54 protein-coding genes and 1 tRNA gene (2 of these 55 only partly in view) are annotated in these 56,566 nt (G+C 66.3%); 32 read left to right on the plus strand and 23 right to left on the minus strand.

Features of this window, described 5'->3' with window-relative positions; all coding sequences use genetic code 11:
• The 6 genes from L8K25_RS06010 to rfbF form a co-directional block, all read right to left on the minus strand.
• Positions 1-379, minus strand: the 5' end (the start) of a protein-coding gene (locus L8K25_RS06010; protein ID WP_242138002.1) for a glycosyltransferase family 2 protein. 611 nt of this gene lie to the left of the window's left edge; the window shows 379 of its 990 coding nt (coding positions 1-379); the start codon lies at positions 377-379; its stop codon lies beyond the left edge, outside the window.
• A 156-nt stretch (positions 380-535) separates the two neighbouring features.
• On the minus strand, positions 536-1,453 hold the full coding sequence (locus tag L8K25_RS06015) for an NAD(P)-dependent oxidoreductase (RefSeq protein ID WP_242138003.1): 918 nt from the start codon (positions 1,451-1,453) through the stop codon (positions 536-538).
• Positions 1,454-1,465: 12 nt separating this feature from the next.
• On the minus strand, positions 1,466-3,280 hold the full coding sequence (locus L8K25_RS06020; protein ID WP_242138004.1) for a thiamine pyrophosphate-binding protein: 1,815 nt from the start codon (positions 3,278-3,280) through the stop codon (positions 1,466-1,468).
• 120 nt (positions 3,281-3,400) lie between these two features.
• Positions 3,401-3,856: a GtrA family protein gene (locus tag L8K25_RS06025; RefSeq protein WP_242138005.1), complete on the minus strand. Its 456-nt coding sequence runs from the start codon at positions 3,854-3,856 to the stop codon at positions 3,401-3,403.
• Positions 3,843-4,910 (minus strand): CDP-glucose 4,6-dehydratase, encoded by a 1,068-nt coding sequence (gene rfbG / locus L8K25_RS06030; protein WP_242138713.1) that lies wholly within the window; start codon positions 4,908-4,910, stop codon positions 3,843-3,845. Before rfbG ends, L8K25_RS06025 begins: the two co-directional genes overlap by 14 nt.
• Positions 4,901-5,674, minus strand: coding sequence for a glucose-1-phosphate cytidylyltransferase (gene rfbF / locus L8K25_RS06035; RefSeq protein WP_242138006.1), 774 nt, complete (start codon positions 5,672-5,674; stop codon positions 4,901-4,903). The genes rfbG and rfbF overlap by 10 nt, the downstream gene beginning before the upstream one ends.
• A 448-nt stretch (positions 5,675-6,122) precedes the next feature.
• Here rfbF and L8K25_RS06040 point away from each other — a divergent pair, with 448 nt between their 5' ends.
• The 7 genes from L8K25_RS06040 to L8K25_RS22680 all read left to right on the plus strand — a co-directional run bounded on the left by L8K25_RS06040 (position 6,123) and on the right by L8K25_RS22680 (position 13,139).
• Positions 6,123-7,205 carry a glycosyltransferase family 4 protein gene (locus L8K25_RS06040; RefSeq protein ID WP_242138714.1) on the plus strand — a complete coding sequence of 361 codons (1,083 nt, stop codon included), beginning with the start codon at positions 6,123-6,125 and terminating at the stop codon, positions 7,203-7,205.
• A gap of 194 nt (positions 7,206-7,399) precedes the next feature.
• Positions 7,400-7,831, plus strand: coding sequence for an FdtA/QdtA family cupin domain-containing protein (locus tag L8K25_RS06045; protein ID WP_242138007.1), 432 nt, complete (start codon positions 7,400-7,402; stop codon positions 7,829-7,831).
• Positions 7,828-8,931 (plus strand): DegT/DnrJ/EryC1/StrS family aminotransferase, encoded by a 1,104-nt coding sequence (locus L8K25_RS06050; RefSeq protein ID WP_242138008.1) that lies wholly within the window; start codon positions 7,828-7,830, stop codon positions 8,929-8,931. Before L8K25_RS06045 ends, L8K25_RS06050 begins: the two co-directional genes overlap by 4 nt.
• The gene (locus L8K25_RS06055) at positions 8,928-10,409 is read left to right on the plus strand and encodes an oligosaccharide flippase family protein (RefSeq protein ID WP_242138009.1); all 1,482 of its coding nucleotides are present in this window, start codon (positions 8,928-8,930) and stop codon (positions 10,407-10,409) included. Before L8K25_RS06050 ends, L8K25_RS06055 begins: the two co-directional genes overlap by 4 nt.
• Entirely contained in the window at positions 10,406-11,422 is a 1,017-nt protein-coding gene (locus tag L8K25_RS06060) for a glycosyltransferase family A protein (RefSeq protein WP_242138010.1), read from the plus strand. The genes L8K25_RS06055 and L8K25_RS06060 overlap by 4 nt, the downstream gene beginning before the upstream one ends.
• Entirely contained in the window at positions 11,419-12,648 is a 1,230-nt protein-coding gene (locus tag L8K25_RS06065) for a glycosyltransferase (protein WP_242138011.1), read from the plus strand. The genes L8K25_RS06060 and L8K25_RS06065 overlap by 4 nt, the downstream gene beginning before the upstream one ends.
• Before the next feature lie 101 nt (positions 12,649-12,749).
• Positions 12,750-13,139 (plus strand): acyltransferase, encoded by a 390-nt coding sequence (locus L8K25_RS22680; protein WP_347341140.1) that lies wholly within the window; start codon positions 12,750-12,752, stop codon positions 13,137-13,139.
• Here the strand turns inward: L8K25_RS22680 and L8K25_RS06080 are convergent.
• Positions 13,116-14,108: a glycosyltransferase family A protein gene (locus L8K25_RS06080; RefSeq protein WP_242138715.1), complete on the minus strand. Its 993-nt coding sequence runs from the start codon at positions 14,106-14,108 to the stop codon at positions 13,116-13,118. The genes L8K25_RS22680 and L8K25_RS06080 overlap by 24 nt on opposite strands.
• 277 nt (positions 14,109-14,385) lie before the next feature.
• On the opposite strand from L8K25_RS06080, the gene asnB reads away from it, so the two are divergent.
• On the plus strand, positions 14,386-16,365 hold the full coding sequence (gene asnB / locus L8K25_RS06085) for an asparagine synthase (glutamine-hydrolyzing) (protein WP_277923517.1): 1,980 nt from the start codon (positions 14,386-14,388) through the stop codon (positions 16,363-16,365).
• A 25-nt stretch (positions 16,366-16,390) separates the two neighbouring features.
• Here the strand turns inward: asnB and L8K25_RS06090 are convergent, their stop codons facing one another.
• The gene (locus L8K25_RS06090; RefSeq protein WP_242138013.1) at positions 16,391-18,811 is read right to left on the minus strand and encodes a DUF4838 domain-containing protein; all 2,421 of its coding nucleotides are present in this window, start codon (positions 18,809-18,811) and stop codon (positions 16,391-16,393) included.
• Between the two features lie 202 nt (positions 18,812-19,013).
• Between L8K25_RS06090 and L8K25_RS06095 the strand changes: the two genes are divergently transcribed.
• From L8K25_RS06095 to L8K25_RS06115, 5 genes are all read left to right on the plus strand, one after another.
• Complete coding sequence (locus L8K25_RS06095; RefSeq protein ID WP_242138014.1) at positions 19,014-19,994, plus strand: class I SAM-dependent methyltransferase; 981 nt, start codon at positions 19,014-19,016, stop codon at positions 19,992-19,994.
• Between the two features lie 65 nt (positions 19,995-20,059).
• Entirely contained in the window at positions 20,060-21,055 is a 996-nt protein-coding gene (locus L8K25_RS06100) for a GDP-mannose 4,6-dehydratase (RefSeq protein ID WP_242138015.1), read from the plus strand.
• A gap of 254 nt (positions 21,056-21,309) precedes the next feature.
• Positions 21,310-21,543 (plus strand): hypothetical protein, encoded by a 234-nt coding sequence (locus L8K25_RS06105; protein ID WP_242138016.1) that lies wholly within the window; start codon positions 21,310-21,312, stop codon positions 21,541-21,543.
• A gap of 94 nt (positions 21,544-21,637) precedes the next feature.
• Entirely contained in the window at positions 21,638-22,606 is a 969-nt protein-coding gene (locus tag L8K25_RS06110; protein WP_242138017.1) for a M48 family metallopeptidase, read from the plus strand.
• A complete protein-coding gene (locus L8K25_RS06115; protein ID WP_242138018.1) occupies positions 22,606-22,992 on the plus strand; it encodes a DnaJ domain-containing protein in 387 nt (128 codons plus the stop codon). Before L8K25_RS06110 ends, L8K25_RS06115 begins: the two co-directional genes overlap by 1 nt.
• Here L8K25_RS06115 and L8K25_RS06120 read toward each other — a convergent pair whose 3' ends face one another.
• Positions 22,993-24,285, minus strand: coding sequence for a sugar transferase (locus L8K25_RS06120; protein WP_242138019.1), 1,293 nt, complete (start codon positions 24,283-24,285; stop codon positions 22,993-22,995).
• 179 nt (positions 24,286-24,464) lie between these two features.
• Between L8K25_RS06120 and L8K25_RS06125 the strand changes: the two genes are divergently transcribed.
• The 3 genes from L8K25_RS06125 (at position 24,465) to L8K25_RS06135 (ending at position 27,210) form a co-directional block, all read left to right on the plus strand.
• On the plus strand, positions 24,465-24,854 hold the full coding sequence (locus tag L8K25_RS06125; RefSeq protein ID WP_242138020.1) for a hypothetical protein: 390 nt from the start codon (positions 24,465-24,467) through the stop codon (positions 24,852-24,854).
• A gap of 167 nt (positions 24,855-25,021) precedes the next feature.
• Positions 25,022-26,632, plus strand: coding sequence for a sensor histidine kinase (locus tag L8K25_RS06130; RefSeq protein ID WP_242138021.1), 1,611 nt, complete (start codon positions 25,022-25,024; stop codon positions 26,630-26,632).
• Positions 26,629-27,210 (plus strand): LuxR C-terminal-related transcriptional regulator, encoded by a 582-nt coding sequence (locus tag L8K25_RS06135; protein WP_242138022.1) that lies wholly within the window; start codon positions 26,629-26,631, stop codon positions 27,208-27,210. The genes L8K25_RS06130 and L8K25_RS06135 overlap by 4 nt, the downstream gene beginning before the upstream one ends.
• Positions 27,211-27,424: 214 nt before the next feature.
• Here L8K25_RS06135 and L8K25_RS06140 read toward each other — a convergent pair whose 3' ends face one another.
• Positions 27,425-28,492 (minus strand): NAD(P)-dependent alcohol dehydrogenase, encoded by a 1,068-nt coding sequence (locus L8K25_RS06140; RefSeq protein ID WP_242138023.1) that lies wholly within the window; start codon positions 28,490-28,492, stop codon positions 27,425-27,427.
• A gap of 282 nt (positions 28,493-28,774) precedes the next feature.
• Between L8K25_RS06140 and L8K25_RS06145 the strand changes: the two genes are divergently transcribed.
• Entirely contained in the window at positions 28,775-29,422 is a 648-nt protein-coding gene (locus tag L8K25_RS06145) for a DsbA family oxidoreductase (RefSeq protein WP_242138024.1), read from the plus strand.
• 25 nt (positions 29,423-29,447) lie between these two features.
• On the opposite strand, the gene rsgA is transcribed toward L8K25_RS06145, so the two are convergent.
• Together rsgA and L8K25_RS06155 are read right to left on the minus strand one after the other, a co-directional pair.
• Positions 29,448-30,446 (minus strand): ribosome small subunit-dependent GTPase A, encoded by a 999-nt coding sequence (rsgA, locus tag L8K25_RS06150; RefSeq protein ID WP_242138025.1) that lies wholly within the window; start codon positions 30,444-30,446, stop codon positions 29,448-29,450.
• Positions 30,447-30,474: 28 nt separating this feature from the next.
• Complete coding sequence (locus tag L8K25_RS06155) at positions 30,475-31,326, minus strand: hypothetical protein (protein ID WP_242138026.1); 852 nt, start codon at positions 31,324-31,326, stop codon at positions 30,475-30,477.
• Between the two features lie 272 nt (positions 31,327-31,598).
• Between L8K25_RS06155 and L8K25_RS06160 the strand changes: the two genes are divergently transcribed.
• The 3 genes from L8K25_RS06160 to L8K25_RS06170 all read left to right on the plus strand — a co-directional run bounded on the left by L8K25_RS06160 (position 31,599) and on the right by L8K25_RS06170 (position 35,170).
• Positions 31,599-32,345 carry a FadR/GntR family transcriptional regulator gene (locus L8K25_RS06160; protein WP_242138027.1) on the plus strand — a complete coding sequence of 249 codons (747 nt, stop codon included), beginning with the start codon at positions 31,599-31,601 and terminating at the stop codon, positions 32,343-32,345.
• A gap of 171 nt (positions 32,346-32,516) precedes the next feature.
• Positions 32,517-33,701 carry a mannonate dehydratase gene (uxuA, locus tag L8K25_RS06165; protein ID WP_242138716.1) on the plus strand — a complete coding sequence of 395 codons (1,185 nt, stop codon included), beginning with the start codon at positions 32,517-32,519 and terminating at the stop codon, positions 33,699-33,701.
• A 143-nt stretch (positions 33,702-33,844) separates the two neighbouring features.
• Positions 33,845-35,170 (plus strand): MFS transporter, encoded by a 1,326-nt coding sequence (locus L8K25_RS06170; RefSeq protein WP_242138028.1) that lies wholly within the window; start codon positions 33,845-33,847, stop codon positions 35,168-35,170.
• Between the two features lie 51 nt (positions 35,171-35,221).
• On the opposite strand, the gene L8K25_RS06175 is transcribed toward L8K25_RS06170, so the two are convergent.
• Positions 35,222-35,296, minus strand: a tRNA-Gly gene (locus L8K25_RS06175).
• Between the two features lie 179 nt (positions 35,297-35,475).
• On the opposite strand from L8K25_RS06175, the gene L8K25_RS06180 reads away from it, so the two are divergent.
• The 3 genes from L8K25_RS06180 to L8K25_RS06190 all read left to right on the plus strand — a co-directional run bounded on the left by L8K25_RS06180 (position 35,476) and on the right by L8K25_RS06190 (position 37,457).
• On the plus strand, positions 35,476-36,372 hold the full coding sequence (locus tag L8K25_RS06180) for a tetratricopeptide repeat protein (protein ID WP_242138029.1): 897 nt from the start codon (positions 35,476-35,478) through the stop codon (positions 36,370-36,372).
• Positions 36,369-36,995 carry an LON peptidase substrate-binding domain-containing protein gene (locus L8K25_RS06185; protein WP_242138030.1) on the plus strand — a complete coding sequence of 209 codons (627 nt, stop codon included), beginning with the start codon at positions 36,369-36,371 and terminating at the stop codon, positions 36,993-36,995. Before L8K25_RS06180 ends, L8K25_RS06185 begins: the two co-directional genes overlap by 4 nt.
• A 63-nt stretch (positions 36,996-37,058) precedes the next feature.
• A complete protein-coding gene (locus tag L8K25_RS06190; protein ID WP_242138031.1) occupies positions 37,059-37,457 on the plus strand; it encodes a type II toxin-antitoxin system HicB family antitoxin in 399 nt (132 codons plus the stop codon).
• 16 nt (positions 37,458-37,473) lie between these two features.
• Here L8K25_RS06190 and L8K25_RS06195 read toward each other — a convergent pair whose 3' ends face one another.
• On the minus strand, positions 37,474-37,662 hold the full coding sequence (locus L8K25_RS06195; protein ID WP_347341145.1) for a type II toxin-antitoxin system HicA family toxin: 189 nt from the start codon (positions 37,660-37,662) through the stop codon (positions 37,474-37,476).
• Between the two features lie 10 nt (positions 37,663-37,672).
• The gene (locus tag L8K25_RS06200; RefSeq protein WP_242138032.1) at positions 37,673-38,890 is read right to left on the minus strand and encodes a UbiH/UbiF/VisC/COQ6 family ubiquinone biosynthesis hydroxylase; all 1,218 of its coding nucleotides are present in this window, start codon (positions 38,888-38,890) and stop codon (positions 37,673-37,675) included.
• A 116-nt stretch (positions 38,891-39,006) separates the two neighbouring features.
• On the opposite strand from L8K25_RS06200, the gene L8K25_RS06205 reads away from it, so the two are divergent.
• The 4 genes from L8K25_RS06205 (at position 39,007) to ribA (ending at position 44,246) form a co-directional block, all read left to right on the plus strand.
• Positions 39,007-41,328: a DNA translocase FtsK 4TM domain-containing protein gene (locus L8K25_RS06205; protein ID WP_242138033.1), complete on the plus strand. Its 2,322-nt coding sequence runs from the start codon at positions 39,007-39,009 to the stop codon at positions 41,326-41,328.
• Positions 41,329-41,572: 244 nt separating this feature from the next.
• Positions 41,573-42,184: an outer membrane lipoprotein carrier protein LolA gene (locus L8K25_RS06210; RefSeq protein ID WP_242138034.1), complete on the plus strand. Its 612-nt coding sequence runs from the start codon at positions 41,573-41,575 to the stop codon at positions 42,182-42,184.
• Positions 42,185-42,384: 200 nt separating this feature from the next.
• Positions 42,385-43,176, plus strand: a complete 792-nt coding sequence (locus L8K25_RS06215; protein ID WP_242138035.1) for an exodeoxyribonuclease III — start codon at positions 42,385-42,387, stop codon at positions 43,174-43,176.
• A complete protein-coding gene (gene ribA / locus L8K25_RS06220) occupies positions 43,173-44,246 on the plus strand; it encodes a GTP cyclohydrolase II (protein WP_242138036.1) in 1,074 nt (357 codons plus the stop codon). The genes L8K25_RS06215 and ribA overlap by 4 nt, the downstream gene beginning before the upstream one ends.
• A 36-nt stretch (positions 44,247-44,282) precedes the next feature.
• Here the strand turns inward: ribA and L8K25_RS06225 are convergent, their stop codons facing one another.
• Entirely contained in the window at positions 44,283-44,945 is a 663-nt protein-coding gene (locus tag L8K25_RS06225) for an HAD family phosphatase (protein ID WP_242138037.1), read from the minus strand.
• A complete protein-coding gene (locus L8K25_RS06230; RefSeq protein WP_242138038.1) occupies positions 44,942-45,610 on the minus strand; it encodes a YggS family pyridoxal phosphate-dependent enzyme in 669 nt (222 codons plus the stop codon). The genes L8K25_RS06225 and L8K25_RS06230 overlap by 4 nt, the downstream gene beginning before the upstream one ends.
• A gap of 79 nt (positions 45,611-45,689) precedes the next feature.
• Between L8K25_RS06230 and L8K25_RS06235 the strand changes: the two genes are divergently transcribed.
• Positions 45,690-46,178, plus strand: a complete 489-nt coding sequence (locus L8K25_RS06235) for a thiamine phosphate synthase (protein WP_242138039.1) — start codon at positions 45,690-45,692, stop codon at positions 46,176-46,178.
• A gap of 119 nt (positions 46,179-46,297) precedes the next feature.
• Here the strand turns inward: L8K25_RS06235 and L8K25_RS06240 are convergent, their stop codons facing one another.
• Entirely contained in the window at positions 46,298-46,993 is a 696-nt protein-coding gene (locus L8K25_RS06240) for a hypothetical protein (RefSeq protein WP_242138040.1), read from the minus strand.
• A gap of 248 nt (positions 46,994-47,241) precedes the next feature.
• Here L8K25_RS06240 and L8K25_RS06245 point away from each other — a divergent pair, with 248 nt between their 5' ends.
• From L8K25_RS06245 to L8K25_RS06260, 4 genes are read left to right on the plus strand one after another with little or no spacing between them, the layout of a single operon-like run.
• Positions 47,242-47,691 (plus strand): DUF3576 domain-containing protein, encoded by a 450-nt coding sequence (locus L8K25_RS06245; protein WP_242138041.1) that lies wholly within the window; start codon positions 47,242-47,244, stop codon positions 47,689-47,691.
• A 13-nt stretch (positions 47,692-47,704) separates the two neighbouring features.
• Positions 47,705-50,428, plus strand: a complete 2,724-nt coding sequence (leuS, locus tag L8K25_RS06250) for a leucine--tRNA ligase (RefSeq protein ID WP_242138042.1) — start codon at positions 47,705-47,707, stop codon at positions 50,426-50,428.
• Complete coding sequence (gene lptE, locus L8K25_RS06255) at positions 50,425-50,937, plus strand: LPS assembly lipoprotein LptE (RefSeq protein WP_242138043.1); 513 nt, start codon at positions 50,425-50,427, stop codon at positions 50,935-50,937. The genes leuS and lptE overlap by 4 nt, the downstream gene beginning before the upstream one ends.
• A gap of 21 nt (positions 50,938-50,958) precedes the next feature.
• The gene (locus L8K25_RS06260; protein WP_242138044.1) at positions 50,959-51,975 is read left to right on the plus strand and encodes a DNA polymerase III subunit delta; all 1,017 of its coding nucleotides are present in this window, start codon (positions 50,959-50,961) and stop codon (positions 51,973-51,975) included.
• Positions 51,976-52,003: 28 nt separating this feature from the next.
• On the opposite strand, the gene L8K25_RS06265 is transcribed toward L8K25_RS06260, so the two are convergent.
• The 5 genes in view from L8K25_RS06265 to mnmE are tightly spaced (at most 54 nt apart) and all read right to left on the minus strand, a layout consistent with a single transcriptional unit that may run on beyond the window.
• On the minus strand, positions 52,004-52,906 hold the full coding sequence (locus L8K25_RS06265; RefSeq protein WP_242138045.1) for a ParB/RepB/Spo0J family partition protein: 903 nt from the start codon (positions 52,904-52,906) through the stop codon (positions 52,004-52,006).
• Entirely contained in the window at positions 52,903-53,697 is a 795-nt protein-coding gene (locus L8K25_RS06270) for a ParA family protein (protein ID WP_242138046.1), read from the minus strand. Before L8K25_RS06270 ends, L8K25_RS06265 begins: the two co-directional genes overlap by 4 nt.
• Positions 53,694-54,305: a 16S rRNA (guanine(527)-N(7))-methyltransferase RsmG gene (gene rsmG, locus L8K25_RS06275; protein WP_242138047.1), complete on the minus strand. Its 612-nt coding sequence runs from the start codon at positions 54,303-54,305 to the stop codon at positions 53,694-53,696. Before rsmG ends, L8K25_RS06270 begins: the two co-directional genes overlap by 4 nt.
• Positions 54,302-56,143: a tRNA uridine-5-carboxymethylaminomethyl(34) synthesis enzyme MnmG gene (mnmG, locus tag L8K25_RS06280; RefSeq protein ID WP_242138048.1), complete on the minus strand. Its 1,842-nt coding sequence runs from the start codon at positions 56,141-56,143 to the stop codon at positions 54,302-54,304. The genes rsmG and mnmG overlap by 4 nt, the downstream gene beginning before the upstream one ends.
• 54 nt (positions 56,144-56,197) lie before the next feature.
• Positions 56,198-56,566 carry the 3' portion of a tRNA uridine-5-carboxymethylaminomethyl(34) synthesis GTPase MnmE gene (gene mnmE, locus L8K25_RS06285; protein ID WP_242138049.1) on the minus strand. The gene runs 921 nt beyond the window's last position, so the window shows 369 of its 1,290 coding nt (coding positions 922-1,290); its start codon lies beyond the right edge, outside the window; it ends in the stop codon at positions 56,198-56,200.

Genomic DNA, 56,566 nt, shown 5'->3' on the forward strand with positions numbered 1-56,566 from the left:
GGTTGACGCGCGCCCCCGCGACCACTTCCGCGCCCGCTTCCCAATGCCGCACGAAATCGACGATCACTTCGGGCGGGTCCTGCAGATCGACGGCGAGGAAGACCACCACCGCATCGCCGGTGGCATAGCGCAAGGCGTTGAAATTCGACCGGAAAGGGCCATAGTTGCGGGCGTTCAGGACGACCTTGACGCATGGGTCGGCCGCCGCGATCGTGCGCAGGATGGCGGGCGTGGCATCGGCCGAGGCATTGTCGGCAAAGATATGCTCGCGCTCATAGCCCGCGAGCGGGCCGTCGAACAGGTCGCGGACCGCGCGATAGCAGGCCTCGACATTCTCTTCTTCGTTGAAGCAGGGTGAGACGACGGTGATCTTCTTCATCTCGCGTCGCTCGCCTTGGAAACCGGCATCGTGCCGACGTTGGAATGAAAGGGCGACTGGCCGACGATCGGCCGCGCCACGGTCCGGTGCTGATGTGCCGCGCTATATCGATCGTGCGGGCCGGGCGGAAGCGCGGATATCGCCGCGCGGCGATGCTCAGGCGCCATCGAAATGCTCCACGGTCAGCGCCAGACCGGCCGCAAGCGCGGTGCGCGGCGTCCAGCCCGTTGCCTGGGACAGTCGGTCGACCGCGCCTTCGATATGCATCGGCTGGCCGGGCGCGAAGGGGACCGTGCCGAAGTCGAGCGTGGCCCCGGGCTGGACGTGATCGCGCAGCCCTTCGACGATCGCGCGGACCGACACGGGCGCGCCGGATGCGAGGTTGAAGATGCCGGTCGCCGCGGGACGGGTCGCGACCGCCAGCACCGCTTCGGCCGCGTCGTCGATGTACAGATAATCGACTAACTGCGTCCCGGCGGTGAGACGCGGCGACTCGCCGCGGGCCAGCGTCGCGAGGATGCTCGGGATCAGCCAGTTCGGATTGTCCCCCGGCCCGTAGATCGCGAACAGCCGCAACCAGGCAAAGCCGATCCCGGCCTCCGCCGCGAGCCGCTGCCCGAGCAATCCGGCGGAGACCTTGGTCGCGCCATACATCGAATTGGGCTGCGGCAGGGTCGCCTCGTCCGTGCGACCGACGGTCTGCCCATATTCGGCCTGGGAGCCGATCCCGATCACCTTGCGGACGCCCGCGCGTGCGGCCGCCTGCATCAGCCGGCACCATGCCTCCAGCTGGCGCAACTGGTCGGGACCGTCGCGTTCCGCCCGGGACAGCCCCGCCCAGGCGGCATGGACGACGACATCGGGCCGTTCCTGCCCGAACAGGTGCTCGACCGCGGCGCTGTCGGTGACGTCCAGCAGGCACTGCGTCAGCGCACCGTCCCGCCCCCCCAAGCCACGCAGCCGCTCGGGATCCGGCCGGCGGGCCACCGCAACGACGCTATGCCCCGCCGCGAGCGCGGCCCGGCACACCGCCGCGCCGAGGAAGCCCCCCGCCCCTGTTACGATGATCTTCATGACACGTCCGGCTCAGGCCGCTTCCTGGTCGTCGGCGCTGACCTGGTCGGCCGCCAGGTCGGCGATCGTATCGGGTCGCGGATAGGCGACGAAGCGATTGCCCGCGGCATAATCCTGCGCAGACAGATAGGGAAACTGGTCGTTGATCGGCCGCCCCATCTCGAGCTTGGGCTCGATCAGCGTATGTTCGCTCAGCATCACGTCGATGATGATCGGACCACGCCCGAACAGCGCCGGCGTGATCTGGTCGAGCGCCTCGACCTTCTCATAGTCCAGGCCGTAGGCGCCCGCTATCCGTCCGAAATCGGGGGTCGAATAGCCTTCGTAGGAGGCGTCGTAGCGGCTGCCGAGATAGCTGTCCTGGAATTGCTTGATGATCCCGTAGCTGCGGTTGTTCATGATGACGAGCGCGATGTCGAGCTTGCGCGCGACGATCGTCTGGAGATCCTGCAGGTTGAGCTGGATCCCGCCATCGCCGTTGAACGCCACGACCTGGCGATCGGGACAGACCAGCTTGGCGCCGATCGCGGCAGGCAGCGAATAGCCCATCGGGGAATTGCCGCCCGAGGTGAACAACAGGTGCCGCTTGACCTTGAACGCCTGGTGCACCCAGCAGACCGCCGCACCGGTGTCGTTAGGGACGATCGCATCCTCGTCCATCGCCGCATTGAGCCGGCGCACCACGTCATAGGGAGACAGACTGTTGAGCTTGACCGCGGAGCTGCTGCGTTCCTGTCCGAAATAGCGTGCGCGCATTTCGGCGGTATAGGCGCTCCACTCGGGCGCGACCGTCGGCTGCGGCAGCCGGTCGAGCACGGGCGGCAGGGCGGCCAGGTCCATGTGCACGGTCTCATAGCCGTTCTGCTGGTATTTCTTCAGCTCCTCGCCGTCGACGTCGACCACGATCACCTTCGCGCCGGTCGCCCAATTGGCCGCATTGCCCGAGCGCTGGCGGTTGTCGAGCCGGCTGCCGAGAACGATCACGGTATCGGCATTCTGCAGCGCGAAATTGGCGCCACGATTGCCATAGACCCCGATCTGCCCGAGGAAACCAGGATGGTCGTGATCGAAATAGGTCAGCCCGGCCCAGCTGGACACGAACGGCAATCCGGTCTTGGCCAGCCATGCGGCCGTTGCCTGCTCGACCCCGGCGAACCCGACCCCGCCGCCCCACAGCACGACCGGGCGCTTCGCCGTCCGCAGCGCGCTGGCGAGGCGTTCGACCGCCGCGTCGTCGGCGACCGGCTGCGCGAACGTCGGCAGCTCGGCGAACACCATCTCGACTTCGGCCTGCTGGATGTCCATCGGCACGTCGACCAGCACCGGCCCGCGCCGCCCTGACATCGCCAGCGCATAGGCCTTGGGCAACTCGCGCTGCAACTCCTCGATCGAGGTGATCTTGACCGCATATTTGGTGATCGGCGCGACCATCGCGACGATGTCGGTTTCCTGGAAACCCGACTGGCGTACCTTCGCGCCGTGATAGGCGGACCCTTCGCGCTGGTTGACCTGACCGGTGATGTGCAGCGTCGGGATCGAATCGAAAAACGACGTTGCGATTCCGGTGATGAGGTTGGTCGCGCCCGGGCCCGACGTCGCCATCGTCACCCCGACCTTGCCGGTCACGCGCCAGACGGCATCCGCGGCCATCGCGGCTGATTGCTCGTGCTGGAAACAGTCATAATGCAGCGCGGGATGCCGCGCGACCGCGTCGATCATGAAGGCGCAGGCGCCCCCGGTCAGCGTGAAGACCCGGTCGGACCCGACGCGGTGCAGGAATTCCGCGATCCAGTCGGATCCCGCGGCGGTTGCAGGAGATTGCGTCATAGGGGCCAGAATTCCAAGGCAGCGCATGCCGGATGCGACATGCTGTTCCTGTAAAGCACACCGAAAACACGGTTTTCAGTGCCTCGCATGGTCGACGCCAAAGCGCCAGACCGTTCGTTCTCACGGCAGATCATAACAGCCGGGCGCGTCTTGTCGATCTGTCGCCCGCGGCGCACCACCGGCATAGACAAAGCGGCGCATCGCGAAAAAACTGCCGACGGCGAGCAACGGTACCATCACCGCCTGCGCCAGCATCGGGCTCAGTCCCGCGCTCCGCAAAAGGGTCAGGGCGCCCGCATTCACCGCGAACTGGACCGTATAGACGGCAATGAATGCCGGCAGCCGGCGCATCGTCCCATCGGCAAAGACGATGCGGCCGATCGACTGGAAGTTGAACAGGACTCCGCCGACCGTCGCCACCGCAAGCGCCGCGATCGGCGCGAGCCCGAGCCACAGGAACAGGCCGAACAGACCATAGCCAACGAGCGTGTTGAGCCCCCCCACCGCCAGGAAGACGAGGAAGCGACGTCGCTCCGCGCCAAGCCAGGGGGTGGCAGCCGGGCTAGTCGAGGCCAAGATAGGTCTCGACCTGGTCGCGGGTCAGCCGCTCGAGCGCCCCATGCTGGTGGTAACAGGCGTACCACGCGCTGGTCAGCCGCAACGCCTCCTCGAGCGGGAGCCGCTGCTGCCATCCGAGCTCGATCGCGGCCTTGGTGGAATCCAGCTTGAGCGTGGCGGCCTCGTGCGGATGCTCGGCCGCGTCCTGCACCCAGGCGGCGCCCTCTCCCCACAGCCCGACCAGCGTGTCGACGACGCGCTCGACCGATGCGCTTTCGTCCGGACGCGGGCCGAAGTTCCACCCGGTCGCCGCATCCGGATTGTCCCATAGCACCTCCGCCAGCCGCAGATACCCTGCCAGCGGCTCGAGCACATGCTGCCAGGGACGGACCGACAGGGGATTGCGGATCATCAGCGACTGGCCCGCCGCAAACGCGCGCATCGCATCGGGGACCAGCCGGTCGAGCGCAAAGTCCCCGCCCCCGATCACGTTGCCGGCGCGCGCGGACGCGAGCGCCACCCGGTGGGGCGCGGCGGCGCCGAAATAGCTCTGGCGATAAGCGTCGACGACCAGCTCGCAGGCCGCCTTGCTGTTGGAATAGGGGTCCGCGCCACCCAACCGGTCGGTTTCGCGATATCCCCACACCCAACCGTTGTTCTGATAGCATTTGTCGGTGGTGATCATCACCGCCGCGCGCAGGTTGGGCGCGCGCCGACAGGCGTCGAGCACATGGACCGTGCCCATCACGTTGGTGGCATAGGTGCCGACCGGATCGTCATAGGAAAAACGCACCAGCGGCTGCGCGGCCATGTGGATCACGATCTCCGGGTCGACCGCCGCAAAGGCGGCCTCGACCGTCGCCAGGTCGCGGATATCGCCGACCCGGTGGTCGCAGACCGAGGCCAGCCCGAGCAAATCGAACATGCTCGGCGCGGTCGGCGGATCCAGCGCAAGGCCGTGGACCTTCGCGCCCAGCGCCTGCAGCATGAGCGTCAGCCAGGATCCCTTGAACCCGGTATGCCCGGTGACGAGGACGCGCCGCCCCGTCCAGAACGAACGGTTCAGCCCCATGTGCGCCACGGTGCGGCGTTCTTTTCCCACAGGCTCTCGAGCAGCTGGCGATCGCGCAGCGTGTCCATCGGCTGCCAGAAACCGTCGTGGAAATAGGCGTTCAACTGCCCCTCGCGGGCGAGGCGTTCCATCGGCTGCCGCTCCCATGTGGTGGCATCGCCCTCGATGTACGATTCGACTCCGCGGTTCAACACGAAGAAACCGCCATTGATCCAGCCCCCTTCCTCGACCGGCTTTTCGACGAAATCGGTGACGCGATCGCCATCCAGGTCGAGCTGGCCGAACCGGCTGAGCGGACGGACCGCAGTGACCGTCGCCAGCTTGCCGTGCTGGCGATGCGCCGCGATCGACGCGGAAACGTCGACGTTGCCGACGCCGTCACCATAGGTGAGGCAGAAGGTGTCGTCATCGCCGAGATACTGCATCGCGCGCTTGAGTCGCCCGCCGGTCATCGTCGCTTCGCCGGTATCGACGAGCGTGACGCGCCAGTCCTCCACCATGTTCCGGTGAACCTCGGTCACCCCGCCGCGCATGTCGATCGTGACGTCCGACATGTGAAGCGCGTAGTTGGCGAAGTATTCCTTGATCAGATAGCCCTTGTACCCAAGGCAGATCACGAATTCGTCGATGCCGTGCTGGGAATAGGACTTCATGATGTGCCACAGGATCGGCCGACCGCCGATCTCGACCATCGGTTTGGGGCGTGAACCGGTTTCTTCGGCAAGACGCGTTCCCAACCCGCCCGCGAGCAAAATTGCTTTCATCTGTCGCCCAATTTCCCGCAATTTCAAGCTATCTGGCAGCCCTTAGCGTTCGAAAGTTCGATCGACAACTGAACTTTCAAAGCGTTGCATTTGCACAAGCGCGCCGATGCCAGCCCACGCCCGGTGACGGACCTGTGTTCCGCACTCCCCTGACTCCCGCGCAGCGGCAGCCCGTCCAGCAATCACCAGCAATAAAAGGCCGACCTGAGCATCCGATATGCGTTTGAAACCGCTGACAGCAGGGATCTCGCGCGAAAGTCCGGTGGATCATTGCCAATCGACATCCCTTGAACCAGTTAGCGTGCATGACAGACCCAGGATCGCTGCGTACACGGTTCTCTTCTGCGCGACCTGGTCCTGCCAGCCGCGTCCGGTCGAGGGACGGCAACCCGCAAACCATTTGCCCAGGCCTTGCAGGGGACACCGCGACCGGAAGGAAACAGGCGTGATGCGCGTCCTCGCCCTCACCAAATACGGCACGCTGGCCGCCAGCACGCGGCAGCGCCTGGTGCAGTTCGAGCCGGTGCTCGCCGCGGCAGGAATTTCGGTCACGGCCGCACCATTTTTCGACGACGACCATGTCGCGCGCCTGGCGATCGGCAAACCGATCCGGCCGGCCGATATCCTGCGTGCCTATGCCAGGCGGCTCGCGACCCTGCTCCGGCTCGGCACGTTCGATCTGGTGTGGGTCCAATATGAGATCCTGCCCTACATGCCGGGCGCACTGGAACTCCTCTGGACGGCATCCAGCAAGCCGATCATCGTCGACTTGGACGACGCGATCTTCCATATGTACGACGACAATGCGCGGAGCGCGGTTCGAACGCTGCTCGGCGGGAAGATGCTGCCCCTCCTGAAACGCGCGGCGGCGATTACCGTTGGGAACGCGTATCTGGCGAATTACGTCAGCGCCGTGAATGCGAACGTCACCATCGTTCCAACCGTCGTGAACACCGATGTCTATCGTCCCGCTCCCCATCCCGCCGCCGCCCCCGCTATCGAACGGCCGCTGACGGTCGGCTGGATTGGATCGCCTTCGACGTGGCGCTACGCCGAGCAGATCCTGCCCACGATCCTGCCCCAGATCGCCGAGAATGGCGCACGCTTCCTCGCCGTGGGGGCCGGGCCGGCAGGGGACCGCTGGCAGGGAGTCGAGAACCGCAACTGGACCGAGGCCAGCGAAGTGGCATCGGTCCAGGATATGGACATCGGCGTCATGCCCTTGCCCGACGAACGCTGGGCACGCGGCAAATGCGGCTATAAGCTGATCCAGTACATGGCCTGCGGTCTGCCTACGATCGCGTCCCCGGTCGGGGTCAACAGCGAGATCGTGGAACCCGGCCAAACCGGGTTCCTTGCCGTCGACCCCGAAGACTGGACGACAGCGCTGCAACGTTTGCTCGACGACGCGGCTTTACGACAGCGGTTCGGGCAGGCCGGGCGCCGCCGCGTAATCGAACGCTATTCGCTGGCGTCGCAGGAACCGCGCGTCCGCGACGTATTCGAACAGGCCGTCATGCGCCGTCGATAGAGCGCGCCGAGCGATTGTTGTGTTCGCTTGACTGCTGCTCTAAAGGCGCACCTCCCGGGAATTTCATAAGTGATAGCAATGCTCACCCCTGTCGGACACAGCGACTTCGGACCGACAGGGTGTGGGGTTTTCGACAGCGACATACCTACCTCTGGCAAAGCCTGCAGTCCGACCGAAGCTCTGGGAGCCACCGCGTGACCGCTCTGCCGGAGAGCTGCAAGCTGATCGACCTGAAGGTGCGCGGCGATGCGCGGGGCAGTCTGATCGCGATCGAACAGGGACCGGAATTGCCATTCGCGGTCCAGCGGGTTTATTATATCTACGGAACGGTTGCAGACACGGCGCGCGGATTCCATGCGCATCATGCGTTGCAACAGCTTGCAATTTGCGTGGCGGGATCGTGTACGATGGTCGTCGACGACGGGTCGCAGCGCTGCGAGGTCTTGCTCGATCGACCCGATCGCGGCTTGCAGATCGGTTCGCCGATCTGGCGCGAGATGCATGATTTCAGCCCGGACTGCGTACTGCTCGTACTGGCCAGCGAGCCCTATGACGAAGCCGACTATATCCGCGATTATCAGGCATTCCGCCAGATCGTCGGGCGAGGATCCGGAGACATGTCATGACCGTTCCGTTCCTCGACCTCGCAGCGGCCTATACCAGCGTCAAACCGGAAATGGACGAAGCGGTCGCCCGCATCCTTGATTCCGGCTGGTTCATCGGCGGCCCGGAAGTGCAGCGGTTCGAACGGATGTTCGCGGCGGCGTGCCAGGCGGACCATTGTGTCGGGGTCGGCAATGGCCTCGATGCGCTGCACCTATTGCTGCGTGCCGCCGGAATCGGCCCGGGCGACGAAGTGATCGTGGCGAGCAATACCTTCATCGCGACCTGGTTGGCCGTCGACATGGTGGGCGCGACCATCGTCGCGGTGGAACCCGATCCCGCGACCCACAATCTGGATGTTGCCCGGGTAGAGCGGGCGATCACCGAACGTACGCGCGCGGTTCTCGTCACGCATCTGTATGGCCAGCCAGCCGATCTCGATCCACTGCTCGAAATCTGTCGCCGGCATGGCATCAAACTGTTCGAGGATGCCGCGCAAGCGCATGGCGCCCGGTACAAGGGGCACCCGATCGGCGGGCATGGCGACGGTGTGGCCTGGAGCTTCTACCCGAGCAAGAATCTCGGAGCGCTGGGGGATGGCGGTGCGGTGACGTGCAACGATGCCCAACTCGCGGCGCGCGTTCGTACGCTCGGCAATTACGGTTCGGAGCGGCGCTACGTCAACGCAGAGCGTGGGGTCAATTCGCGGCTCGATCCGCTTCATGCCGCCGCGCTCGCCGTGAAGCTGCCGCTGCTCGACGCTTGGAACGATCATCGTCGCGCGATTGCGGCCCGGTATCTGGCGGCGCTGGCCGACACCGGCCTGATCCTGCCGCACGTCCCGAACTGGGCCGACCCGGTCTGGCACCTGTTCGTCGTGCGATCGCAGGACCGTGACGGCTTGCAGGCCTATCTTGCCGCGCAGGGCATCCAGACGCTGATCCATTACCCGATCCCGCCGCATCGCCAGCAGGCCTATGCCGACAGCGCGGCGGCGCAGGCGGACCTGCCGATCGCCGAGCGTCTGGCCGGCGAGATCCTGAGCTTGCCGATCGGGCCGCACATGCCGTTCGAGCAGGTGGATACGGTCATCGCCGCGATCCGGGATTGGTCCGCGGCTTGAGCGACGCCAAGGCTTCCTATCGTCAAATCCTGAAGTCGACGTCGATCGTCGGGGGTGCGACGGTCGGCTCGCTGGTCTTCGGCCTCGCGCGCAGCAAGGCGATCGCGCTTCTGGCAGGCCCCGCCGGTATCGGCCTGTTCGGGGTGCTCAATACCTTGTTCATGACCGGAACCGCCATTGCCGGACTGAACCTCTGGGCAAGCGGCGTCCGTCAGGTCGGATCGACGCCGCCCGACAGTGTCGAACGCGCCCGCGCCGTCACTGCCTTGTGGATCTTTGCATGGCTGGCGACGATCGTCGGCGGTTCGGTGTTTTGGGCGTTTGAGCGCTTCTATTACGTCCCCGCCACGCCAGCGCTGAAGAACGAGCTCGACTTTCCCTGGATCGCGCTTGCCGTCGCGCTCAATACCTTGAACAGCGTTCAGCTGATCCTGCTCCAGGTTTCCGGACGAATTGGAGCGATCGCCTATATCCGTCTGCTCGGGGCAATGCTTTCCGCGATCGTCGCAATCCTCGCGGTCTATATGCTGGGTGTCCTGGGCCTGTACGTTGCCATATTGGCCGTGCCCGTCTCGGGAATTGCCCTGACCCTCCTCTTCTCGCGCAGCCTGGAACGGTCGCCGTGGCAAGGGTTCGGCGGCTGGATCCTCACGGAATGGCGCGGTCTGGTGGTGATGGGGCTCGGACTTGCCATCGCCAATTTCATTACCAGCATCAGCCAGTTGACGCTTCGGTCCGTGATCACGGCACAGGACGGACTCGGGGCGGCGGGATTGTTCCAGGCATCCTGGACGCTGTCGAACGTCAACCTTACGATCGTATTGTCGGCGATGGTGGTCGACTATTACCCTCGTTTGACCGCCGTCATCCGGTCTCCGCAAGCCATCGCCGAAATCATGAATCAGCAGATCCGGATCGGCTTGCTGTTCCTTGGGCCGGTTCTGACGCTAGCGGTAGGGTTTGCCCCGCTGATCGTCCTGGTCTTGTACAGCAGCAGCTTTTCGGGCGCTGCGTCGATCCTGCAATGGCAAATCGTCGGCGACGTCTTCAAGCTGCATGCATGGGCGATCGGTTTTGTGCTCCTGGCCATCAATACCACGAGCGGATACGTCCTGGCCGGTCTCGCGTTTGATCTTTCGATCGTGGGACTGGTCTGGGCCCTCTACCCTCTCCTCGGCCTGGAAAGCGCAGGGATCGGTTATGTCATTGCCCAGCTTCTGGCCGTCACCGTCTCGGCGACCCTGGTCGGGCGGCACGGCATTCGGATCGACCGGGATATCCTGGTCTGGGCGATCGTTCTGGCAGCCGGACTGGCGGCCTTGGTCGTCGTTTCGCACTGGTCGATGGCCGCGGGCATGCTCGCCAGCCTGGCGGCATGCGGCGTGACCCTGGCGATCGCATGGCGTGAGGTTCACCGAATGGAATTGCCCTTGCCGTCCTGGCTCGATCGCCGGTTACGCCCCGGAGCGGTGCGATGACGGCCGATGCGGAACGCGCCCGGCCCAGCGTGACGCTGTGCATCCTGTGCTTCAACCAGGAACAGCATGTCGGCGCCGCGCTTGAGGCCGCCTTGCGCCAGACCGGGGATCCGATCGAGATCATCGTCAGCGACGATGGCTCGAGCGACGACACGCTGGCCGTCGCACGCGCGGTGGCGGCGCGGTACCGCGGACCGCACAGCGTCATCGTTCGCCAGACCCCGCGCAATCTTGGGACGCTGCATCACCTGTTCGATGTTGCGGAGCTCGCAACCGGCGCCTTGTTGGTCGTGGCCGCCGGCGACGACATGTCGCTGCCGGAACGCGCCGAGACGCTAGCGCGGACATGGCAGCGCGCACCGAGCAGCGCCGTTTTTTCGGCCTACCAAATCATCGACGACAACGGCGTGGTCATCGATCCGCATCACCGGTTTGACGATTCCTGGCTGCCGCTGCACGACTATTTCCCCGGGCGAGACCTCGTGTCGATCCACGGCGCTTCATCGGCCTATCAACGCGACCGGTTGCTCGCCTTGCCGCGGCCGGCGACCCGCGTCCTGTTCGAGGATACGTGGCTGACCCTGATCCTGACGCTGTTGGGCCAGACGATCGCCTATGTCGACCAACCGCTCGTATCCTATCGGCAGCACGATGGCTCCGCCACGAACTATGGCACGCGCAGCCGCGTCCTGAAATCCGATGTCATCGCGGCCGATCAGCAGAACTACCGACGGGCGGCGTTCTATCGGGACGCGGTGCAGTCGTTCAGGGATCAAGCGGTCGCCTCGGGCCATGCCGGCACGGTCGCAATGACGATCGTCGATCGCGACCTTGCCTTCTATGACGCGCAAGCGGCCTGGTCCTCGCTCCGGTGGCGCGCGAAACTCGCTGCAACGATGCGTGCGCGTCAGCCATGGATGCGGCAATGGGCCGCAGTGCGTCTGCTAAGCCCAGGGGTGCGGGCAACGATCGCCCGTGGACAGCAATTCGTCCGTACCGGACCAGCCCGATGAGAACCTTGTTCGTAACCTGGGACGGCCCGCAGGTTAGCTATGTCGAAAGTCTTTTCGTACCTATTTTCGAGGGCCTTGCCGCTCACGGTTTTCCGGTGGACATCCTCCAATTCCGGTGGGGTGACGCTGCCCAGGCGGAAAAGGTTCGGTCCGTCTGCACGGCGAGCGGCATCGGGTATCGCGCGCGACCGATCTGGCGTGGCGTCGGTGGCCTTGGCCCCTTTGCAACGGCCCTTGCCGGCGGGCGGGCGATCACCGCTGCGGCGCGCCATTTCGGCTCGGATCTCGTCATGCCCCGCAGCTTGATGCCAGCGCTCGCAACGCTTGCGGCCCGGGGGCTCGATCGTCCGATCGTTTTCGATGCCGACGGCCTGCAGGCCGACGAACGCGTCGATTTCGCCGGTTTGAGGCCCGAGGGTGCTGTGTACCGGATCCTGCGCGATGTGGAAGCGCAGATCATCAGGCGCTCGACGGCGGTGCTGGCGCGATCCCCCCGCGCGTGCGACATTCTCCTGGCCCGCGCCGGCCCGCCGGTGGGAAGCCAACGATTTCATATCGTCACGAACGGGCGGGACGTCGCGGCCTTCCACCCCGGCGATGCCACGACGCGCCTGGCCGTTCGCGACGAACTGGGGCTGCCCGCGGATGCAACGGTGTTGGTCTACGCCGGGTCGGTCGGACCACAATACCGACTTGACCAAGCGGCGGACCTGCTCCGCCACGTTCGCCAGCGTGACCACGCCGCGCGGCTGCTCGTGCTGTCCGGGTCGCCAACGGACGCCGCGTCCGCCCTGGCTGCGGCAGGATGCGTGGACGGGACCTTTACCATCATGCGAAGCGCGCCGGCCGATGTACCCCGCTATCTCGCGGCGGCAGATGTCGGTATCGCGTTCCGTACGCCCAGCTTCTCCATGCAGGCAGTGGCGCCCGTCAAAGTCGCCGAATATCTGCTGTGCGGGCTGCCGGTCATTGGCAATCCCGAAATCGGGGACAACCGCGCGGCCTCGAGCGCCGGTGTCTTCTTCGACAGTGCCGCTGGCAATGCCGCGGGCGCAGACTGGGTCATCGACCGCGTCCGCGCCGATCGATCCGCCCTGCGGGATGCGGCCCGGCGCGTCGGAGTCGAGCATTGCTCGCTGGATCGCGCCGTGCGCGACTATCTTGGCGTGCTGCGGGACATCCGCGATTCAGAGCATACCAGCGGACATTCGCCGTCCCTTGGATGAAGCATGATGTGGCAACGAGGAATGACCCGGTGATACACCCTCTCGCATGTGTTCAGGACTGCAGTATCGGGGAAGGCACAACCGTTTGGCAGTTCGCCGTCGTGTTGGCCGGCGCCCGGATCGGCTGTAACTGCAATCTCAACGCCCATACGCTGGTGGAGGGCGGCGCCGTGCTGGGTGACCGTGTTACGCTGAAAAGCGGCGTCTACGTGTGGGATGGGATCGTCCTTGAGGACGATGTCTTCTGCGGCCCCAATGCGACCTTCACCAACGACAAACGGCCCCGGTCAAAAGTTCATCCGGAATCTTATCCGCGAACGGTGGTAAAGCGGGGGGCGAGCATCGGCGCGGGCGCGATCATTCTGCCCGGGCTGGTCATCGGCGAACGCGCGATGATCGGGGCCGGTGCCGTGGTTACGCGCGACGTCGCCGATGACGCGGTTGTCATCGGCAATCCGGCAGCGCCGCTACAGGATCGAAGCGGGCGGTAACCGGGTCGCCGCGCGAGACGTACGAACGTCGGTCCTCCATTGCTTGAGCCGCGCGCGCCACGACCGCGGAATTGCCGACAGCACCAGGTGACGGCTATTGCGGACGGCGAATTCCAGCATGGGAGACGGATTACGGCGCCGCTGCGCAAGCGTCCGGTACGCGCGCCACGACATGCGATGTTTTCCAACACCCGCCGCTGCGCGCCCCATGCCCGCATAAAACCCGTCTTCCATCGCCCGATATTCGGTGGGCGTGAACCGATCGCGATACTTGGCGAGCGTCTTGAACGGGTCATCGAAGAACAGTTCGACCTTGCTGCCCAAGCTGTCGGGCGCCGCCGTCTTCACCATCAGGGGACTTGGGTCGTACCGAAACTCATACCCTTGCGCTGCGACCGCCGCGTAGAAATCGAGATCCTCGCCAACCAGGGTCTCATCGAAGCCGCCCGTTCGGTCATAGGCTTCCCGCCTGACCATCACGCTGGAGGCGATTGCCGTCACGCCGCGCGCAATCAATTGTCGCAGGCATGCCCCTTCGGCGGGCACGTAACTACCGGTCAGAAGCACCGCATCGCCGGCCAGCGTCTCGTCATAGCCGTTGCAATGAACTGCCCCCACCTCCGGTGGACCTTGCTCGAACAGGGCGACCTGCCGCGCCAGTTTTTCCGGCAGGAAACGGTCGTCGGACGCCAAGATGGCAATGTATTTGCCGTGCGCATGCCGAATAGCTTCGTTGAGGGTCGACGCCACCCCGCCGTTCGGCTTGGTCAGCATGGTGAACGCGCCCCCCGTCTCCTGGTGGACACGTTCGATCACTGCCAGCGTGGCATCGGGGGAGCCGTCGTCCACGACGATCAACTCGACCGGATGGTAGGTCTGATCGAGCACGCTACGGATCGACCGCTCGACAAAATCCTGATGATTATAGGCAGGGATGACCACGCTGACGAGCGGCTGCGCCGGGTCCATCGTCACTGTGGCCCCCTCTCGCGGGTCGCGGGTAGCATCGCCGCAGGGGTGATGACGAAGACGCCGCGAAGGATGTTCCATCCTGTACCGGCCAAGCTAACTGACATGAACGGTCCCCGCCGTTGCCCGTGACCTGACGGTCGGAAAGCTGCCCTTATCGGTCATCGCGAAGACGCACAAGAACACCCGCTCGTGTCCTTCCCATGCCCCTGCGCCATTGCGGTCGGGGCCGCGACATGCGAAGCGAACGGGCTCCCGACACGAGCAGAGAATAACCATGTGTGGCGTCGCAGGAGCGATCTTCGGTTCGAGGACGGCTCGCTTCCCGGTTGAGCTGATGACGCGGCCGCTCGCGCATCGCGGCCCCGATGATTCCGGGCGGTGGGAGGATGTCGAGGCCGGCATCGTGCTCGGGCATCGCCGCCTCGCGATCGTCGACCTGTCGCCGCTTGGCCACCAGCCGATGGCGTCGGACGACGGGCGCTGGATGATCGCGTTCAACGGCGAGATCTACAACCACCGTGCGATCCGCGCCGAGCTCGACGCGGCCGGGCACGGCGCGCAGTGGCGCGGGCATAGCGACACCGAGACGCTGGTCGCCGCGATCGCCGCCTGGGGGCTGGAGGCGACGCTGCCGCGCTGCGTCGGCATGTTCGCGATCGCGCTGTGGGACCGGCGCGACCGCGTGCTGCATCTAGCGCGCGACCGGTTCGGTGAAAAGCCGCTGTATTACGGCTGGGTTGGCGGCGACTTCCTGTTCGGATCCGAACTCAAGGCGCTGCGTGCGCACCCGCGCTTCGCCAATCCGGTCGACCGCGATGCGCTCGGCGCGTTTGCGGCGCGCACCTACGTGCCTGCCCCGCGCTCGATCTACCGCGACATCTACAAGCTCGAACAGGGCTGCATCCTGTCGGTCGTGCCCGAGGCGGCGGGGGTCGCGCCGGGCGCACCGCCGGCGGAAGGGCGCAGCGGCGGGCTGACCCTGACGCGCTACTGGTCGTATCGCGACGTGCTGGCGGCGGGCGCCGCCGATCCGATCGGCACCGAGGAGGACGCGATCACCGCGCTCGACGATGCGCTCGGCGCGGCGATCGCGGGACAGGCGATGGCGGACGTCCCGGTCGGCGCGTTCCTGTCGGGCGGGATCGATTCGTCGAGCGTCGTCGCCTTGTACCAGCGCCACTCGGCAACCCCGGTGCGGACCTTCTCGATCGGCTTCGAGGAAGCCGGCTTCAACGAGGCCGAATATGCCAAGGAGGTCGCGCGGCATTTCGGCACGATCCACAACGAGCGCTACGTCTCGGTCGCGGAGACGCGCGACGTCATCCCGCAGCTGCCCGCGATGTATGACGAACCGTTCGCCGATTCCTCGCAGATCCCGACGCATCTGGTCAGCCGGTTCGCCAAGGAACAGGTCACGGTCGCGCTGTCCGGCGATGGCGGGGACGAGCTGTTCGCGGGCTACAACCGCCATTTCGCCGCGCCGCAGCTGTGGGATCGGCTGAGCCTCCTCCCGCGCCCGCTCCGCGCCGCGGCGAGCGCCCCGCTCAGTCGGCTTCCGCCGCGCCTGTGGAACGCGCTGCCGGGGAACCGCCCCCCGCATTTCGGCGCGAAGATCCAGAAGGCGTTGCGCGTCGCCGGGGGCGCGCGGCGTTTCGACGACGTCTATACGAGCTTTCTCGACGAATGGAGCTTCGAGCCGTCCCCCGTGCTGGGGTCACGCGGTGCGGCCGGTTTCGACATGGACGTGTTCCCGGGCGCGCCAGATGCGCTGCGGATGATGTATTGCGATGCGACCAGCTACCTGCCCGACGACATTCTGGTGAAGGTCGATCGCGCGGCGATGGCGGTCAGCCTCGAGACGCGCGTGCCGTTCCTCGACCACCGCGTCGCCGCGGTCGCCGCGCGCATTCCGCTGGCGATGAAGATCAAGGACGGGCGCGGCAAGCACGTGCTGCGCGAGCTGCTCTACCGCCATGCGCCGCGCGCGCTGTTCGAACGGCCGAAGGCCGGGTTCGCGATCCCGATCGGCAGCTGGCTGCGCGGGCCGCTGCGACCGTGGGCAGAAGAGCTGCTCGCCCCGGCGCGGCTCGCTGCCGAGGGCTATTTCGACGCGACTGCGGTGCAGGCACGCTGGCGCGACCATCTGTCGGGTCGGCGCGATGCCACGGCGGCCTTGTGGGCGGTGCTGATGTTCCAGGCGTGGCATGCCGAACAGGAAACCCCAGCGGTGATCGACTGGAAGCAGGCCTCCTGAAACCGGGGGGTAACGGCTTACCCCCTCACCCCGCACCCGGCCGATACAGGAACGGCCGGCGGAACAGCCCCGCGAAATGCACCGGGTTGAACCCGCCGATCGTGATCGTATGCCCCCCCGCCGCGACCAGCCCCGACAGGTCGACGTCCCAGTCACGCCGGTAATCGCCGTTCCACCATGGCTCCGGATAGCCGCGATGCGCGACGAGCTTGCCGTCGACATACAGCCACGCCTCGTTGAACAGCCCCGGCAGCATCAAATGAAGACTCCGCGCGACGTCCGCCGGGGCGAGATCGATCTGCGTCGCCTCGCAATAGAAGCCGAGGTCGTTCGCCCCGCCCGGGCGCAGTACCCCCTGCCCCTGGAGGTAGAGGTCGCTCCGCACTATCCGCGGCGCGGGCTCCGGCGCGATCCCACCACGGCACGGCCCCGCCCCACCAACTTCGCCGGTATAGCGCCACCCGGCCGGCACGGGATCGCGCAACGCGAACGACCAGGCGAGCGGCAGTTTGGCGATCAGCTGCCCCTTGCGCCCGTCGGTCAGCGCGGCAAGCCCCCTCAGTTGCTCCACCTCGCCCGGGAACCACGCCGGGCCGCCGTCGGGTTTCTCGGCCTCGACCCCGACAACGTGCGTGGTGAAGATAGGGCTCAGCGTTGCGAGCTGCTGGCGCGCCGCGAGCGCCTGTTCGCCCGCCCGGACCGCCGCGGCATAATCGCCGCGGGTCGCGCTTGCGTCGATCATCGCGACATAGTTACGGATCACCTCGAAGCTCAGCCGGGTGAAACGCAGCCGCTGCGCGATCACGTCCGCGTCGCGCCCCGTTGTCCCCTTGGCACTCGTCCCCCTGGCGGTCGCGAACGCCGCCTCGGCCGCGTCGAGCGCGGGGGCAAGTCTTGCGACCAGCGCGGGGGTGTAGATCGCGGGTGCGGCCATCGCCTCATGCTCGGTGACGCCGGTGTCGCGCCACGCGGCGAAGATCGCCCCCCAATAGTCCGCCATCGCGGGCGCGGCGGGGCCGTAGAAGGCGGGGTAGAAGTCCTTGAGCATCGCGCCCACGTCGGCGTTCGGGTCCCACATCAATTGCCCGCGGAAAAACAGGTTGAGGAAGGTCGTCGCATAGGCGCCACGGCTCTCCGTGCCGATCCCGAGGATCCCGAGCTTCGCGTAATGCCGGACGTCGCGCGCGAACACGTCCTGCGACGGGTCGGGCAGGTCGCGCCACACCAGCATCCCCTGGTCGTAATCATAGATCGCCAGCCGCCCGTCCATCACCTTCGCCCAGCGATCGACCATCGCGCCATACGCCTGGCGTGGCGGGGAACGCGGGTCGTCGATCGTATGGTTGGGGTCGATGTCGATCGGCGCGATCCACATCGCGAGGTTGGGCTCGGCCTTGGTCACGATCCGCGGCGGGAGCGTCACGTTGACATAGGCGAGCCCGCCGATCAGCGCCTTGCTGTCGGGAGCGTCGTGCCGCAGCGTCGCGGCGACGCGGTTGTAGAGCGTCATCATCGCATCGGTCAGCGACGGGCGCAGCATGGAGCGGTCGTATTCCGTCACGAGCGCGCGGTCGCCCGGGTCGTCATTCTGGTAGCGCCCGTCCGCGATCGCGAGCGAGACCGACGTGCCCTTGCGGTATGAAGGCGCGATCTGCGTGACGATATGCCGTGCGGTCGCTTCCGCCGAGAAGGGCACGTTGAACGCGGTCCCGCCCGGCGGAGCAATGTCCGTGGTATAGGCGTCGAGCGCCTGCCCGTTACCGGGCAGGCGCGCGAGCGACATGAAATTGCGGTGCCGGAACTCTTCCGCCCCGTCCTCGCTGCCGTTCCACGCGGTCCAGTAATGGCGGATCTCGAAGGGCGGCGCGTAAGCGAAGGACAGCGTGCCGACGCTGAGGTCGCGGTGCTGCGGCACGACCTCGCCGAACGCGGTCGGCAGATACCAGCGGCAGCCCCATTGCTGGAGCAGCCAGGACGCCGCGAAATAGCTCGATTCGTCATTGCTGCCCGCGAGATACAACCGGTTGCCGGCGCGCAGCGCGACGATCGCATCGCCCTGGACGAGCGGATGCGGCTTTGCGGTCGCGGTGAGCCGGGCCGCGACCCGCCGGTCCGCCGCGACCGCCGCCTTGCCAAGCACGATCGCGCCGTCGTGCGCGCCCGCCGGGAGCGTCGCGACGATCTGCGGCATGGCACCGGTCATCAGGCCGATATATTTCTGCAGGTCGCTGCCTGCGCGCTTCTCCCACGGGCCTGCATCGGGCGCGACCACGATCACCGCGAGCGCCGTGCCGTCATGCGTGATCGCCAGATCGTCCGCGCCGTGGCGCCCCGCCAGCTGCGCGAGCGCAGGCTGCGGCAGCACGAGTGCAGCCGCCATCATGGCCAGTCGCCGCAGCAGGCCGCGAGAACCGGACGATGACCGTGCAGCGTCTTGCTTCATCATCGCCAGGTCCGTTCCTGTTCTATGGTACGGCTGTGATATCGGCTGCAGATCCAGGCGGATAGCCCTCCATGCTGGGTTGATGCCGCTGCGAATGCCGTGTGGGCCGTCATCCCGCTTGCCGATCCGCTCTCTCCTTCTCTACGAGGCGCAACCCGGTCTATGGGTGGGATGATCGGCGGACACCGATCGAAAGGAAATCGGCATGATCACGGACACCGGCCCGACGACCTATGATTTTGTAACGCGCGACGCCTGTCCTGGCTGTGGATCACCCGACGTGCGGAAATTGTACGAGACGCCGTTTTCAGAGGGCGGCATTGGAACGTTCGTACGGGATTACTACGGCGTCGATCCGTCCCGTCTGGCTGACGGTCGGTATCGGCTTGAGCGCTGCCGGGCCTGCGGACTGACCTTTCAGGGAGATGTCGGAGGCAATGCCCTGCTTTCCGATCTCTACACCTATTGGGTCGAGGAACCGGGCAACCCGGATCAGGACATCGCAAGCTATCGCGAGGACATCAATGCCATCCCGCTCTCGCGCGATGCGCATGAAATCATGGCTGCGGCCTCTTTCCTCGGAAAGCCGCTGAAGGATCTGCGAACCCTCGATTACGGCATGGGCTGGGCCTTGTGGCCGCGTATCGCGGTCGCGTTGGGCTGCCAGTCCTATGGCAGCGACCTGTCCGAACCGCGCATGGAATTCGCTCGGCACCATAAGGTGAAATCCGTCACCGACGATGAAATCTCGACGTTGCAATTCGACTTCATCAATACCGAACAGGTATTCGAGCATGTCATTGAACCGCTTGCGCTGCTGCGTCGGCTGAAACAGTCGCTGTCGCCGGGTGGGATCGTGAAGATATCGGTTCCATCCGGCGACACGGCCGATGCCATCATCACCTCGCTGGAACAGGGAACCTACGCGGGAGACTATGCGAGCATCATTCCCGTCCAGCCATTGGAACATGTCAACACTTATACATACGGGTCGTTGGAAGCCATGGCGGCGGCGGCAGGTCTCGAGATCGTTACCCCCGGCCTCTGGCACCTGTTTGCGTTCCTGCGCCATCGCAACACCTTGGCCCTCACCCGTCTACGCAAGGTTGCAAAGGAACTCGTGCGGCCCTTGTACCAACGCCGCGATCCCAAGAACCTGTTCGTGTGGCTGCGCCACAAGGCGTAACACCATCCGCTTGCCGACCCGCCCCCTCCTTCTCTACGAGGCCCCGCATCAACAGGAGTGATCGCATGCGGATTCTCGTCACTGGCGTCGCCGGGTTCATCGGTTTCAACGTCGCGCGGGTGCTGCTCGCGCGCGGCGATACCGTAATCGGGATCGACAGCCTCAACGCTTATTACGACGTCACGCTCAAGCACGCGCGGCTCGCGCTGCTGGCCGAATCCGGCGAGGCGTTCACCTTTGCGCAGGTCGATTTCTCCGACCATGAAGCGCTCGACGGTGCGCTGGACGGCCAGCAGTTCGACCGCATCGTCCATCTCGGCGCGCAGGCCGGGGTGCGCTACTCGATCGAGAATCCACGCGCCTATCTGCAGTCCAACCTTGCGGGGCATCTCAACCTGCTCGAGGTCGCGCGGCACCGGAAGGTCGAGCAGATGGTCTATGCCTCTTCCTCCTCGGTCTATGGCGGCAACGACACGCTCCCCTTCCGCGTCGAGGACCGCGTCGACCAGCCGCTGTCGCTTTACGCCGCGACCAAGAAGGCGGACGAGTTGATGAGCGAGACCTATGCGCACCTCTACCGGCTGCCGCAGACGGGGCTGCGCTTCTTCACCGTCTATGGCCCGTGGGGCCGCCCCGACATGGCGATGTGGCTGTTCACCAAGGCGATCTACGAGGGGCGCCCGATCGACGTGTTCGGCGAGGGGCGGATGCGGCGCGACTTCACCTATATCGACGACATCGTCAGCGGGATCGTCGCCTGCCTCGACAATCCGCCGGCCGACGACGGCATGGCCAAGGCCGGCGGCAGTATCAGCCCGCACCGCATCTACAATATCGGCAACAGCCGGTCGGAGGATCTGGGCGAGATGATCTCGCTGATCGAGCAGGCCTGCGGCAAGCCGGCGGAACGCCGCCTGCTGCCGATGCAACCCGGCGACGTGCGCGATACGTTCGCCGACATCAGCGCGATTCGGCGCGACCTCGGATACGAACCGCGTACCACCATCGCGGAAGGCGTTCCCCGATTCGTGGCTTGGTATCGCGCGTATCACGGACTGTGATCAGGACCACGAAGTGTTGCAGCGCGGCAACGCCGGGCCAAAAAAGTGGCGCCGTTGCCCCCCGGGCCCCTGCGTCCGCCGCGCTTCGTTAAAATAAGTGTGGAACTCTATACCCTTAATTGGGTTAGCTGGGATCGGGCAGTCGTCGAAGCACGCGGTTGTCACACGTCGTTTTTTGGGGACTGGACAATTCATGTCCAGTGACTATAGCGGCTCACAAGTTCGGAACTGGTTGGTTCTGGAGGGAGATGAACATGAAATTTAAGGGTCTCTATACGGCATTCACGGCGGCCTCGCTGATCGCGGCGCCAACGTTGGCAGCGGCCGCTCCGGTGGCTACGCCACTGACGCAGCCGGCAGGCGAAACCGTTGACGGCGACAACGCCCTCGCCGGTTCGAGCCTGATCATCGCAATCCTCGCCGTTGGCGCGATTGCTGGTGGCATCGTTGCTGCTGCAAGCAACAACGACAGCCCCACCAGCCCGTAAGCCTTACGGCTTTCAGCTGGAAAAGGGGTCGCTCGACATTGTCGGGCGGCCCCTTTTTTATTGTGAGCACGGCTTTTGTGCTCAATAGAAACCCATGCCCTTGCCGACGTCCGCCCTGTTGACCGCGCTTGTCTGGAGCGTGCCGCCCGGCGACCTTCAGAGCGCGAATCGCACGGCCGTGCAGGCACCCCCCGCGGCCACGCTCGCGCTGGCCGGGCGGGAACAGGATGGCAGGGTGGCCACGCTCGCCTTCCGACTCGCGCTCGCCGGTCGTTCCCGCTGTACGGCGCAAGTGCCGATCCATGGCCTGGTGTTGCAGCATCTTTCCCAATTTGCCCAAGCCGATCGCGCCGGTGTGATCGCTGCAATTCCGCTCGATCGCGGACCGGGCGTGAGCGCGCTGGTACCGGGCAGTCCGGCCGCGGTGGCGGGCATTCGGCCCGGTGACATCCTGCTGGCAATCGACGGTGTCGCACTCCCCGCCGAATCGGGGCTTGCCGCCCCCTTCAGCGCAACCCGGGCGCATGATCGTGCCGATGCGATCGACGATCTGTTGGCGCAGGTCCAGCCGCTCACGCTGACGCTGCTGCGGGACAACCGTACGGTGGCCGTGCGCATGGCCGCGCTGCTCGCCTGCCCCTCGCGGGTCTATCTGGCGCGGTCCGGACAGCACAATGCCTATGCCGACGGGCGGCATGTCTTCCTGACGACCGGCTTGCTGTCCCTGCTGCACAATGACGACGAGCTGGCGTTCATCATCGCGCATGAAATGGCGCACAACATCCTTGGCCACGCTGTCCTCATGCGCAGCGGCGCCGTCGGCAAAGGCATCGGCCGAACCTTGGGAAAAAGCGGCGCGATCATCCGGCGGACCGAAAGCGAGGCCGATTCGCTCGGCGCGACGATCATGCTCGACGCCGGGCTCGATCCCGTTCGCGGCGCCGCGATCTTGCAACAACTCGGCGGCGCCGACCTGGGAATCGCGTTGCTGGCATCGCATGAACCAACGGGACAACGGCTGGCGGCCATCGCGGCGGTTGCAGCGGCGCATCGCCATCCGTGATGCAGCGGGATTACTATCAAATTCTGGGCGTCACCCAAAACGCGTCGCCGCACGCGATCCGCGCGGCGTTCGTTCGGCTGAGCAAGCGCTACCACCCGGACATGCCCGGAAGCGAAAGCGGGCTGCAATCACGGCTGCACGACGTACAGCAGGCCTATCACTGCCTGTCCGACACCAACGCCCGCGCGCTGCACGATCGCATGCTCGATGAAAGCCGGCGGCTCCACATGGCGCAGCAACGTGCGGTCCAACGCCGGCTATGGCGGTATGATCGCCGTCACCCGCATCCGACGCCCAGGGTTTACCGGCGCGGTCGCTGGCGTGTGGGGCTGATCGTTGCCGCGCTTCTGGGCCTTATCGTGTTGGCGGCGGTGCAGTTCGGCTGATCATTTGGCGCCGAAGCCCGTCAGCATGATACCGACGGTCCGCAGCGAAATGAGCAGATCCAGCCAGAACGAGAAGAACTTGATGTAATAGAAATCGTAGTGGAGCTTGACGTGCACGTCGTCGAGCCCGGCGACGTGCCCCTGGTTCACTTGTGCCCATCCGGTGATCCCCGGACGGACGATGTGCCGGTAGGTGTAGAACGGCAGTTCGCTATCATACCAGGCCGACAGCGACATCGCCTCGGGGCGCGGCCCGATCCAGCTCATCTCCCCCCGCAAGATGTTGATGATCTGCGGCAATTCGTCGATTCGCGAGCGGCGCAGAAATCGCCCGACCCGGGTCACGCGCGCATCGCCGTCCAGCGTGATCGCCGATTCCCGCGATTCCCGATCGGCGTCGAGCGGCCGCTCCAGCATGGTTCGGAATTTCAGCATATCGAACGGAATGCCGCGATACCCCATGCGGCGCTGGCGGAACAGGATCGGGCCGGACGAGCTCGCGCGGACCAGCAATGCGACGATGATCAACGGGATCAGCAGAAACGGCAGCACCACGATGCTGGCGAGGAGATCGATCGCGCGCTTCAGGCCGCGATACCCGAGCCCCGGAAGGAGCGAGCCGAAGCTGTTCTCGGACAGATGTTCGATCTGCACGCGGCCGGTCAGCGATTCGCGCAGCTGCTTGGTATGGTACACCGGGATGCCCGCGATCGCCGCCTGCGCAAGCATCCGCTCCCATTCGGGGGAATGGTCGGAGCGCAGATCGGCGACGATCGATGCCGTGGGATCATCCGGCACGACCGGTGCGACCAGCGGAACCCAATCGACCTGGGGTGTATCCTCGACGATTCCGGTGTTGCCAACCGGGACGTAATACATCCGGCGCGCAGCGGCGCGCTGCTCGACATAGCCGAGGAGAAACGCGCTGCCGGTCGTCGCGACATAGCCGGTCAGCAGCATGGACCCGCTGTAATCCAGGCGCGCGGCGAGCAGCACCGCTGCCGCGAGCCCGAACGTCGAGGAGAAAGCAGGGAGAATGAAGCTGAAGGCGCGGGTACCCGGATAGACGGTCACGCGCCGAAGCACGAGAAAAGCCATGACCGCAGCGATCAACGATCCGAGTTGCGTGTTGATCGTGCCCGGCAGGTTCTGCGCCAGCGAACCGAAGGTCACGAGCGGTGCGCCGAGCGGCACGATACCGCCAGCCATCGCGATCAGCAGGAGCGGACTGAACCGACCTACCGTCGGTTGCCGCGTCCGGGTCGACCGCCCGTGATCACTCGTTATCAGCACAAGGCGACCTTATGATAGGGGCGATTGCCCAAATGCAGTACACACGGATCGGTCGTGGCGATCTTGACCTATGCCACAAGCGCTTAACCCGGGATGAGCGCGACCGGCAAGGGACAGATGGTCAAACCGTCCGTCCGATTTCGATGGACTCCCTTGCGCGGACGGGTCAAGCGGCCCCCATGTTCTCGATCGTGCTGGACTGGGAAGCCTTCAAAGACTGGCTTTCCACCACTGTACATCTCACGCATCATGACCTGCACCTGCTCCTCGGGGTCGGTTTCACGCTGGCGTTCGGATGGATTTTGCGGCGTCCGCTGGGCTCCTGGCTGCCGCTGCTGATCGTGGTTGCGCTGGAGTTGCTTAACGAGACGTCCGATTTCACGCGCTATCACGTTTCGGGGTGGCCGTGGACGCCGTTGCCGACGCTGATCGACATGGCCATCACGATCCTCCCCCCGCTGGCCATCGTGCTCGCGGCGCGCTGGAATTCCGCGCATTTCCAGTATTTCAGAAGGCGCCAGCGAATCATCGTGCAGACCCAAGTCGATGCGGAGTGCCACCGCCGCTGAGCCGAAGCATAGTGCGTGGTGCGTGGCTGCAGCGTCCGTGCCGACCGGCGCGCGGTGCGCGGAAGCACGATCCGGTACCACGCTTCTCCTACCCCTTCCGATCATTCGACATTCTCCGGGTATTTCCCGGGTTTGGCGTTCCGCCCTACCGCGTCATGGGACCGTGCATGAACATCCTGGTCGCCCCGCTCGCTACCGACAGCGCGACGCCTCCATCGGGCGACGCACGTTGGTGGCCGCACGGGCGGGACTGGGGAGTGCTCCTGCTGTACGGGGTCGGCTTCTGGCTGGCGCACGCCGCTGCGCTGCCATGGGGCGGGACGGGTTATTATTCCTTGTGGTTTCCCGCGGCCGGCGTGCGTTTTGCGGTGCTGTGGCGCCGGGGCGTACGAATTACTCCCGCGGTCGCCGTCGTCGAAGTGGTGGCGGACATTCTCAGCGGCGCGGTCGACCCGTTCGGCGCGGATGCCATCACCGTCATCGTCAGCGCGGTTCGGCCGGCGCTGGCGTACGGCATCGCGATCGCGGCGATCCGATGGCTCGCCGGTGGCGCGCGGGCGGCCGTGCTCGCGCCGCCGATGCCCTTCGGTCTCGCGGCGATCGTCGCGCCGATCGCCGCCGCGGTTGCCGCCTTGCCCTGGTCGTTGCTGCGCCCGGACATGTCGGGCGTCGGCGACACGCGCTCGATCGTGCTGTCCCTCACGGGGTTTGCGGTCGGCGACCTGCTCGGGGTGATGATCGTTGCGCCGGCGTTGTTGTGGGCCCTGGGCGTGCTGCGCGGCACGCTGCGATCGCCCCGCCTGCCCCGGATGTCTGCGTTGGCCGAAGCCGTGGCGGTGCTGGGAAGCGCCATCGCCATGGCGCTGTTGCTGGCACGCGCCGAGCTTGGTCTGCAACCGACCCCGTTATTGCTGGCGGTCGCCTGGATCGGATTGCGATTCGGCCGCGGTGCCGCCTGGTGCGCGATCGTGATCGTCGCCGCGCTGGTGCTGCCGCAGACCGCGCGGGATCTTGCCGGGGCGGCGCGGCTGCAACTCCATCTCGGGCTCGCAGCGGTGACGATGGTCGGCTATCTGGCGGGGAGCTTCACCGAGGCGCAGCTACGGGCGCAGGCGGACCTAGCGCGGCGCGACCGGCTGCTGTTCCAGGCCGAGCGGCTCAAGACACTGCGCGCCATGTCCGTCGCGGTGATCCACGAGATCAGCCAGCCGATCACCACGCTCGCGATCGAGGCGCGACACCTTCATGGTCTTGCGGCGGACGCCTCGCCCGAAATCGCCGAGACAGCTGCCCTGATCGACCGCAAGGCCGCCGCCTTGTCGCTGCTGGTGCGACGGTTGCGCCGATTCGGCGGACGGGCGGTGGACGAACCGTCGCTGCTGCCCGTTGCCGCATTGCTGGAGGATGTCGTCCAGCTGGTCGGTCCCGAGGCCAAGGCAGCACGGATCCGCCTCGAGGTGGCGTCGTGCGATCCGGACCTGCTCGTGCTGGCGCAAGAGGTCGAGCTGGGGCAGGCGGTCGTCAATCTCCTGCGCAACGCCCTGCAGGCGTGCGACGATGGAATCGTCCGCATTGCATGCAGCGCGCAGGCTGGCCGCGTTGCCATCGGCGTGACCAACCGATGTGCCGCCGGGCCGCGCGTGCATGACGGGATGGGAGTAGGCCTGCTCGTCTCGCGCGCGATCGTCGAGGCGCATGGCGGAACGCTCGTTCGCGACGGCGGCGACGGCGCCATCCGCTACCAGATCATCCTGCCGCTTGCTGGAGACCCCCTATGATCGACCCCGCTCCCCTCGTGTATGTCGTCGATGACGATCGCGACCTGGGCGCGACGGTGGCGCGCCTGCTCGGTCGCCATGGCTTTGCCGCGGAACCCTTCCTCGATCCTGCGCTGCTGTTGACGGTCTACGCCGCCGCGCCGGCGCATTGCATCGTCACGGACGTGATGATGGGGGATCTGGATGGCTTCACCTTTGCCGACCGGGTCCGTGCGATCGATCCGGCCGTCGCCATCGTGTTCATGACCGCTTGGCCGACCACTGCCAACGCGGTCGATTCGGTGCGGCGCTATGGCGGCCTCGACTATCTCGAGAAGCCGCTCGACGAGGCGCGCCTGCTGACCGCGGTCGCCGAGGGCGTGGTATGGTCGGCCGGCCGACGGCGGGTGATGCACCGGACGGCGATGCTGTCCCCGCGCGAGCGGGACGTGTTCGAATGGCTGGCGCGCGGCCACTCGAACAAGGAAGTCGCCGCCCAACTCGGCCTCAGCCCCAAGACGATCGAGGATCATCGCGCGGCGATCATCGCGAAGACCGGGGTCAACGGCCTCGCGCAGCTGATCGCGCTCGCCCGCTGAGCCCCTGCTTCGGCAGGCGGATCCGGATCGACCGGAAGCTGATCGGCGCGAGCCCATGTGCGGTGTCGCGCGGCGCCCCGATATACCGCGTCTCGCCCTTCACCGCGACGTGATCCCCGCCGCAATCCGCCATTCGAGGTGGAGCGGCCATTGCCGAAGCGGCGCTTGGGCGGGGCGGCCGGCATGCGCCGACCGCCCCGCCCGATCGCGCCGTTCAGGCGGCGGCGGGAAGCGTCGCCATGTCGATGACGAAGCGATACTTCACGTCGCTCTTCGCCATCCGCTCATAGCCTGTCTCGATGTCCGCCATCGCGATCATCTCGATATCGGCGGTCAGCCCGTGCTGCTGGCAGAAATCGAGCATCTCCTGCGTTTCGGCGATTCCGCCGATCAGCGAGCCCGCGATCGAGCGGCGCTTGAACACCAGATTGCCGACCGATGGCGAGGGGTGCGGATGCTCCGGCACGCCGACCAGCGTCATCGTCCCGTCGCGCTTGAGCAGCGCGGTGAACGCGTCGAGATTGTGGCTCGCCGCAACCGTGTTGAGGATGAAGTCGAAGCTGTTGGCATGGTCCGCCATCGCCGCTTCGTCCTTCGACACGATCAGGTCGGTCGCGCCCAGCCGCTTGGCATCCTCGCGCTTGTTGGGCGAGGTCGAGAAGACATAGACCTCGGCGCCGAGCGCCGCCGCGATCTTGACCCCCATATGGCCGAGGCCGCCGAGCCCGACGATGCCGACCTTCTGGCACGGGCCGACGTTCCAGTGCTTGAGCGGCGAATAGGTGGTGATGCCGGCACAGAGCAGCGGTGCCACCGCGGCCAGATCCTTCTCGTCATGGCCGATCCGCAGCACGAAGCCCTCGTCGACGACGATATGGTCCGAATAGCCGCCGAAGGTATGGCCGCCGAGCACGGGGTCCGGACCGTTGTAGGTCCCGACGAAGCCGGTGGTCTCGCAATATTGCTCCTCGCCGTCCGCGCAGGACGGACAATGGCCGCAACTGTCGACCATGCAGCCGACGCCGACGACGTCGCCGACCGCGAACTTGGTCACCGCCGTGCCGATCGCGGCGACCCGCCCGACGATCTCGTGGCCGGGAACGCACGGATAGAGCGTCCCGTCCCACTCGCCGCGCGCGGTGTGGAGATCGGAATGGCACACGCCGCAGAACAGGATGTCGATCGCGACGTCGCTCGGCTGCGGATCGCGGCGCTCGAAGGTGAAGGGCGCGAGCGGCGTATCGCTCGATTGCGCGGCATAGCCGCTGGCCGTCGTGGTCATGGAAACCTCGTCATCTGGAAAGGGGGGGCGATCGTTCGCGTTGTCGACTCGATCGCGGGGGTAACGAAGCAGGCGCCGTTGAGTGCCGTCGATCGCGACACCCGGCACGAAAACGCGGGAAAATGCGGCCCACCGTCCGCTTTCGGCGACGAGCGGCCGATCGCGCCGTCGAAGCTGCGCATGGCGACGCCGCGACTGGGGAAAATCCGGCCTATCCGTGCATTTGGCGCCACCCGCCCCCACATCGGTCATCGACAACCCTAAAGCCCCGGGCGGTGCAGCATGCCAAAGCCGATGAAGATCGATTTCGTTTCCGACGTTTCCTGCCCGTGGTGCATCATCGGATTGCGCGGGCTGGAGCAGGCGCTCGAGCGGACCCGCGACCTGGTCGACGCCGACATCACTTTCCAGCCGTTCGAGCTGAACCCGCAAATGGGCAAGGCCGGCCAGAATATCGGCGAGCATATCGCCGAGAAATATGGCGCGACGCCGGAACAGTCCGCCGCCAACCGCGCCACGATCCGCCAGCGCGCCGCCGATCTCGGCTTCACCATGGCGATGTCCGACACGAGCCGGATCTACAACACCTTCGATGCACATCGGCTGCTGCATTGGGCTGAGGAAGAGGGGAAGCAGGCTGCGCTGAAACATGCGCTGTTCGACGCCTATTTCACCAACCAGCAAGATCCGTCCGACCCCGCGGTGCTGGTCGCGGTGGCCGAGACGGTCGGCCTCGACCCGGTGCAGGCCGCCGAGATCCCGGCGAGCGACCGCTATGCCGCCGAGGTCCGCGCCGCCGAGCAGCTGTGGCAATCGCGCGGCATCCACGCGGTGCCGGCGATCGTCATCAACGACCGCCACCTGATCTCGGGTGGCCAACCCCCCGAAGCCTTCGAACGCGCGATTCGCGAGATCGCCGCCACGGGCTGACCGGCAGTCCGGCGGGCGACGGTCCTCAGCGCGGCCGTCGCTTCGCCATCCGGGAGGCGTTGGCGCTTTCCTCCGCCGCGAGTTTGCGCCAGCTAGCGAACCGTTCCGCCGTCAGCGTTCCGTCGGCGATCCCTGCACGAACCGCACAGCCGGGTTCGACCCCATGCGAGCAGTCCGCGAACCGGCAATCCTGCGCGGCGGCCGCAAAATCGTCGAAGACCTCGGCGATCCCCGCGGCCGCCTCGGCCAGTTGCAGCTCGCGCATGCCGGGCAAGTCGAGCAGCCAGCCCCCCTGCTCCAGCCGGTGCATCTCGCGGACGGTGGTGGTGTGGCGGCCGGTTCCGTCGGCGGCGCGCACCGCCTGGGTCTCGATGCTGTCGGAGCCGCGCAACGTGTTGACGAGCGTCGACTTGCCGACGCCCGAGGATCCCAGCAGCGCAACGGTCCGACCAAAGCCGCACCATCTGGCCAACCGTGCCACGTCGGACGGATCACGACCGTTGACCGTTTCCACCTGCAAGCCCGGTTCGATCGCACGCGCGGCGTCGGCGAAGACGTCCGGCGCCTCTGCCAGATCGGCCTTGGTCAGCACCACGACCGCCGGGACGCCCACCTCGCGCGCGAGCACCAGATAGCGTTCGAGCCGCGCGACGCTGAAGTCCTGATTGCAGGACGCGACCAGAAACACCGTATCGACATTGGCGGCGATCATCTGTTCCCGGGTCGGATCGCCCGGCGCACGCCGCTTGAACAGGTTGGTCCGTTGCAGGACGCGATGCGGCAGCCCCGTTTCCCGGTCGATCAGCAGCCAGTCGCCGACCGTCGGATGGTCATCGGACGGCGTCGCGCCGGGGATGTGCGGGGTGACGAACTGCGTCGCGGCGGGGCCCATAACCGCGATCTTGCCGCGATGGACCGCCATCACGCGCACGGGCTCATAGTGCAAAAGCTCCGCCGCGGTCGTCTGGCCGCTGAAATGGGCGTTCCAGCCGAGCTCGTCCAAGGTCGCGCCGGTCGATGTCATAGGGCGGATGCAGTCTCTGGGTCGAACGTCACCCCGCGGCGGCACCGTTCAGATACGGAAGCAGGCGTACGCGCGGGAAAACGGTGTCGAGCGGTTTGGAATCGGGAAGGATATAGACCACGCCGCCCTTCTTGAGGAGCAGCGGGCGCAATTGTTTCGTATAGAAGCGGGTACCCACGTTGATGCATCCGAAACTGATCCGGTTGTCATCCGGGGTCGGCGATAGCAGCCGCGCGACGCGATGTTCCTGCTTGTGCGTGGTGATCACCGCATGCAGCGCGACCGAATTGGCATAATCGACCCACAGCACGCGCTGCTGCCCGAAGGCGCGACCGAATTTCGCGACGAACCGGCCGGCCGGCGTGGTCCGTTCGGCAGGTCCGATGTCGGACAGATTCTTGGCACCCACCCCGGGGGACGAATCATCGCCCACGCCGATACCGAGCAGAACCGGCGTTTCCCCGACGAATTGGCCGTCCGCCGTGAACAGCGACAGCGACGCTGCCTGCTTGTCGATCACGATATAGGGCAGCGCGCCATTGTCATGCTCCGACGCCACCCAGGCGATCACGCGCCGCGCCGCCTCGGACCGCTCCGGCTCGGGGACCGGAACCGCATCCGCAGGTTTTGGCGCGACGGCGGTTTTCGTCTTCGCCTTTGATTTTGCCTTTGGCTTGGTTGCGGTCCTTGCAGCGGGCGCAGCCTTGCCGGAGCGTTGCTGCGATGGCGTCGCGGCCTTCCCCGATGCCTGGACCAAAACCTTGGCGGACAGCGGCGCGGGGCTCACCGGAAGGGCGGTCAGCGCCAGCAAAAACGTCGCGGCCACGCCCATACGGCAACCGACAGGGAACAGGCTGGTCATCACGACGGCCTTGTTCACCAATGCCCGCCACCAATGCAAGCACCTTGCAACGATGCGAGCCCTTACCGCGTCGATGTGAACGGATCGCCGCCTGCCGCATCGCGTCCGCCACGCAGGCCCATCGAGCATGTGTAATTGTGGTCGGGCCACCGGCAAAGCTATTGTAAGACATTTGTTTGCGCAACGGTCGCACGCCTGTACAACGACTGGCGTGCGCCCGGCTCGAACGGGCGGTATGCGCTGGGGATCGCGGACGGATCCGCCCGCGGGACAAGCAAACGAGGACGTTGATGAGCGTGGCTGAAGGCGGCGGGAAGTTATACCGCAAGATCGTACAGGCGATCCTCGCCGATATCGCGAGCGGGGCCTTCCCGGTCGGCTCCCGGCTCCCGGCCGAGCGCGATCTGACCGACCGCTTTCAGGTCAGTCGTCCGACCATCCGCGAGGCGATGATCGCGCTCGAGATGAAGGGCCTGGTCGAGGCGCGCAAGGGGTCCGGGGTGTTCGTGCTGGCGTCGTCGACGGTCGACGAAGACAAGGAACTCGACATCGGCGCATTCGAGATTACCGAGGCGCGCCGCCTGCTCGAAGGGGAGGTGGCCGCGGTCGCCGCGACCGAAATCGGCGAGGAGCAGCTCGAGGAATTGCGCGGCCTGCTCGCGCAGATGGCGCAGGAGGATACCGCCGCCGCCGAAGCGGCCGATCGCCGTTTCCATATCGCGATCGCGGAAGCGACCGGCAACGCCGTCATCATCTCCGCGGTCACCGACTTCTGGGACATGCGGTTCCGATCGCCGCTGGCGCGCGAAGTGCTGGTGAAGGCGGGCAGCCTGGGGACGGACAACCGCATGGCGGAACACGGCCGGATCCTGAGCGCGCTCGAGGCACGATCCCCGACCGACGCGCGCAACGCGATGCGCGATCACCTCGCGCGGTTGATCGATCATCTGCTGGATGTCACCGAGACCGAAGCCGTCGAGCGCGCGCGGGCGGAAACGAGCCAGCGCCGCCGCGCTCTGGCACGCCGGTCGGTCTGACGCGCGATCGGCGATGTGACGAGGGCCACCCGGGAACATTGGACTGAAACCGTCCGGAGTGGCCTTACCAATCTCTAGCATCTGGTCTATCAATTTACAGGCTGCTAGACCTCGTCCGCCGCGACGGCGCGGCACGGGCCACGACGGCGAAAGGAACGCGCGACGGTGTTGATGACGCAGACGATGCGCTGGTTCGGCGCGGCCGACCCGGTACGCTTGCGGGATATCCGGCAAGCCGGCGCAACCGGGATCGTAACCGCGCTCCACGACATCCCCAACGGCGACATCTGGCCGCAGGAAGCGATCATCGCGCGTAAGCAGGAGATCGAAGCCGCTGGGCTGGTCTGGTCCGTGGTGGAAAGCCTGCCCGTCCATGATGCGATCAAGACGCGCGGGCCCGACTGGCAGGCCCTGATCGACCGGTATCGGGAAAGCCTCGTCCACCTCGCGGCGTGCGGCATCGGCGTCGTGACCTACAATTTCATGCCCCTGCTCGACTGGACGCGAACCGACCTTGCCTGGGCAATGCCCGATGGCGCGCGCGCGCTGCGCTTCGAACTGACCGCCGCGGCGGTCTTCGACCTCCATATCCTGCGCCGTCCCGGGGCGGAGCGCGATTACACCTGCGCGTTGCGCGACGCCGCCGCGCACCGGTTCGAACAGATGACCGATTCCGAGCGCGCGCAGCTCGAGCAGACGATCATCGCCGGGCTGCCGGGCAGCGAGGAGACCTTCACGATCGATCGCTTCCGGGACGCGCTGCGACAGTATGACGGGGTCGATGCCGATGCGCTGCGCGCCAATCATGTCGCGTTCCTGCAAGCGGTCTGTCCGCTGGCGGACGAACTCGGCATCCAGCTCGTCGTCCATCCCGACGATCCGCCCTTCCCCCTGTTCGGCCTGCCCCGCGTGGTCAGTACCGAGGACGATCTTGCCCGGTTGTTCCGGCTGGTGCCCAATCGATCCAACGGGCTATGCTTCTGCGCCGGGTCGCTGGGCGTCCGCGCGGCTAACGATCTGCCGGGGATGATCGACCGGCTCGGGGACCGGATCGGGTTCCTGCATCTGCGCTCGGTCCAGCGCGAGCCGGACGATGCCTTCCACGAGGCGGCGCATCTCGAAGGCAACGCAGACATGGTGGCGCTGGTCGCCGCGATCCACGCGCTGCAGACGCGCGAGGACCGCTCGATCCCGATGCGCCCCGATCACGGCCACCAGATGCTGGACGACCTGACCAAGCAGACCCTTCCCGGCTATTCGCTGCTCGGCCGGATGCGCGGTCTGGCCGAATTGCGCGGGCTGGAGCGGGGCATTGCGCATGCCACGCGTACCTTCGCCGACGCCACCCGCCCCTGACCGACACCGGACCGCCGTCTTTCTTGCGCCGGTCGAACCGAACCGGCGCATCGCCGGACGGACCAACGAGACGACACGCCAAACGACAACCCTGGGGGAGAGTGATCGTGGACGGTGCGACAGGAGCGGCGGGACCGGACCCCATGCGATCAGGTCCCACGCGATCGGGCGGCACCGTGCGCTGGGGGATCTGCGCGCTGCTCTTCTTTGCGACGACGATCAACTACATCGATCGGCAGGTGATCGGCATCCTCAAGCCCACGTTGCAGGGGGATCTCGGATGGTCGGAGGACGATTATGGCATGATCGTCTTCTGGTTCCAGGCAGCCTATGCGGTCGGCCTGCTGATATGTGGACCGGTGATCGACCGTATCGGTTCCAGACTTGGCTATGCCGCAGCGATCACCGTGTGGAGCGTTGCGGCCTTGGCCCATGCGCTGGTGCGCAGTCCCGGCGGGTTCGCGATGGCGCGGTTCGCGTTGGGGCTTGGGGAAGCGGGGAACTTCCCGGCGGCGATCAAATCGGTCGCGGAATGGTTCCCGAGGAGGGAGCGCGCGCTTGCCGCGGGAATCCTCAACGCCGGCGCGAACGTGGGGGCGATCGCAACGCCGATCATCGTTCCGGGAATCGCGCTGCACTACGGATGGCAGGCGGCCTTCATCGGGACGGGCCTGCTCGGCTTTCTCTGGCTCGCCGCATGGCTGGTCTTCTATCGCGCGCCGCACCGCCATCCGCACGTCTCTGCGCAGGAACTGGCCTATATCGGCGCGGACCAGGAAACGGCGGCGGGCACGGCGCCGATTTCCTGGGCGCGGCTTTTCCGGCATCGCGCGACCTGGTCGTTCGTCTGCGCGAAATTCCTGACCGATCCGGTCTGGTATCTGTTCCTGTTCTGGCTGCCCGACTTCTTCGCCAAGCGGCACGGGCTTGACCTCAAGACGTTCGGGCCACCGCTGATCGCGGTCTATCTGCTCGCCGACGTCGGCAGTATCGGCGGGGGCTGGCTGTCATCGGCGCTGATCCAGCGCGGTTTCAGCATCAACGCCGGGCGCAAGCTGGCATTGCTCGCCTGTGCCGTCGCCGTGCTGCCCATCATGGTCGCGAGTAGCGTGTCCAGCCTGCCCGCCGCCGTCGCCATCATCGGGCTCGCCGCCGCCGCGCACCAGGGGTGGTCCTCCAATCTCTACACCATGGTGTCCGATACCTTCCCCAAGAGCGCCGTCGCCTCGGTGATGGGGATCGGCGGAGCGGCGGGTGCGATCGGCGGGATGATCATGGCACGCTATGTCGGGCATGTGCTGGAGACGGTGGGCAGCTACACGCCCGTGTTCGTCTGGGCAGGCACGGCTTATCTGCTCGCGCTGGCGATCGTGCATGTCCTCGTGCCCCGTCTGGACACGGCGGCGGTGCCCGCAGACATACCCCGGGCGATGCAGGCGTCGAGCAGCGGCGTCCGTGATCAACGTTAGGCTGGATGGTGCGACCTCGGTCGCAGGTGGCAGACTTTCCACGGGAAAGACTGGAGCGGGCGAAGGGATTCGAACCCTCGACCCCAACCTTGGCAAGGTTGTGCTCTACCCCTGAGCTACGCCCGCTCTGGCGCCATGTGCCGGACTGTGGAGCCCGGCGGGTAGGGGGGGGCCTCTAACACCGGGTCGGCAGGTCGGCAAGCCTCTTTTCGCACTTTGATGAAAAGGGTTGGCTTGTTGCCCCTCGCCCCCACATAAGACGCAACGATCCGCAGACATTGGAGCATCTCTTGGCGACCCTGGGAATGAGCGCAGCCGAACGCGACGCGGTGGAGGCATTCCGCCGCGACGTGGTCGAACCGTCGATGACCAAGCTGGTGATCATCGATTTCTGGGCGGAATGGTGCGGCCCGTGCAAGGCGCTGACCCCGGTGCTCGAAAAGGTCGCCGCGGCTTATGCCGACAAGGGCGTGGTGCTCGCCAAGGTCGATACCGACAAGAACCAGTTCATCGCCGCGCAATTTCAGATCAAGTCGATCCCGACCGTCTATGCGATGTTCCAGGGCCAGCTCGTTGCCGACCTGACCCCGGCACGGACCGAATCGGCCTTGAAGACGATGCTCGATCAATTGCTCAAGCAATTGCCGATCGAGACCGAAGCCGCGCAGGGCGAGGCCGAGATCGAGCCGCTGATCGCGATGGGCGAGGAAGCGCTGGCCGAGGGCGATGCCGATCGCGCCGCCGGAATCTTCCGGCAGATCGCCGAGGTCGCGCCGGATCACCCCGCGGTCAACGCGGGCTTCGTCCGCGCGCTGGTGGCCGCAGGCGAGATCGAGGCGGCGCAGGAGCACCTCGCCGCGATGCCCGAGGACACCGCCAGGCATCCCGAGATCGAACGCGCGCGCGCCGCGCTGGCGCTGGCGCAGGATGCGACGCCGGTCGATGACCTTGCCGGGCTCGCCGCCGAGGTCGCCGCCAATCCGGGCGACTTCGACAAGCGGTTCGCACTCGCCAACGGCCAGATGGCGGCGAACGACCGCGATGCCGCCGCGACGACGCTGCTCGCGATGATCGCCGAGGATCGCGCGTGGAACGAGGGGGCGGCCCGCGCGCAGTTGCTCAAGCTGTTCGAGGTCGTCGGGCTTGAGGACCCGTGGGTCTCGGCGCAACGCCGCAAGCTCTCCGCGATCCTGTTCGGATGACGATCACCCGCCTCTCGATCTTTCCGCTGCCGGGCGCGTTGCTGTTCCCGGGAATGCATCTGCCGCTCCACATCTTCGAGCCGCGCTATCGGGCTATGATTTCGGACGCGATGGCGCGCGACCGGCGGATCGGGATGGTCCAGCCGCGCCCCAACGTGCCTGCGCGGCCCGACAAGCCTTTGCTGTTCGACATCGGCTGCGTCGGCAAGATCGCCGAGTTCGAGGCGAGTGAGGACGGGCGCTACAATCTGATCCTCGAGGGGCTGTCGCTGTTCCGCATCGTGCGCGAGCTCGATGTCCCGACCGCGTTTCGCCAGGTCGAGGCGGAACTGATCCCCTCCCCCGAATCGCCCGAGGTCCTGTCGTTGTCGCGGCGCGCGGCGCTGGAGAGTGAATCGCGGGCGTTTGCCGATTCGCAAGGGTATGCGGTCGACTGGGATGCGGTGACGCGGCTCGACGACGAGGCTTTGGTCAACGGCATCGCGCAAATCGCACCGTTCGACGTCGCGGCCAAGCAAGCACTGCTCGAGGCCGGGCGGATCGAGGAACGCGCCGAGCTGATCATCCAGCTGATGCAGTTCTTCGGACGGCATGACGGCGAGGATTCGGTGACGCTGCAATAGGCTCCGATGCTTGAACTCTTCTCCTGATGTGTATAAATACACACAGATAGTAGAGGTGTTTCGATGGCTATCGTCGTTTATCCGGCAATCGTGGAGCGTGCCGAACAGGGCTTCAGCGTCTTCTTCCCTGATTTGCCGGGATGCACATCGGCCGGTGCCACGATCCAGCAAGCCGCGCTTGCCGCGGAAGAGGCCTTGTCAGGACATTTGCTGGTATCGGCGGAGCATGGCGATCCGGTTGCCGACCCGACGCCGCTGGATACGCTCGAGCGGGACCCGGAGATCGAGGAAGTTGCGCGCATCCTCGTCCGCTCGGACCGTCCGGGTCGATCGGTGCGCTTGAACATTACGCTGGACGAAGGCTTGGTGGCGGCGATTGATCGCGTAGCGACCAATCGATCCGGTTTTCTGGCAGAGGCCGCGCGTCACGAACTGGCAGCGTGGCGAGTCACGGGGCGCTGATCGCCAAACGATCAACCTACCGCAACTTTACCCCGCTCTGCTTTTCAATGCTTTTCAGCGTGCCGATCGCCAGATCCGATTTGGGATGCGGTACGGTGACGGTGCCCGGCCTGGTCGGATGCCGGAACTGGATGTGGCTGCCTTCCTGACGGACCGGTGCCCAGCCATCCTGTTTGAGCCGCGCGATGACATCCCTGCTCTTGATGCTACCCCCCTTAAACCATCATCCCCTGCAGCAGCTTCGGCACATCCCCACTCTCGCCCCGCGCTTCCGCGATGAAACGACGCTTCAACGGCGGCATCTTCTGCACCGCGGACAGCCCGAAGCGCCGCACCGCATTGGCGGTCTTTCCCTTGATGCCGAACAGCCGGGTCAGCCCGTCGGTCGCCACCGAGACCATCAGCGTGTCGAGGCTTCGCCACCGGTCGTAGCGCGCGAGCAATGCGGGGTCGCCGAGGTCGAGCCCGGTCCGCTTGCCCTCGACCAGCACCTCGACCAGCGTCGCTACGTCGCGGAAGCCGACGTTGACCCCCTGCCCCGCAATCGGGTGAATCCCGTGCGCCGCATCGCCGACCAGCGCGAGCCGGTCCGACACGATCTTCGCCGCATGATGGAAGCCGAGCGGATAGCTCGACCGCGCGCCAAGAGGCCCGAGCTTGCCGAGGAACCCACCGATTCGCTTGTCCGCCTCGGCGAGCCAGCCGCGGTCGGACAGCTTCATCATCCCCGGTGCCTGATCGCGCGTCACCGACCAGACGATGCACGAACGATGCCCCTGCTCGTCGTCGTTGAGCGGCAGGATTGCGAACGGGCCGTCGGGATAGAAGATCTCGAACGCGATGTTTTCGTGGGAATGTTCGTGGTGCAGCGACGTCACGATCGCGGCATTGTCATAGGTCCAGCGCGCGACGTTGAGCCCCGCTGCCTCGCGCGTCGGCGAATTGCGCCCTTCCGCCGCGATCAGCAGCGGCGCGCGGATCACCGCGCCCGAATCGAGCGTCACGGTGACACCCGAGGCTGCGCGATCGACCGACACCGCGCGCGTCTTCATCCGCACGTCGACGTTCTTCGCGCCCGATGCCGCCTCGAACAGCGCAGCGCGTAGCCGCCGGTTCTCGACCATGTGGCCGAGCGCGTCCTCGTCCGAATCGGGTTCGAAATCGAGCGCGCCGGGTTCGAGCCCGTCGCTGACGCGAATCCCCTTGATCGGGCAGGCGATCGCCGCAAGCTTGTCCGCCACGCCGATCGCGCCGAGCATCCGCCACGGTGCCCCCGCGATCGCCGAGGCGCGCCCGTCGAACCCTGCCGCGAGGATGACTTCGGGATCCGCGATATCGATGACGATCGCCGACATGTTGTGCGCATCGAGCGCCACTGCGAGCGCGCTGCCGACGAGTCCACCGCCGAGAATGATGACGTCTGCTGTATCCATGCCCGGTCTGTAAGCCTCTCGCGCGACGCTGCCAATCGCGGAAAACTTGACGCGACCGCGTGGGCGAGCGATGAATCCGAGGGCACAGACAGCGAACATCGGGAAGACATTGCATCATGGCGAGCCAAGCGCAGCCACCGCTCTGGCGTGAGACGGTCAAGGCAGGCGCCGTGCGCAGCGGCGCGCTGCTCGGCGCGTTCACGCTGCTCACGCTCGTCGTGCTGATGGTGATCGTCATCGCGAGCTATCATGCGAGCGATCCGTCGCTCAACACCGCCTCGGCAGGGCCTGCGCACAACTGGCTGGGGCGACCGGGGGCACTCGTCGCGGATGCGGCCTTCTGGATGGTCGGGCCCGCGGTGGTGATGCTGCTGCCGACGCTGTTGCTGGTCGCGCTACGCCTGTGGCGCGACGTGCCGGTCGGGCGCTGGCGGCGGATGCTGGGTGCGTCGACGCTGGGCACGATGCTTGCGGGAACGACGTTCGCGCTCGTCTCGGGGGGGGCCGTTGCCTGGCTTCCCGCGGGCTATGGGGGTGTGGTGGGGCTTGCCGTATCGGGGGTGCTGCGGCTCGCGATCGGGCTGATCGGCGATCCGGCCGCAATCCTGTGGACGACGCGCGGGATCGCCGCGGTCATTAGCATCGCCGCGCTGGTGGTGTGGGCCTATAGTTTCACGATCGACATGGCCGAGCGGACATTGCGCATCCCGCGCCTTCCCAAGCGGACCGCCGAAGCGCGACGCATGCGCGCGGACGCGATCGACGACGACGACGGCGATGCCGCCGAAGACGCCCGCCCGGCGCGCAAGGTCTCGATGCCGCGCGCGGTCGCAGCACCCGATCCGCGCCCCGGGCCGGTGATCTCTGACCGGCAGGTCGCGCAATCGCCGCCACGCCCGCGGACGCAACAGACCTCGCTCGATCTCGGCGACAACACGCAGCTCCCCCCCCTCGACCTGCTGATCCCGACTCCGCCCGCGCCGGGCGGGCAGATCGACAAGGCCGCGCTCGAACGCAATGCGCGCCTGCTCGAGACGGTGCTCGACGATTTCCACGTCAAGGGATCGATCATCAACGTGCGGCCCGGCCCGGTCGTCACGATGTACGAACTGGAACCTGCAAGCGGGATCAAGGCGAGTCGCGTGATCCAGCTCGCCGACGATATCGCGCGCAACATGTCCGCGGTGTCGGCGCGAGTCGCGACGATCCCCGGGCGGACCGTGATCGGGATCGAGCTCCCCAACGTGCGCCGCGAGATGGTGGGCCTGCACGAACTGATCGGGTCGCAGACGTTCGAGGATCAGTCGGCGTCGCTGCCGCTGGTGCTCGGCAAGAACATCGCGGGCGACCCGGTGATCGCGGATCTCGCGCCGATGCCGCATCTGCTCGTTGCGGGGACCACCGGGTCGGGCAAGTCGGTCGGGCTCAACTGCATGATCCTGTCGCTGCTGTACCGGTTGAAGCCGGACCAGTGCAAAATGATCATGATCGATCCCAAGATGCTCGAACTGAGCATGTATGACGACATCCCGCATCTGCTCTCCCCGGTCGTGACCGATCCCGCCAAGGCGGTCCGCGCGCTCAAATGGGCGGTCGAGCAAATGGAGGATCGCTATCGCCAGATGTCGTCGATGGGGGTGCGCAGTCTCGCCAGCTTCAACGAGAAGGTGAAGACCGCGAAGGCCAAGGGCCAGCCGCTCGGGCGCAAGGTGCAGTGCGGCTATTCCGAGACCGGCCAGCCGATCTACGAGGAAGAGACGCTCGATTATCAGGTGCTGCCGCAGATCGTCGTGATCGTCGACGAGCTCGCCGATCTGATGATGACCGCGGGCAAGGAAGTCGAATTCCTGATCCAGCGGCTCGCGCAAAAGGCGCGCGCGGCGGGGATTCATCTGATCATGGCGACGCAGCGGCCGTCGGTCGACGTCATCACCGGGGTGATCAAGGCGAATTTGCCGACGCGAATCAGCTTCCACGTCACCTCCAAGATCGATTCGCGCACCATCCTCGGCGAACAGGGCGCGGAGCAGCTGCTCGGCAAGGGCGACATGCTCTACATGCCCGGCGGGAAGGGGATCGTCCGCGTGCACGGTCCGTTCGTCTCGGACGACGAAGTCCGCGCGGTCGCGGATCACTGGCGCGCGCAGGGGCAGCCCGACTACATCCAGTCGGTCACCGAGGAACCCGAGGAGAGCTTCGCGCTCGACGGCGCGCCGACCGGCGAGGACAGCAAGGAAGACCAGCAATATCGCGCCGCGGTGCAGCTCGTATGCGAGAGCCAGAAGGCGTCGACCTCCTGGGTGCAACGCCAGTTGCGCGTGGGGTATAACAATGCGGCACGACTGATCGAACGGATGGAAAAGGACGGGGTGGTCAGCCGGCCCGACCATGTCGGGCGGCGCGAGGTGTTGCGCGACCGGGACGGGCATCCGGTCTGAGGGTCGTGCGGCGGTCGGTTCACGGCGTGTTAAAGCGCGCGCTGGCTTTAGGGGAAGATCGTTTCGCAAGGGGGCGCTTTGACAAGCGTGCGCTACCCCGGCGAAGGCCGGGGCCCAGGAGCGGGCGGATAGAAGCAGGTGCTGTGCGCGTTACCTTGGCCTGTCCTGCTGGGCCCCGGCCTTCGCCGGGGTAGCGCCTCTATATCAGCCGGGAGCCCCAGCCCCCGTGTCAGGAGAATCCTTCGTGTCCCTTCGTTACGCCCTTCTCGTCCCCTTCCTCGCCGCCCCCGCGATAGCCATGGCAGCGCCGTCCGCCGACCTGGCGATGGTGCAGAAGCACCTCCAGGGCGTCGAGACGATGACGGCCGCGTTCGCGCAGACCGATCGTTCGGGCAAGGTGCTGACCGGAACGCTGACCCTCAAGAAGCCCGGCAAGATCCGCTTCCAATATGAAAAGGGCGTCCCGATCCTCGTGGTTGCCGACGGCAAGTCACTGTGGTTCCTGGATTACTCGGTCGGCCAAAAGCAGCGTTGGCCGATCGGCGGGTCGCCGCTCGGCATTCTGCTCGATCCGTCGCGCGACATGAGCAAGATCGCGACCGTCGTGCCGAGCGGCAGCCCGGATCTGGTCGCGGTCGATGCGGCCGATCCCAAGCACCCGGAATATGGCCGGATCAGCCTGGTGTTCCAGCGCAACCCCGCCGCACCCAGCGGGTTGATGCTTAAGGGCTGGGTCACGCTCGATTCGCAGAACAACCGCACGACGGTCAAACTGTCGAACCAGCAATTCAACCATCCGGTCGCGGACAATGCGTTTCGCTGGAACGATCCGGTCCGCGCGACCGGGAAAAAATGAACCCATTCATATTGGCGACAGGTTCGAGCGCCTAGACGCGGACCTGCGGATGTGAAGCCTCTCGGGATTCTCCCCCTGTTGCTCGAGGGCATCACTTCCCGCCTGCGTGACGAACGCTAGGTCGGCCCTCGCTCCATGCCCCCGGAGCGGGGGCCTTTCCATGTCTGGCGCTTGACAGTTCCCACGGCTACACAATCCGGATGACGGCCCTGAAGATCGTTTCGTGGAATATCAATTCCGTGCGGTTCCGCATCGAGATCGTTGAGCGCTTCCTGCGCGAAGCCGAACCCGACATCCTGTGTCTCCAGGAGACCAAGGTGATCGACAAGGACTTCCCGACCGCGTCCTTCCGCGCGCTCGGGTACCGGCATATCGTGCTGCATGGGCAGCGGATGCACCACGGGGTCGCGATCCTGTCGCGTGTCCCGCTGGCAGCGGACGATCGTTTCGACTGGCAGGCCAATCGCGAGGCGCGGCACGTCGGTGTCCGGCTCGAGAACGGTATGCGGATCGAGAACGTCTATGTCCCCGCAGGCGGCGACGTGCCCGATCGCGAGGTGAACCCCAAGTTCGGCCAGAAGCTCGATTTCCTCGACCGGATGATCGCCTGGTCGGAAGCGCTCGACGGACCGACGCTGCTGGTCGGCGATCTCAACATCGCGCCGCTCCCGTCCGATGTGTGGGGACACAAGCAATTGCTCGGCGTGGTCAGCCATACGCCGATCGAGGTCGATGCGCTCGACCGCCTGAAGGCATCGAACAGCTGGGTCGATCTCGGGCGGCACTTCCACCCGGCCCCCGCAAGACTCCACACCTGGTGGAGCTATCGCTCGGCCGACTGGACCGTCAACGACCGCGGGCGGCGGCTCGATCATATGTGGGCGACCGCGGACGTTGCGGCCAAGGCGGTTCGGCACCATGTGTATGAGGAATGCCGCAGCTGGCTGAAACCCTCCGACCATGTGCCGATCATGACCGAATTTGCCTTGTGACCCACACGACCGGGGACGCGCACAAGACCGCGCTCGCGATCGACGCGCTGCGCCGCGGCTGGCCGATCGCGATCGCCGGGAGCGATGGCACGCTCGCGCTGTTGCCGATCGAGACCGCGGACCCGGTGCGGCTCGCGGCATTCGACCCGGCCGGGGTCGCGCCGGTGCTCCTGTCCGCCGGGCGCGCCGCGACGCTCAAGCTCGCCAACCAGCGGGACGCGGCCGAGCCCGACGCGCCGGTGCTGATCGAACGCGCCCCCTGGGTCGACTTTGCGGTGGCGACCGCGCTGTCCGACCCGCAATTTGATCTCGAAACGCCGTTCAAGGGCCCGTTTCGCGCGATCGCCCTCCCCGCGCACGACGCCGCCACGGCCGCGCTGACGCTGGCCCGGATCGGCGGGGTCCTGCCCGCCTATTTCGCGCGTGCCGACGAACAGGCCGCGCTCGTGCTGACCCCGGCCGACATCGTCGCGCACGAGGACGCGGGGCGTCTGGCGATCGCGACGCGCGCGCATCTGCCGGTCGCGGATGCCGAGGATGCCGAGATCGTGGCCTTCCGCACCCCGGAGATGCCGGGCGAGCATATCGCGCTGCTGATCGGCACGCCCGATGGCCTCCCGCCGCTCGTACGGCTGCACAGCGAATGTTTGACCGGCGACGTGCTCGGCAGCCTCAAATGCGATTGCGGCCCGCAACTCGACGGCGCGATCCGCGCGATCCGGGCGAGCGGCTGGGGAATCTTGCTGTACCTGCGCCAGGAAGGCCGCGGGATCGGCCTGATCAACAAGCTGCGCGCCTATGCGCTGCAGGACCAGGGGTTCGACACGGTGGATGCCAACACCCGGCTCGGCTTCGCGGTCGACTCCCGTAATTTCGCGGTGGCGGGGCGGATGCTCGCGTTGCTCGGGCAGACGCGGGTGCGGCTGCTGACCAACAATCCGCAGAAGGTCGCGCAACTGGAGGCCGCGGGTATCGCGGTGTCGGAACGCGTGCCGCATATCCTGCCCGCGAACCCGCACAACGAACGCTATCTCGCGACCAAGCGCGACCGGACCGGGCACCAGTTCTAGCGGAGCGCGGGAATGGGGGTGGGGTAGCGAATCGCGCTACCCGAGCAGGCGCGCCACCGCGTCAAAGTCCTCCGCAATATCGTGTACCCCGATCGCGCGAAGGCGCGCGGCATGGTCGGGCCCGCAATGCGCGCCACCGACGAATCCGATCACATGCGCTCCCGATGCAACCGCGCCGGTCGCGCCCACCGGCGAATCCTCGAGGATCGCGCAGCGCGCGATATCCACCCCGATCGCCGCGGCCGCATGCCAGTACAGGTCCGGCGCGGGCTTTCCGTTCGCGACGTGCTCCTTGCCCGAATAGACATGGTCGCCGAACGCGTCCTCGAGCCCGATATGCTCGAGATGCCGCCGGATCCACGCGGTCGAACTCGACGAAGCGATCGCCTTGGGGAGATCCGCCGGCAGCCGCTCGATGAAGCGCACCGCTCCTGCGACCGCGCCGACTCCCTCGCGCATCGCGCGCGCATCCTCGGCTGCGCGCATCGGGTAATAATCCTCGGGCAACGGCCGGTCGATCCAGCGTTCGAGCGCCCCGATGAACTGCTGCCCGGACAAGCCCATGAAATTGGCGTAGCTGTCCTCCGGCGTGGTCGGATGCCCGATCCCGGTCAGATAGTCCGCGATATGACGGTTCCCGACCGCCTCGCTCTCGATCAGCACGCCGTCGAAATCGAAGATCAACCCGGCGAAGTTCATGCGCGTGCCCCGAACAGCGCGGTGCCGACGCGGACGTGTGTCGCGCCCAGCATCACCGCAATTTCATAATCGCCCGACATCCCCATCGAGAGGCCGTCGAGCCCGTGATCGCGCGCCAGCTTGGCGAGCAGCGCGAAATACGGTGCCGCCTCGGTCTCGACCGGTGGCACCGCCATCAACCCGGCAAGCGGCAGGCCCACGTCCCGCGCCGCCGTGATGAGGTCGGGCAGCGCGGCGATCGCACAGCCCCCCTTCTGGTCCTCGTCCCCGATATTGACCTGAAGGAAGCACGCAGGCCGGCGCCCGACCTTGTCGATCGCGCGTCCAAGCGCGGTCACCAGCGACAGCCGATCGACCGAATGGATCGCGTCGAACAGCGCCACCGCATCCTCGGCCTTGTTCGATTGCAACTGGCCGACGAGATGCACCGCGGCCTCCGGATAGGCCTCGCGCAACGCGGGCCACTTGCCCTGCGTTTCCTGCACCCGGTTTTCCCCGAACACGCGGTGTCCGGCGTCGAGCAGGGGCATGATCTCCGCCGCTGTCCTGGTCTTGGAGATCGCGATCAGCGTGACGGAGTCGGGTTTGCGGTCGGCGAGCGCCGCGGCATGCGCGATGCTGGCGGTGACGGCATGGAGGCGGGCGGTGGGGTCGTCGCTGGACATTGCGCGCGCTATAGGCGGTGCGATGGCCGTTCGTCACCCCAGCCGTGCGCTTCGCCGTGCGCTTCCTGCACTTTGGCTGATGACGGACGAGCGCATCGGGCCGCAGCTATGGCGCGCGCTCGATCGATTGCCGCGTGGCAGCGGGGTGGTGCTGCGGCATCATGCGACACCGGCGACGGCGCGCGCCGCGCTGAAACGGCGAATCGCCAGAATCGCGAAGCGGCGGGGGCTGGTGCTGGTGGATGACGCATTGTCGCATGGCCAACCCGTACGGATCGGCCGGGCCCATTCGGCGCGGGAGGGACTGGCGGCGCGCCGCGCCGGGGCCGAACTGGTGTTCGTCTCGCCGGTCTATCCGACCCGAACGCATCCCGGAGCACCAACGCTGGGACCGGTCCGCGCGGCGCGGATCGCGCGCGCGATCGGCCTGCCCGCGATTGCGCTGGGCGGGATGACCGCACGACGGTTCAGGCGGTTGCGGGCCCTGGGGTTTGCCGGGTGGGCCGCGATCGACGCGCTTTCCGTGGCCCCGGCGAAGACGGGCGGCCAGGACTCGCACGAGACATAAGTCGATGTTTTCCGAGACCAAGATGCCGTGCTGAGCCGCAACGTCCGCGCACGTAACCACGGTTTCGTGTCGGACCCGACGGCTTGCGCCGGCGTGACGGTGTCGCCACGCTGCGACGATCAGAAGCGGAAGGCGGTCCCGATATAGACGGCCTGGCTGTCGCGGCGGTCTTCGGTCGGCTGCTGGGTGAGGCGATCCCGCTCGGTCTTGTAGCGCACGCCCGCCGTGACATCGAGACGGCGAGTCAGCGAATAGGAGCCGCCAACGTCGAGCGAATAGGCCGGTGCAGCCTCGATCAGGGTCGGACCATTGGGCAGCGGGCGGTCGGCCGCGGCGTTGACGCGTCCGGTAAACCGCTTGCCGGTATAGCTCACGCCGATGTCGGCCGCTTCGCGGCTGCCCGGGATGCCGGCGAGATCGACCTTCGCGACATCGCCCGAGACCGCCAGCCGCTTCCAGCCCACGGCAACGCCGAGGTTATAGGCGATAGGCGTGAGCGCGACTGTCGATGCTGGGATCGGCGAAGCACGATCCGCGCGCGCAATCACGCCGCGGGCCGAACGACCCTGGACGGCCACGGTCACGGCGCGGCTACCCTCGCGACGGGTATCGGACGGCGTGAAACGGAAGCCGCTGGTATCGAGTCCACCGCGCGCGAACATGGCGGCGAGTCGCGGATCGGCCGATGCAGGCGTAAACGATCCGAGGCCGCGCACCAGCTGAACGCTATGACGCGCAATCATGCGCGGCGCGGGGGCGTCACTGGCGCCGAGTGCCGGAGCCACGGCGATGCCGAGGGCGACGAGCGACCCCATGGCAATCCCTGACATCCAACGAGCAAACGACACTTCAGACCCCTTCACGTGTACCTGGCCGGCACTATCATGTTGCGACACGACTACCACGATTCAATTCGGTACCGCCACCATTCCGACTCATTTTCCCCTGACAGTGTCGTCAAGGACACACTGTCGAACGCGCTCGGTCCCTGCTTGCGGCAAGCGCCGGACATTCTATAGATATCGCCGAACCCCCGACACTCCGATTTGTTCAGGAACAGCCGATGATCCGCCGCCCCCGCACTGCGATTCTGCTTTCGCTCGCGCTCATCGCCCCGCTGACGCTAGGCGCGTGCGCGCATAAGGGCGCGCGCCCGCAGAATGCCGACATCGCCGCCTCCAAGGTCACGACGATCGGCGTCAACGCCTATCTGTGGCGTGCGAGCCTCGACACGCTGAGCTTCATGCCGTTGCTGCAGACCGATTCCAACGGCGGCGTGATCGTCACCGACTGGTACATCAACCCCGCCGCACCGACCGAGCGCGTCAAGGTGACCGTGACGATCCTCGACCAGGATCTGCGCGCGGACGGCCTGCGGGTCGCGTCGCTGCGCCAGGTCAACCAGGGCGGCCAGTGGGTCGCGGCCCCGGTCCAGGCGGCGACCGTGCAGAAGCTCGAAGACATCATCCTGACGCGCGCTCGCGATCTGCGCCGCGCTGCCGTTACCAAATAGGAATACCCGACCGATGGCGTCACGCTTCAATGCGCTGAAGGCGGACGCGGCTTGGCAGAAGGTGTGGGACGACCGCCGCACCTTCGCCGCGCGTGACGACAGTCCCAAGCCGCGTTCCTATGTTCTCGAGATGTTCCCCTATCCGTCGGGGAAGATCCACATGGGGCACGTCCGCAACTATACGATGGGCGACGTGCTCGCGCGCTTCCGCCGGATGCAGGGGATGGAAGTCCTCCATCCGATGGGCTGGGACGCGTTCGGGATGCCCGCCGAGAATGCGGCGATGGAAAAGGGCGTCCACCCGGGCGGCTGGACCCGCGACAATATTGCGACGATGAAGGCGCAGCTGAAGCGGCTGGGCTTCGCGCTCGACTGGACGCGTGAGCTCGCGACGTGCGAGCCGGAGTATTACGGGCACGAGCAGGCGCTGTTCCTCGAGCTGTTCCGCCATGGCCTCGTCTATCGCAAGGAAAGCTCGGTCAATTGGGATCCGGTCGACATGACCGTGCTCGCCAACGAACAGGTGATCGACGGGCGCGGCTGGCGCTCGGGCGCCTTGGTCGAGCGGCGCAAGCTGTCGCAGTGGTTCCTGAAGATCACCGATTTCGCGGACGAGCTGCTTGAGGGCCTCGGCGCGCTCGAGCATTGGCCCGACAAGGTCAAGCTGATGCAGGAGAACTGGATCGGGCGCAGCCGCGGGTTGCAGTTCCGGTTCAAGCTTTCTTCTTCTTCCCCCCTCCCGCTTGCGAGTTCGGGGGCGACAGCGCCCCGCGCTGTCGAGGATGTGCCGGGGGCACATCCGACCCCGAACTGGGCTGGGGGTGGGCTCCCGCCCTCGACAGACGCTTCCGTTGATAGCGCGAGCCCACCCCTAACCCCTCCCGCAAGCGAGAGGGGAATAGACTCCGTTGAAGTCTTTACCACCCGCCCCGACACGATGTTCGGGTCGAGTTTCGTCGCGGTCGCGGCGGACCATCCGATCGCGCAGGCGCTCGCCGAGCGTAACCCGGAGGCCGCCGAGTTCATCGCCTTGTGCAAGCGCGGCGGCACCACCGCTGCGGAAATGGACACGCAGGAGAAGCTTGGGTTCGACACCGGGCTCACCGCACAGCATCCGTTCGATGCCGGCCTTCAGCTGCCCGTCTACATCGCCAACTTCGTTCTGATGGAATATGGCACCGGCGCGGTGTTCGGCGTCCCCGCGCACGACCAGCGCGATCTCGATTTCGCACGGAAGTACAATCTGCCGGTCCGCCGCGTCGTCTCCGACGGCGACGTCACCGATCCGTTGTTCACCGGGAACACTGCGTACACTGGCCCCGGCACGCTGGTGAATTCGCACTTCCTCGACGGCATGGACATCGAGGACGCCAAGCGAGAAGTCATCACCCGCGCCGAGGACGGTGGCTGGGGCACCGGATCGACCGTGTTCCGCCTGCGCGACTGGGGCGTCAGCCGCCAGCGCTATTGGGGCACGCCGATCCCGATCATCCATTGCGACGCGTGCGGCGCGGTGCCGGTCCCCGCGGATCAGCTCCCGGTCGTGCTGCCCGAGGACGTCAGCTTCGACATCCCCGGCAACCCGCTTGACCGGCATCCGACGTGGAAGAACGTCCCCTGCCCGTCCTGCGGCGGTGCGGCGCGGCGCGAGACCGACACGCTCGATACGTTCGTCGATTCCTCCTGGTATTTCATTCGCTTCGCCAGCCAGCCCAAGGACAAGCCGTTCGACCGCGCGGTCGCCGAGCAATGGCTGCCGGTCGCGCAATATATCGGCGGCGTGGAACATGCGATCCTTCACTTGCTCTACGCGCGCTTCTGGACGCGCGCGCTGCGGCATATCGGGATGCTCGACGTGGCGGAGCCGTTCGCGGGGCTGTTCACGCAAGGCATGGTCACGCACGAGACCTATAGCCGCCCGGTAACCGAACTCGGCACCGACGGCACCGACACGATCACCAAGCCGCTCTGGCTGTCGCTCGACGATATCGAAAAGCGTGGCGACGGCTATGTCGAGCGCGCGACCGGCGAGGCGGTCACGGTCGGCCGCATCGAGAAGATGTCGAAGTCGAAGAAGAACACCGTCGACCCGACCGGGATCGTCGACCAATATGGCGCCGACGCGACGCGCTGGTTCATGCTCTCCGACTCCCCGCCCGAGCGTGACCTGCCGTGGAGCGAAAGCGGGATCGAAGGCTCGTGGCGCTTCATCCAGCGCGTCTGGCGGCTGTTCGACGGTGAGAAGAGCGGCCAGACCGGCACCGTCGACGCCCCGCTCGACCGCAAGCTCCACCAGACGATCGCGGGCATCGCGGTCGATGTCGAGGCGCTCGCGTTCAACAAGGCGGTCGCCAAGCTGTTCGAGCTCGTCAACGCAATCGAACGCGCCGTGCCCTCAGCATCGCGCGACACCGCGATCGCGACGCTGATGCGGCTCGTCGCCCCGATGGCGCCGCATCTTGCCGAGGAAGCCTGGGCCGCCGCGGGCAACGACGGTTTGATCGCAGACGCGCCTTGGCCCGAGGTCAACGCGGCGTTGCTGGACGAGGACGAGGTCACCATCGCCATCCAGATCAATGGCAAGCTACGCGACACGCTCGTCATGCCAAAGGGTACGCCTCGCGAAGCGGTCGAGGCTGCCGCGCTCGCTTCGGACAAGATCGTCCGCATCCTCGAAGGCAAACCGCCGCGAAAGGTGATCGTCGTGCCCGACCGTCTCGTGAACCTCGTCGCATGAGGCGGCTGGTCGCCCCTGCCCTGATGTCCGGCATGGCACTCGCTGTGTCGGGATGCGGGCTGCATCCGCTCTACTCGGGCGGGAGCGCGGGGACCGTCGCGACGACGCTCGCACAGGTCGATGTCGGCCCGATCGAGGGCAAGGCTGGCTGGCTGATGGGCAATGCTTTGCGCGATCGGCTCCATGCCGGCCAGGGCGTCACGGCGCGCTACCGGCTCGAGATCAAGCTCGACGACAAGATCATCGGTCTCGGCATCCGCCGCGACGACAGCATCTCGCGCGAACGCCGGACGCTGCGCGCGCGGTATCAGTTGATCGATCTGACCAACGGGTCGGTTCTGCTCGATGCCGCAGCCGGGTCCGATGCCGGGATCGACGCCGTAAAGTCCGAATATGCCACCATTGCCGCCGAAAACAGTGCGCTGGAACGGCTTTCCGACATCGTCGCCGACCAGATCGTCACCCGCGTCGCCACCTATGTCAGCCGCTCCAATCAACCGGCACGTTGACGCGGCCGGGGGGCCGCCCGCATGAAAGCCAACGTCAACCAGCTGACGCGCGCGATCGACGCGGTCAGCCCCGACGTGCGATTGTATGTCCTCTACGGCCCAGATGAGGCCGGTGCGCGCGATATTGCCAATCGCCTCGCCCGCGCGCTTGGCCCCGATGCCGAACGCGTCGATCTGGAACCGGGGCAACTCAAGGCCAACCCCGGACTGCTGGCCGACGAAGCGGCCTCGCTGTCGCTGTTCGGGACCGCCCGGCACATCCGCATCGCCAGTGCGGGGGAGGAAAGCGTCGCCGCCTGTACACTGTTGCTCGCCGCCGAGCGCAGCGGGAACCCGGTCGTGGTGATCGCTCCCGGCGCCAAGGCGTCCTCCGGCCTCGTCAAGCTGGCGACCGCCGACCCGCGCTCGATGGTCTGCGCCTTCTACGTTCCCGATGCCGGCGAGGCGGACAAGCTCGCCACCAGCATAGCGCGTGAACAGGGTCTGCGCACGACCGGATCGACCGCCGCGCGCATCGCCGCGGCGGCGGGCGGCGATCGCGCGGTGATGAGCCGCGAGCTCGAAAAGATCGCGCTGTTCCTCGATGCGGCGCCCGAACGCCCGCGCGAGCTCGACGATGCCGCGCTCGATGCGATCGGCGCGGATCTCGGCGATGCCGAAATGTCGCGTGCGATCGAGGCGGCCATCGATGGTGGTCCCGACCGTCTGGCGGACGAACTCGCCAGGCTCGGCGTGGCCGGCAGCTCGCCGATTCCGCTGCTGCGCCAACTGGTCCGCCGGTTGATGACGCTGGCCGAGCTGCGGGCCGAAATCGACGGTGGCGCCAACGCCAACACGATCATGGAACGGGTCTTCTTCCGCGAGCGCGCCGCGACGACACGCGCCCTGCGGATCTGGTCCGCGCCTGCGATCAGCGGAGCGATCGACCGGGTTCGTCGCGCCGAACGCGCCACCATGGCGCCCAACAATGCCGGCGGCGTGCTCGCCGATCACGCCATCGTCGCGGTAGCGCGGCTGGCAGCACGGCAAGCCGGCTAGGCACGCGCCATAACGGCAGCGCGCCGAGCTAGATCCGCTCGCCCGTAAGCCGCTGGCATACCATGTCGAGCTGATCGAGCGTGGAATAGCTCAACGTCAGCGTCCCGCCCTTCGCACCATAGTGAACCTTGACCGCAAGCCCGAGCAGATCGCCCAATTGATGCTCGAGTGCCGCAAGGTCCGGGTCGCGGCCATGGCTCCCTTCGCTGGGGTTGCGCTGCGCGGGCTTGGCTGCGCGGACCAGCTTCTCCGTATCGCGTACCGACAGCCCGCGGTCGACGATCCTGTCCGCCAGCGCCTCGACGTCAGGCGCACCGATCAGCGCCCGGGCATGCCCCATGGTCAGCGACCCATGAAGCACGCGCTCCTGCACCTGGCGTGGCAATTCCAGCAACCGCAACAGATTGGCGACATGACTCCGCGATTTGTGGACGAGCTTGCCGAGCGCTTCCTGCGTATGACCGAAATCCTCGATCAGCCGCTGATACGCCTCCGCCTCTTCGATCGCGTTGAGATCCTGCCGCTGGATGTTCTCGACCAGCGCGACTTCGAGCGTTTGCGTATCGTCGAAATCGCGAACGATCACGGGGACTTCGTGGAGCCGAGCGCGCTGGGCCGCACGCCAGCGCCGTTCGCCGGCAACGATCTGGTAGCCGGTGCCGTGCGGACGCACCACGATCGGCTGGATCAACCCGCGCTGCGCGATCGACTGCGCGAGCTCTTCGAGCGCGCCTTCGTCAAAGTGGCGCCGTGGCTGTCCTGGATGCGGCGTCAGCGATCCGACCGGAAGCGATCGAATGCCAGGCGACGCACCGGCCTGAGGACCACCGACCGGCTCCTCGCGGGCAAGGTCGCCCATCAGGGCGTTCAGCCCCCTGCCGAGGCCGGAGCGGGGTTTTGGACGAGCTAAAGGGGTGGTGGCGTCGGTCATGCGGCTCTGGCTGGCTGGGGGGCTAAGGTCGTCGGCAGGCGCGCGATCATTTCACGCGCCAGGGCGATATACGCTTCCGACCCAAGGCACCTGTGGTCGTAGATGAGTGCCGGAAGCCCGTGGCTCGGCGCCTCGGACAAGCGGACGTTGCGTGGGATCACCGTATCGAACACCACACGACCCAACACGGCCCGCACGTCGTTCGCAACCTGCTCGGTCAGTCGGTTGCGGCGGTCATACATGGTCAATGCCACGCCCATGATCGACAGGCCGGGATTGAAGCGCTCACGGATCCGTTCGACCGTATTGAGCAACTGGCTCAGGCCCTCGAGCGCAAAGAACTCGCATTGCAGTGGCACGAGCAGCGCGTTCGACGCCACCATCGCGTTCAGGGTCAACAGGCCGAGCGACGGCGGGCAATCGATCAGCACGACGTCCCAGCGATGGTCCGATCGGGCCAGCGCTCGCGACAGGCGGTGCGTGCGCTCCTCATATTCGACCAGCTCGATCTCGGCACCAGACAGGTCGACCGTGGCAGGAACGATATCGAGCGATGGCACACACGTAGGCACGGCCGCGGCTTCGATCGTCACTTCCCCCAACAGGATATCGTAGGTCGAATGCAGGCGATCCGCGCGGCTGATCCCAAGACCGGTGGAGGCATTACCCTGCGGATCGAGATCGAGCAGCAGCACACGCAGGCCCGTAGCGGCAAGCGCGGTTCCCAGATTGATCGCTGTCGTGGTCTTGCCCACGCCGCCTTTTTGATTCGCGACCGCAATGACGTTCATCGACGTGTCACCCCTGATGCGAGTATGATCATCGACGCCGGGTCGGTGATGCTATGTTCCACGTGAAACACACCATGCCATGCCCGCTTGGCGCTGGCCACCTCTTCCATCGCCGATTTCCCTTTTGGCAGGATCCAGCGCGTCTCTGGGGTCGCCGTATGCGCGCTCCAGGCAAATAGATTGTCCAGCGACGCAACCGCGCGCGCGGTGATCACGTCGGCAATGACCGTTACGGACTCCACGCGCGAGCAATGAACGTCCACGCGTTCCGATACCGCCAGCGCCGCCCCCAGTTCGGCGAGGAACGTGGCCCGACGACGGCGTGGCTCGACCAGACTGATATGATGCGCGCCCAGCAACGCGAGAACCATTCCGGGAAAGCCCGCGCCGCTCCCGATGTCGAGCCACTGCCCCGCATCCGGGGCGTGCTGTAGCAACTGGGCGGAGTCGACGATGTGACGATTCCAGATGTGATCGATCGTGGAAGGCGCAATCAGATTTTGCCGAACCGCCTCGAACCGGACATGATCGACCAGAACACCGAGACGATCGACCGCAGCAACACCATGGCGATCCGCGATCCAGGCCTTTGCCTCATCCTCGGTCATGCGGCGCGCCGGCGCACATGTAACAAGATGGCGGTCAGCGCTGCCGGGGTGATGCCGCGTATCCGGCCAGCCGCGCCCAGGGTCAGCGGGCGTGCCGTGTCCAACCGCTCGATCATTTCGGTCGACAACCCCGCAATCGTACCGAACGCCACGTCAGGCGGCAGAAGGATCGTGTCGTTCGCACGCAGCGCCCGAACCTCGTCTTCCTGTCGGGCGACATAGGGTGCGTAGCGCGCATCCTCCGCACCCTCGCTGCACACGTCGTGATCCATCGTCGTCACCAGGTCCGGAGCAACCATCTCGAACGTCACGCCCGCGACCCGCAACCATTCGGCACCCGGGCGCGGATGCGGATCTGGTTCGATCGGCGCGCCGCGTGCGCGCAAGGTTGCGCGGGATACGGGATGTTCCAACGCTGCGGCGACCTGCCCCAGCATCGCTGTTCGCCGCGCCAGCCGGGCGCGACGGTCCAGACCTAGGCAGCCGAGCTGTTCCGCGATCGGCGAAAGTCGCGTCTCGGCGTTATCCGCACGGAGACGCAGGCGGAACTCTGCCCGAGCGGTCAGCATGCGATAGGGCTCGGTGATGCCTTGCAGTACGAGGTCATCGATCATCACCCCCAGGTAGCTGGACGCGCGGTCGAGCACCAAGGTATCGGCGCCGAGCGCCCGCGCCGCGGCGTTGATCCCGGCAATCAACCCCTGCCCCGCAGCTTCCTCGTAACCGGTAGTCCCGTTGACCTGGCCACAGCAAAACAGGCCCGGCATCGCCCGCACTTCCAGCGTGGGCGCCAGCGCGCGTGGATCGATATGGTCATATTCCACTGCATAGCCAGGTGCCAGGATTCGGGCCCGCTCGAGCCCGGGGATCGACGCGATCATCGCATGCTGGACATCCACCGGGAGCGACGTGGAAATCCCGTTCGGATAGATGGTGTGATCGTCGAGACCTTCCGGTTCGAGGAAGATCTGGTGGCCGTCGCGATCGCCGAACCGATGGATCTTGTCCTCGATCGACGGGCAATAGCGTGGTCCTTGGCCCGCAATATCGCCCCCGAAAAGCGGCGAACGATCCAACCCGGCGCGGATCGCGTCGTGCGTCGCCGGAGTCGTACGGGTGATCGCACAATGTACCTGTGGCAGCATCCGGGCCACGGTCGACGGGGACATGGTCCAGGGATCCTCGTCGCTTGGCTGTTGCGCGAGCATCGCCCAATCGACCGTTCGTCCATCGAGCCGTGGCGGCGTTCCGGTCTTGAGCCGCGCCATCGGCAGGTCCGCCGCATAGAGCTGCGCCGCCAGCGCGGATGCCGCAGCCTCGCCCAGTCGTCCACCGACGCTCCGCTCCTCGCCACAAAACATCCGGGCGCCGAGGAACGTGCCGGTCGCAAGGATCACCGCCTGCGACCGCAGCATCCGGCCATCCGCAAGGGCCACGCCCGTGACGATCCCTTCGTCGATAATGAGGGCAGACACCTCACCCGCAACGATATCGAGGTTGGGCTGCTCCTGCAGCATATCCTGGATGGCAGCTGCATAACGCTTGCGATCAGCCTGAACCCGCGGCCCCTGGACCGCTGCGCCCTTGCTGCGATTGAGCATCCGATAGTGGATACCGGCACGATCCGTTGCGCGCGCGATCAGGCCATCGAACGCGTCGACCTCACGGACGAGATGCCCCTTCCCCAATCCACCGATCGCGGGGTTGCAGGACATGGCACCGATTTTGTCCGGATCGAAGCTGATCAGCGCGGTTTGCGCGCCGCGACGGGCCGACGCGGCAGCCGCCTCGGTGCCGGCGTGACCGCCGCCGACGACGATGACATCGAACTGTTCCATGCGGATACCGCTAGGTCGCTACGCTGACCCTGTCAAAACGTTCCACGTGGAACATCATTTTCCGATGCAGAATCTCGCGAAGATCGAGCCGAGAACATGCTCGATGCCGCTCCGTCCAGCCACCGCATCGAGCGTGCGCAAAGCGCCGCGAAGCTCTTCCGCTACGACGAGCATATCGTGATGATGCAGGGCGGCGTGCAGATAGGCGACGCATTGCGCGAGCAATCCGCGTTGCCGACTGTTGACGGTAAGCGCGTCTTCCTGTGGAAGTAGTCGCCTGGCCCGGGCATCGATCTGGTCCCACAGCGCGGCGATGCCACGGCCATCCTTTGCGGCAACGGCCGTCCTGCCGGTCGGCGGTGTTTCCCGTCCCACCACATCGGCACGCGCGTGCACGGCAAGAAAAGAATCGTCGATCGGTGC

The sequence above is a fragment of the Sphingomonas sp. TREG-RG-20F-R18-01 genome (assembly GCF_022662475.1).
Taxonomy (GTDB): Bacteria; Pseudomonadota; Alphaproteobacteria; order Sphingomonadales; family Sphingomonadaceae; genus Sphingomonas.

Excerpts from the sequence above, each read along its gene's own strand:
- L8K25_RS06200 (WP_242138032.1), bottom strand. The coding sequence starts at position 38,890 with ATGGATACAGCAGACGTCATCATTCTCGGCGGTGGACTCGTCGGCAGC.
- L8K25_RS06135 (WP_242138022.1), top strand. The coding sequence starts at position 26,629 with ATGATCGACCCCGCTCCCCTCGTGTATGTCGTCGATGACGATCGCGAC.
- L8K25_RS06270 (WP_242138046.1), bottom strand. The coding sequence starts at position 53,697 with ATGAACGTCATTGCGGTCGCGAATCAAAAAGGCGGCGTGGGCAAGACC.
- L8K25_RS06065 (WP_242138011.1), top strand. The coding sequence starts at position 11,419 with ATGAGAACCTTGTTCGTAACCTGGGACGGCCCGCAGGTTAGCTATGTC.
- rsmG (WP_242138047.1), bottom strand. The coding sequence starts at position 54,305 with ATGACCGAGGATGAGGCAAAGGCCTGGATCGCGGATCGCCATGGTGTT.
- L8K25_RS06145 (WP_242138024.1), top strand. The coding sequence starts at position 28,775 with ATGCCAAAGCCGATGAAGATCGATTTCGTTTCCGACGTTTCCTGCCCG.
- L8K25_RS06225 (WP_242138037.1), bottom strand. The coding sequence starts at position 44,945 with ATGAACTTCGCCGGGTTGATCTTCGATTTCGACGGCGTGCTGATCGAG.
- L8K25_RS06105 (WP_242138016.1), top strand. The coding sequence starts at position 21,310 with ATGAAATTTAAGGGTCTCTATACGGCATTCACGGCGGCCTCGCTGATC.
- leuS (WP_242138042.1), top strand. The coding sequence starts at position 47,705 with ATGGCGTCACGCTTCAATGCGCTGAAGGCGGACGCGGCTTGGCAGAAG.
- L8K25_RS06240 (WP_242138040.1), bottom strand. The coding sequence starts at position 46,993 with ATGGGGTCGCTCGTCGCCCTCGGCATCGCCGTGGCTCCGGCACTCGGC.
- L8K25_RS06245 (WP_242138041.1), top strand. The coding sequence starts at position 47,242 with ATGATCCGCCGCCCCCGCACTGCGATTCTGCTTTCGCTCGCGCTCATC.
- L8K25_RS06160 (WP_242138027.1), top strand. The coding sequence starts at position 31,599 with ATGAGCGTGGCTGAAGGCGGCGGGAAGTTATACCGCAAGATCGTACAG.
- L8K25_RS06125 (WP_242138020.1), top strand. The coding sequence starts at position 24,465 with ATGTTCTCGATCGTGCTGGACTGGGAAGCCTTCAAAGACTGGCTTTCC.
- rfbF (WP_242138006.1), bottom strand. The coding sequence starts at position 5,674 with ATGAAAGCAATTTTGCTCGCGGGCGGGTTGGGAACGCGTCTTGCCGAA.
- L8K25_RS06265 (WP_242138045.1), bottom strand. The coding sequence starts at position 52,906 with ATGACCGACGCCACCACCCCTTTAGCTCGTCCAAAACCCCGCTCCGGC.
- L8K25_RS06140 (WP_242138023.1), bottom strand. The coding sequence starts at position 28,492 with ATGACCACGACGGCCAGCGGCTATGCCGCGCAATCGAGCGATACGCCG.
- mnmG (WP_242138048.1), bottom strand. The coding sequence starts at position 56,143 with ATGGAACAGTTCGATGTCATCGTCGTCGGCGGCGGTCACGCCGGCACC.
- lptE (WP_242138043.1), top strand. The coding sequence starts at position 50,425 with ATGAGGCGGCTGGTCGCCCCTGCCCTGATGTCCGGCATGGCACTCGCT.
- L8K25_RS06130 (WP_242138021.1), top strand. The coding sequence starts at position 25,022 with ATGAACATCCTGGTCGCCCCGCTCGCTACCGACAGCGCGACGCCTCCA.
- L8K25_RS06090 (WP_242138013.1), bottom strand. The coding sequence starts at position 18,811 with ATGATGAAGCAAGACGCTGCACGGTCATCGTCCGGTTCTCGCGGCCTG.
- L8K25_RS06260 (WP_242138044.1), top strand. The coding sequence starts at position 50,959 with ATGAAAGCCAACGTCAACCAGCTGACGCGCGCGATCGACGCGGTCAGC.
- uxuA (WP_242138716.1), top strand. The coding sequence starts at position 32,517 with ATGACGCAGACGATGCGCTGGTTCGGCGCGGCCGACCCGGTACGCTTG.
- L8K25_RS06100 (WP_242138015.1), top strand. The coding sequence starts at position 20,060 with ATGCGGATTCTCGTCACTGGCGTCGCCGGGTTCATCGGTTTCAACGTC.
- L8K25_RS06180 (WP_242138029.1), top strand. The coding sequence starts at position 35,476 with ATGAGCGCAGCCGAACGCGACGCGGTGGAGGCATTCCGCCGCGACGTG.
- L8K25_RS06095 (WP_242138014.1), top strand. The coding sequence starts at position 19,014 with ATGATCACGGACACCGGCCCGACGACCTATGATTTTGTAACGCGCGAC.
- L8K25_RS06050 (WP_242138008.1), top strand. The coding sequence starts at position 7,828 with ATGACCGTTCCGTTCCTCGACCTCGCAGCGGCCTATACCAGCGTCAAA.
- L8K25_RS06190 (WP_242138031.1), top strand. The coding sequence starts at position 37,059 with ATGGCTATCGTCGTTTATCCGGCAATCGTGGAGCGTGCCGAACAGGGC.
- L8K25_RS06115 (WP_242138018.1), top strand. The coding sequence starts at position 22,606 with ATGCAGCGGGATTACTATCAAATTCTGGGCGTCACCCAAAACGCGTCG.
- L8K25_RS06215 (WP_242138035.1), top strand. The coding sequence starts at position 42,385 with ATGACGGCCCTGAAGATCGTTTCGTGGAATATCAATTCCGTGCGGTTC.
- L8K25_RS06060 (WP_242138010.1), top strand. The coding sequence starts at position 10,406 with ATGACGGCCGATGCGGAACGCGCCCGGCCCAGCGTGACGCTGTGCATC.
- asnB (WP_277923517.1), top strand. The coding sequence starts at position 14,386 with ATGTGTGGCGTCGCAGGAGCGATCTTCGGTTCGAGGACGGCTCGCTTC.
- rfbG (WP_242138713.1), bottom strand. The coding sequence starts at position 4,910 with ATGGGGCTGAACCGTTCGTTCTGGACGGGGCGGCGCGTCCTCGTCACC.
- L8K25_RS06080 (WP_242138715.1), bottom strand. The coding sequence starts at position 14,108 with ATGGACCCGGCGCAGCCGCTCGTCAGCGTGGTCATCCCTGCCTATAAT.
- L8K25_RS06015 (WP_242138003.1), bottom strand. The coding sequence starts at position 1,453 with ATGAAGATCATCGTAACAGGGGCGGGGGGCTTCCTCGGCGCGGCGGTG.
- rsgA (WP_242138025.1), bottom strand. The coding sequence starts at position 30,446 with ATGACATCGACCGGCGCGACCTTGGACGAGCTCGGCTGGAACGCCCAT.
- L8K25_RS06170 (WP_242138028.1), top strand. The coding sequence starts at position 33,845 with ATGCGATCAGGTCCCACGCGATCGGGCGGCACCGTGCGCTGGGGGATC.
- L8K25_RS06020 (WP_242138004.1), bottom strand. The coding sequence starts at position 3,280 with ATGACGCAATCTCCTGCAACCGCCGCGGGATCCGACTGGATCGCGGAA.
- L8K25_RS06185 (WP_242138030.1), top strand. The coding sequence starts at position 36,369 with ATGACGATCACCCGCCTCTCGATCTTTCCGCTGCCGGGCGCGTTGCTG.
- L8K25_RS06110 (WP_242138017.1), top strand. The coding sequence starts at position 21,638 with ATGCCCTTGCCGACGTCCGCCCTGTTGACCGCGCTTGTCTGGAGCGTG.
- L8K25_RS06235 (WP_242138039.1), top strand. The coding sequence starts at position 45,690 with ATGACGGACGAGCGCATCGGGCCGCAGCTATGGCGCGCGCTCGATCGA.
- L8K25_RS06230 (WP_242138038.1), bottom strand. The coding sequence starts at position 45,610 with ATGTCCAGCGACGACCCCACCGCCCGCCTCCATGCCGTCACCGCCAGC.
- L8K25_RS06205 (WP_242138033.1), top strand. The coding sequence starts at position 39,007 with ATGGCGAGCCAAGCGCAGCCACCGCTCTGGCGTGAGACGGTCAAGGCA.
- L8K25_RS06040 (WP_242138714.1), top strand. The coding sequence starts at position 6,123 with ATGCGCGTCCTCGCCCTCACCAAATACGGCACGCTGGCCGCCAGCACG.